This is a genomic window from Weissella sagaensis (assembly GCF_010306265.1).
GTDB classification, from domain to species: Bacteria; Bacillota; Bacilli; order Lactobacillales; family Lactobacillaceae; genus Weissella; species Weissella sagaensis.
On sequence record NZ_BLKA01000001.1, the window covers coordinates 286,052 to 343,722 of the forward strand.

The 57,671-nt window shown below is 37.5% G+C and carries 49 protein-coding genes, 6 tRNA genes and 1 pseudogene (2 of these 56 running past the window's edge); 9 read left to right on the forward strand and 47 right to left on the reverse strand.

What is annotated here, in order from left to right; translation table 11 throughout:
- Window positions 1–1,260, reverse strand: the 5' portion of a protein-coding gene (locus tag G7Y65_RS01495) for an NCS2 family permease (RefSeq protein WP_042491974.1). The gene continues 93 nt to the left of window position 1, outside the view; 1,260 of the gene's 1,353 nt are visible here — the first part of the coding sequence; its start codon is at window positions 1,258–1,260; the stop codon falls past the left edge of the window.
- A 178-nt stretch (window positions 1,261–1,438) separates the two neighbouring features.
- On the opposite strand from G7Y65_RS01495, the gene add reads away from it, so the two are divergent.
- Window positions 1,439–2,449: an adenosine deaminase gene (add, locus tag G7Y65_RS01500; protein ID WP_042491975.1), complete on the forward strand. Its 1,011-nt coding sequence runs from the start codon at window positions 1,439–1,441 to the stop codon at window positions 2,447–2,449.
- 53 nt (window positions 2,450–2,502) lie between these two features.
- Here add and G7Y65_RS01505 read toward each other — a convergent pair whose 3' ends face one another.
- The 10 genes from G7Y65_RS01505 to G7Y65_RS01550 all read right to left on the reverse strand — a co-directional run bounded on the left by G7Y65_RS01505 (window position 2,503) and on the right by G7Y65_RS01550 (window position 13,739).
- Window positions 2,503–3,237, reverse strand: a complete 735-nt coding sequence (locus G7Y65_RS01505; RefSeq protein ID WP_042491976.1) for an SDR family NAD(P)-dependent oxidoreductase — start codon at window positions 3,235–3,237, stop codon at window positions 2,503–2,505.
- A 193-nt stretch (window positions 3,238–3,430) separates the two neighbouring features.
- Complete coding sequence (locus tag G7Y65_RS01510) at window positions 3,431–5,218, reverse strand: ABC transporter ATP-binding protein (protein ID WP_165314496.1); 1,788 nt, start codon at window positions 5,216–5,218, stop codon at window positions 3,431–3,433.
- Window positions 5,208–6,935, reverse strand: a complete 1,728-nt coding sequence (locus G7Y65_RS01515) for an ABC transporter ATP-binding protein (RefSeq protein WP_042491979.1) — start codon at window positions 6,933–6,935, stop codon at window positions 5,208–5,210. Before G7Y65_RS01515 ends, G7Y65_RS01510 begins: the two co-directional genes overlap by 11 nt.
- Before the next feature lie 185 nt (window positions 6,936–7,120).
- Window positions 7,121–8,215 (reverse strand): DUF871 domain-containing protein, encoded by a 1,095-nt coding sequence (locus G7Y65_RS01520; RefSeq protein WP_165314497.1) that lies wholly within the window; start codon window positions 8,213–8,215, stop codon window positions 7,121–7,123.
- A gap of 101 nt (window positions 8,216–8,316) precedes the next feature.
- The gene (locus G7Y65_RS01525) at window positions 8,317–8,634 is read right to left on the reverse strand and encodes a PTS sugar transporter subunit IIB (protein ID WP_042491986.1); all 318 of its coding nucleotides are present in this window, start codon (window positions 8,632–8,634) and stop codon (window positions 8,317–8,319) included.
- Window positions 8,635–8,797: 163 nt separating this feature from the next.
- Entirely contained in the window at window positions 8,798–10,090 is a 1,293-nt protein-coding gene (gene celB, locus G7Y65_RS01530) for a PTS cellobiose transporter subunit IIC (protein ID WP_042491988.1), read from the reverse strand.
- Between the two features lie 46 nt (window positions 10,091–10,136).
- Window positions 10,137–11,588: a 6-phospho-beta-glucosidase gene (locus G7Y65_RS01535; RefSeq protein WP_042491991.1), complete on the reverse strand. Its 1,452-nt coding sequence runs from the start codon at window positions 11,586–11,588 to the stop codon at window positions 10,137–10,139.
- Between the two features lie 4 nt (window positions 11,589–11,592).
- Entirely contained in the window at window positions 11,593–11,919 is a 327-nt protein-coding gene (locus G7Y65_RS01540) for a PTS lactose/cellobiose transporter subunit IIA (protein WP_141926930.1), read from the reverse strand.
- Between the two features lie 24 nt (window positions 11,920–11,943).
- On the reverse strand, window positions 11,944–12,261 hold the full coding sequence (locus tag G7Y65_RS01545; protein WP_165314498.1) for a PTS sugar transporter subunit IIB: 318 nt from the start codon (window positions 12,259–12,261) through the stop codon (window positions 11,944–11,946).
- A 20-nt stretch (window positions 12,262–12,281) separates the two neighbouring features.
- Complete coding sequence (locus G7Y65_RS01550) at window positions 12,282–13,739, reverse strand: 6-phospho-beta-glucosidase (protein WP_165314499.1); 1,458 nt, start codon at window positions 13,737–13,739, stop codon at window positions 12,282–12,284.
- 138 nt (window positions 13,740–13,877) lie between these two features.
- Between G7Y65_RS01550 and G7Y65_RS01555 the strand changes: the two genes are divergently transcribed.
- Complete coding sequence (locus G7Y65_RS01555) at window positions 13,878–14,567, forward strand: GntR family transcriptional regulator (RefSeq protein ID WP_042492000.1); 690 nt, start codon at window positions 13,878–13,880, stop codon at window positions 14,565–14,567.
- A 208-nt stretch (window positions 14,568–14,775) separates the two neighbouring features.
- Here G7Y65_RS01555 and hflX read toward each other — a convergent pair whose 3' ends face one another.
- Window positions 14,776–16,062: a GTPase HflX gene (gene hflX, locus G7Y65_RS01560; protein WP_042492001.1), complete on the reverse strand. Its 1,287-nt coding sequence runs from the start codon at window positions 16,060–16,062 to the stop codon at window positions 14,776–14,778.
- 7 nt (window positions 16,063–16,069) lie between these two features.
- Window positions 16,070–16,741 (reverse strand): histidine phosphatase family protein, encoded by a 672-nt coding sequence (locus tag G7Y65_RS01565; RefSeq protein WP_137600380.1) that lies wholly within the window; start codon window positions 16,739–16,741, stop codon window positions 16,070–16,072.
- Between the two features lie 186 nt (window positions 16,742–16,927).
- Between G7Y65_RS01565 and G7Y65_RS01570 the strand changes: the two genes are divergently transcribed.
- Both G7Y65_RS01570 and G7Y65_RS01575 read left to right on the forward strand, forming a co-directional pair.
- Window positions 16,928–16,999 (forward strand) — tRNA-Glu (locus G7Y65_RS01570).
- Window positions 17,000–17,036: 37 nt separating this feature from the next.
- Window positions 17,037–17,108, forward strand: a tRNA-Glu gene (locus G7Y65_RS01575).
- 130 nt (window positions 17,109–17,238) lie between these two features.
- On the opposite strand, the gene G7Y65_RS01580 is transcribed toward G7Y65_RS01575, so the two are convergent.
- The 21 genes from G7Y65_RS01580 to G7Y65_RS01680 form a co-directional block, all read right to left on the reverse strand.
- Entirely contained in the window at window positions 17,239–18,069 is an 831-nt protein-coding gene (locus tag G7Y65_RS01580; RefSeq protein WP_042492004.1) for an exodeoxyribonuclease III, read from the reverse strand.
- Between the two features lie 99 nt (window positions 18,070–18,168).
- A complete protein-coding gene (gene adhE / locus G7Y65_RS01585) occupies window positions 18,169–20,862 on the reverse strand; it encodes a bifunctional acetaldehyde-CoA/alcohol dehydrogenase (RefSeq protein ID WP_042492005.1) in 2,694 nt (897 codons plus the stop codon).
- Between the two features lie 278 nt (window positions 20,863–21,140).
- Window positions 21,141–23,060, reverse strand: a complete 1,920-nt coding sequence (locus tag G7Y65_RS01590; protein WP_081839272.1) for a copper-translocating P-type ATPase — start codon at window positions 23,058–23,060, stop codon at window positions 21,141–21,143.
- Window positions 23,061–23,068: 8 nt separating this feature from the next.
- Window positions 23,069–23,338, reverse strand: coding sequence for a cupredoxin domain-containing protein (locus tag G7Y65_RS01595; protein WP_042492007.1), 270 nt, complete (start codon window positions 23,336–23,338; stop codon window positions 23,069–23,071).
- Between the two features lie 28 nt (window positions 23,339–23,366).
- Window positions 23,367–23,738 (reverse strand): cupredoxin domain-containing protein, encoded by a 372-nt coding sequence (locus G7Y65_RS01600; protein ID WP_042492009.1) that lies wholly within the window; start codon window positions 23,736–23,738, stop codon window positions 23,367–23,369.
- A 12-nt stretch (window positions 23,739–23,750) separates the two neighbouring features.
- Entirely contained in the window at window positions 23,751–24,191 is a 441-nt protein-coding gene (locus G7Y65_RS01605; protein WP_042492010.1) for a CopY/TcrY family copper transport repressor, read from the reverse strand.
- A gap of 254 nt (window positions 24,192–24,445) precedes the next feature.
- Window positions 24,446–26,341 (reverse strand): M13-type metalloendopeptidase, encoded by a 1,896-nt coding sequence (locus G7Y65_RS01610; protein WP_042492012.1) that lies wholly within the window; start codon window positions 26,339–26,341, stop codon window positions 24,446–24,448.
- 148 nt (window positions 26,342–26,489) lie between these two features.
- Window positions 26,490–27,215, reverse strand: coding sequence for a DUF4811 domain-containing protein (locus G7Y65_RS01615; protein WP_042492013.1), 726 nt, complete (start codon window positions 27,213–27,215; stop codon window positions 26,490–26,492).
- Window positions 27,216–27,337: 122 nt separating this feature from the next.
- Window positions 27,338–29,797, reverse strand: coding sequence for a phosphoketolase family protein (locus G7Y65_RS01620; RefSeq protein WP_042492015.1), 2,460 nt, complete (start codon window positions 29,795–29,797; stop codon window positions 27,338–27,340).
- Window positions 29,798–29,943: 146 nt separating this feature from the next.
- Complete coding sequence (locus G7Y65_RS01625) at window positions 29,944–30,675, reverse strand: GntR family transcriptional regulator (protein WP_042492018.1); 732 nt, start codon at window positions 30,673–30,675, stop codon at window positions 29,944–29,946.
- Window positions 30,676–30,763: 88 nt separating this feature from the next.
- Window positions 30,764–31,432, reverse strand: a complete 669-nt coding sequence (locus G7Y65_RS01630; protein WP_042492019.1) for an HD domain-containing protein — start codon at window positions 31,430–31,432, stop codon at window positions 30,764–30,766.
- A 20-nt stretch (window positions 31,433–31,452) separates the two neighbouring features.
- Window positions 31,453–32,166 carry a hypothetical protein gene (locus G7Y65_RS01635; protein ID WP_042492021.1) on the reverse strand — a complete coding sequence of 238 codons (714 nt, stop codon included), beginning with the start codon at window positions 32,164–32,166 and terminating at the stop codon, window positions 31,453–31,455.
- Window positions 32,167–32,168: 2 nt separating this feature from the next.
- Window positions 32,169–32,663: an aminoacyl-tRNA deacylase gene (locus G7Y65_RS01640; RefSeq protein WP_042492022.1), complete on the reverse strand. Its 495-nt coding sequence runs from the start codon at window positions 32,661–32,663 to the stop codon at window positions 32,169–32,171.
- Window positions 32,664–32,857: 194 nt separating this feature from the next.
- Entirely contained in the window at window positions 32,858–34,339 is a 1,482-nt protein-coding gene (locus G7Y65_RS01645; RefSeq protein ID WP_042492024.1) for an ABC transporter substrate-binding protein/permease, read from the reverse strand.
- A 16-nt stretch (window positions 34,340–34,355) separates the two neighbouring features.
- Window positions 34,356–35,087 carry an amino acid ABC transporter ATP-binding protein gene (locus tag G7Y65_RS01650; RefSeq protein WP_042492026.1) on the reverse strand — a complete coding sequence of 244 codons (732 nt, stop codon included), beginning with the start codon at window positions 35,085–35,087 and terminating at the stop codon, window positions 34,356–34,358.
- 300 nt (window positions 35,088–35,387) lie between these two features.
- Window positions 35,388–35,651 carry a DUF2922 family protein gene (locus G7Y65_RS01655; protein ID WP_137600376.1) on the reverse strand — a complete coding sequence of 88 codons (264 nt, stop codon included), beginning with the start codon at window positions 35,649–35,651 and terminating at the stop codon, window positions 35,388–35,390.
- A 13-nt stretch (window positions 35,652–35,664) separates the two neighbouring features.
- Window positions 35,665–35,901 (reverse strand): hypothetical protein, encoded by a 237-nt coding sequence (locus G7Y65_RS01660; RefSeq protein ID WP_137600375.1) that lies wholly within the window; start codon window positions 35,899–35,901, stop codon window positions 35,665–35,667.
- 330 nt (window positions 35,902–36,231) lie between these two features.
- A complete protein-coding gene (locus tag G7Y65_RS01665) occupies window positions 36,232–37,080 on the reverse strand; it encodes an aldo/keto reductase (protein WP_137600374.1) in 849 nt (282 codons plus the stop codon).
- 186 nt (window positions 37,081–37,266) lie between these two features.
- Window positions 37,267–38,691, reverse strand: a complete 1,425-nt coding sequence (gene araA / locus G7Y65_RS01670; RefSeq protein ID WP_042492031.1) for an L-arabinose isomerase — start codon at window positions 38,689–38,691, stop codon at window positions 37,267–37,269.
- Window positions 38,692–38,736: 45 nt separating this feature from the next.
- Window positions 38,737–39,432, reverse strand: coding sequence for an L-ribulose-5-phosphate 4-epimerase (locus tag G7Y65_RS01675; RefSeq protein ID WP_042492033.1), 696 nt, complete (start codon window positions 39,430–39,432; stop codon window positions 38,737–38,739).
- Between the two features lie 6 nt (window positions 39,433–39,438).
- Entirely contained in the window at window positions 39,439–41,052 is a 1,614-nt protein-coding gene (locus tag G7Y65_RS01680; RefSeq protein ID WP_042492036.1) for a xylulokinase, read from the reverse strand.
- 228 nt (window positions 41,053–41,280) lie between these two features.
- Here G7Y65_RS01680 and G7Y65_RS01685 point away from each other — a divergent pair, with 228 nt between their 5' ends.
- On the forward strand, window positions 41,281–42,363 hold the full coding sequence (locus G7Y65_RS01685) for a GntR family transcriptional regulator (protein ID WP_042492038.1): 1,083 nt from the start codon (window positions 41,281–41,283) through the stop codon (window positions 42,361–42,363).
- Window positions 42,364–42,366: 3 nt separating this feature from the next.
- A pseudogene (locus tag G7Y65_RS09520) lies at window positions 42,367–42,447 on the forward strand (transcriptional regulator); the annotation flags it as partial.
- Between the two features lie 76 nt (window positions 42,448–42,523).
- On the opposite strand, the gene G7Y65_RS01695 reads toward G7Y65_RS09520, so the two are convergent.
- From G7Y65_RS01695 to G7Y65_RS01750, 12 genes are all read right to left on the reverse strand, one after another.
- Window positions 42,524–43,864 (reverse strand): MATE family efflux transporter, encoded by a 1,341-nt coding sequence (locus G7Y65_RS01695; protein ID WP_042492040.1) that lies wholly within the window; start codon window positions 43,862–43,864, stop codon window positions 42,524–42,526.
- A gap of 162 nt (window positions 43,865–44,026) precedes the next feature.
- On the reverse strand, window positions 44,027–45,397 hold the full coding sequence (locus G7Y65_RS01700) for a sugar porter family MFS transporter (protein ID WP_042492041.1): 1,371 nt from the start codon (window positions 45,395–45,397) through the stop codon (window positions 44,027–44,029).
- A gap of 324 nt (window positions 45,398–45,721) precedes the next feature.
- Window positions 45,722–47,353, reverse strand: coding sequence for an ABC-F family ATP-binding cassette domain-containing protein (locus tag G7Y65_RS01705; RefSeq protein ID WP_137600372.1), 1,632 nt, complete (start codon window positions 47,351–47,353; stop codon window positions 45,722–45,724).
- Between the two features lie 139 nt (window positions 47,354–47,492).
- Window positions 47,493–48,275, reverse strand: coding sequence for a metal ABC transporter permease (locus tag G7Y65_RS01710; RefSeq protein WP_042492043.1), 783 nt, complete (start codon window positions 48,273–48,275; stop codon window positions 47,493–47,495).
- Window positions 48,268–48,960: a metal ABC transporter ATP-binding protein gene (locus G7Y65_RS01715; RefSeq protein ID WP_165314500.1), complete on the reverse strand. Its 693-nt coding sequence runs from the start codon at window positions 48,958–48,960 to the stop codon at window positions 48,268–48,270. Before G7Y65_RS01715 ends, G7Y65_RS01710 begins: the two co-directional genes overlap by 8 nt.
- On the reverse strand, window positions 48,957–49,877 hold the full coding sequence (locus G7Y65_RS01720) for a metal ABC transporter solute-binding protein, Zn/Mn family (protein ID WP_137600371.1): 921 nt from the start codon (window positions 49,875–49,877) through the stop codon (window positions 48,957–48,959). Before G7Y65_RS01720 ends, G7Y65_RS01715 begins: the two co-directional genes overlap by 4 nt.
- The gene (locus tag G7Y65_RS01725; protein ID WP_042492049.1) at window positions 49,874–50,335 is read right to left on the reverse strand and encodes a MarR family winged helix-turn-helix transcriptional regulator; all 462 of its coding nucleotides are present in this window, start codon (window positions 50,333–50,335) and stop codon (window positions 49,874–49,876) included. Before G7Y65_RS01725 ends, G7Y65_RS01720 begins: the two co-directional genes overlap by 4 nt.
- Before the next feature lie 135 nt (window positions 50,336–50,470).
- Complete coding sequence (locus tag G7Y65_RS01730) at window positions 50,471–52,357, reverse strand: acyltransferase family protein (protein WP_165314501.1); 1,887 nt, start codon at window positions 52,355–52,357, stop codon at window positions 50,471–50,473.
- An 81-nt stretch (window positions 52,358–52,438) separates the two neighbouring features.
- Window positions 52,439–53,185 (reverse strand): DUF975 family protein, encoded by a 747-nt coding sequence (locus G7Y65_RS01735; RefSeq protein ID WP_042492055.1) that lies wholly within the window; start codon window positions 53,183–53,185, stop codon window positions 52,439–52,441.
- 195 nt (window positions 53,186–53,380) lie between these two features.
- Window positions 53,381–53,453: transfer RNA gene (locus G7Y65_RS01740), tRNA-Gln, on the reverse strand.
- A gap of 9 nt (window positions 53,454–53,462) precedes the next feature.
- Window positions 53,463–53,545, reverse strand: a tRNA-Tyr gene (locus G7Y65_RS01745).
- A 139-nt stretch (window positions 53,546–53,684) separates the two neighbouring features.
- On the reverse strand, window positions 53,685–55,130 hold the full coding sequence (locus tag G7Y65_RS01750; protein WP_165314502.1) for a peptide MFS transporter: 1,446 nt from the start codon (window positions 55,128–55,130) through the stop codon (window positions 53,685–53,687).
- A gap of 170 nt (window positions 55,131–55,300) precedes the next feature.
- On the opposite strand from G7Y65_RS01750, the gene G7Y65_RS01755 reads away from it, so the two are divergent.
- The 3 genes from G7Y65_RS01755 to G7Y65_RS01765 all read left to right on the forward strand — a co-directional run bounded on the left by G7Y65_RS01755 (window position 55,301) and on the right by G7Y65_RS01765 (window position 56,348).
- A complete protein-coding gene (locus G7Y65_RS01755) occupies window positions 55,301–56,128 on the forward strand; it encodes a metallophosphoesterase (RefSeq protein WP_042492058.1) in 828 nt (275 codons plus the stop codon).
- Between the two features lie 55 nt (window positions 56,129–56,183).
- A tRNA-Tyr gene (locus tag G7Y65_RS01760) sits at window positions 56,184–56,266 on the forward strand.
- A 9-nt stretch (window positions 56,267–56,275) separates the two neighbouring features.
- Window positions 56,276–56,348: transfer RNA gene (locus G7Y65_RS01765), tRNA-Gln, on the forward strand.
- 119 nt (window positions 56,349–56,467) lie between these two features.
- Here G7Y65_RS01765 and G7Y65_RS01770 read toward each other — a convergent pair.
- Window positions 56,468–57,671, reverse strand: partial view of an MFS transporter gene (locus G7Y65_RS01770; protein WP_042492060.1) — the 3' portion only. 23 nt of this gene lie beyond the right edge of the window; 1,204 of the gene's 1,227 nt are visible here — the last part of the coding sequence; the start codon falls outside the window, past its right edge; its stop codon occupies window positions 56,468–56,470.

The following is a 57,671-nucleotide window of genomic DNA, read 5'->3' on the forward strand; positions in this document are numbered from 1 at the left end:
AGCAGCTGTCATTAAGATTGGATAAGTCAAAAATCCAAAAGCGATTCCGTATGAAATGTTATACGTCAGTGGCATACCGACAACCGTTAAAAATGCCGGGAGTGCTAATTCGAATTCATCCCAGTGAATTTCACGTAATGATGATGCCATCATGACACCGACAACAATTAACGCAGGTGCTGTCACCTGATTCGTAACAACAGCTAGCAATGGTGAAAAGAGCAAACTAAACAAGAATAATACACCCGTCGTAATTGACGTTAAACCAGTCTTACCACCCATTGAAATACCCGCAGAAGATTCAACATAAGCAGCCGTTGGTGTCGTTCCCATAACAGCACCACCTAACATTGAAAGTGAGTCAGCCATTAGGGCGCGACCGATACGTGGCATCTTACCATTTTTCATAATACCTGCTTGTTGTGCTAAGCCAATCAAAGTTCCGGCAGTGTCAAAAAATGCAACCAATAAAAATACTAAAACAACTGCCCACATTTGAGGATCAAGCATCGACGGTAAATTTGTAACCCCCACACCAAATGTTGGCTTCAAACTAGGGGCCATCGAAATAAGGTGTTCAGGCATCGGGATCAAACCAGTTACCAAACCAATAATTGCTGTCGCTACAATCCCAATAAAAATCGCTCCTGGTACACGCTTAGCCATTAAAATAGCAATGATAAAGACGCCGGCAATCGTCAACCAAGTTGTTGGTACAGTTAATGAGCCAATTGCTACTAACGAAGACTTATCAGCAACAATTAGGCCACCACCTTGTAGGCCAACGAAAGCAATAAAAATACCAATTCCAGCAGCCATGGCATATTTTAAATCTTGTGGTATTGCATCAATGACAACTTCTCGTACTTTTAAAAATGACAAGATTGTAAACAAAACTGATGCAACAAACACACCAGCCATCGCTTTTTGCCAAGGAATTCCCATCCCCAAAACAACCGAAAAAGCGAAGAACGCATTATCACCTAACCCTGGTGCAATGGCAATCGGATAATTTGCTAATACCCCCATCAACACACAACCAATAATTGCTGCTAAAGCAGTTGCCGTGAACACAGCACCTTTGTCCATACCTGCAGCACCCAAAATACTTGGATTAACAAATAAGATATATGCCATCGATACAAACGTTGTAACGCCGGCTAATATTTCACGTTTAACCGTTGAATTTTGCGCCGAAACATGGAAAAACTTATCTAAAAAACCAGTCGGTTGTACTTTAGACCCATCAAACTCATTCATGATTACTCTATCTCCTCTTGATTTCATGAAAACTTTCAATCAACAAATCGAATTATCACATACATTAAAAGTAATTTCAATACCAAAAGTTCGTATTTTGAAAGTTGACTAATATAAAAACAATGGTAAAATCAGTTTGTATAGTGATTATAACAGCAAAAGGGGAACAATAAACGTTATGACTGTAACACGTGAGTTTACACAAAACATGCCAAAAGCCGAACTTCATTTGCATATCGAAGGGACGCTAGAGCCAGAATTAAAATTAAAATTAGCCAAACGCAATCATATTAATATCGGACAAGAAACAATCGATGAAGTTAAAAAGACTTACGAATACGATGACTTAGCTTCCTTCTTGGGTGTTTATTATCCAGCAATGAATGTTTTACAACATGAACAAGATTTTTATGAATTAGCTTTTAACTATCTACAACGTGCTGCTAAAAACAACGTTCGCCACGTTGAAATTTTCTTTGATCCTCAAGCACATACTAGTCGTGGCGTTAGTTTTGAAGACGTCATTAATGGTTTGCATCGTGCTATCGTAGATGCCCGTGCTTTAAATATTGACGCTGATTTAATCATGTGTTTCTTGCGTGACTTTTCAAAGGAATCTGCGCGTAAAACCCTTGCACAAGCTTTACCTTACAAAGATATGTTCATCGGTGTCGGTCTCGACTCTGACGAACATAATAATCCGCCGCTAAAATTTGCACGTCAATTCGAAGATGCTAAGGCAGCTGGTCTACATTTGACTGCACACTGTGATATTGATCAAAAAGATTCAATTGAACACATTCGGCAAGCTCTTGAATTAATGGACGTTGAACGTCTTGATCACGGTACAAATATCGTTGAAGATCCTGACTTAGTTGATTTTGTCGTTAAACACCATATTGGTTTAACTTCATGCCCTCTTTCAAACACCTATGTTTCACCAAAGATGAAAGGTGACGAAGTCTTGTCGTTGTTAGAACGTGATGCGAAAGTATCGATTCACTCTGATGATCCTGCTTACTTTGGTGGGTATATTGCGGATAACTATTACGCATTAGCAACTGCCTATGATTTAACCAAAGAACAAATCATCAAACTCGCTCGTAATGCATTTGAGACATCATGGATTAGCGATGAAAAGAAAGCCATTTATATTAAAGAATTAAATGATTATGCCAAAATAAATTAAATGGCATAACAAAAGAGGTTTAGAATTTTTCTAAACCTCTTTTTATTATTTATTTAGATTGCTGTATAACCACCATCAACTAGCAATGTTGTCCCGTTAACAAATGATGCATCATCACTTGCCAAGAATGAAACAACCTTACCAATTTCTTCAGGCTTACCCAAACGTCCTGCTGGATGCAAAGCAACTAATGCTTCCTTATCGGCACCAGCAATTAATGGTGTATCAATGTAACCTGGTGCTACTGCGTTAACACGAATACCTTCAGATGCATAAGTTGCACCTAACGTTTGTGTCAATAGCTTGACACCACCTTTGGCTGATGCATAAGCTGTCACACCAACTTTACCGACAAAACTGTGAATTGATCCCATATTAACAACAGCACCACCGTGCCCTTGCTTTTGCATTTGTTCAATGGCGTATTTATCAGATAAGAACACGCCACTCAAATTAATATCAATGGTATCTGACCACTGCTTATATGACATATCGGTAATATTACCATCACGGGCAATTCCAGCATTAGCAACCATAATATCTAGTGAACCAAAACGACTCACTGCTTTTTCAATAACATTTTTAACATCTTCTTCAACAGTGACATCAGTCTTAACAAACAAAACGCGACTCTCATCCCCCAATGATGCAGCCACTTCATCACCTTTATCAGAAAAATCAGCAATTACAACTTTTGCCCCTTCAGACAATAAGCTTTTTACAGAAGCTAACCCAATTCCTGAAGCACCCCCAGTAACAATTGCAACTTTATCCGTAAATTTTCCCATAAGTTTATCCCCTCTCAAATAACACAATGTTTACCTGTCTATAGGACTATTTTACAATGGTATTCCTAAATTTAGCAAGCGCTTTCAATTATTTTTTGTGATTTATTTCACTATATTAAAAAGCAAATAAAAAAGAGTTGCCAATACAACCCGTTTAACGTGCTTGCATGACAACTCTTTTATAATTTTACTTTTACTCAAACATCATTTGATTCTTGTACAAACTAGCATAGAAACCATCCTGGGCTAACAAGCTCTCATGGTTACCTTGTTCAATAATATTACCATCCTTTAGCACAACAATTTTATCAGCATTTAAGATTGTCTTTAAACGATGCGCAATCACAAAACTTGTTCGGCCAGCAATCACATTATCCATCGCACGTTGAATACGTTCTTCTGTAACAGTATCAACGTTTGACGTTGCCTCATCTAGAATCAATAAATCTGGTTCTGTCAAAATCGTACGCGCAATTGATAACAATTGTTTTTGACCAGTTGAGAATACCGAATTTTCATCTGAAATTTGGGTATCATAACCATTTTCTAATGTCATAATAAAGTCATGAATATTTGCCTGCTTAGCCGCATCAATCACTTCTTCATCAGTTGCATCTTCCTTACCAAAAGTGATATTATCACGAACTGTTCCAGTAAATAGCACTGATTCTTGTAACACAATACCCACGTGATCACGCAATGCGGTCAAATCCATTTGACGAATATCAACCCCATCAAATAACACAGCACCCGAAGTCACATCGTAAAAACGGTTCAACAGATTCATCACCGTTGTTTTTCCCGAACCAGTCGGACCAACTAACGCAACCATTTCACCCTTTTTAACATCAATATTAATACCATGAATAATTTCACGATCTTGATTATAACCGAAATGAACATCTTGTAATTTAACATCATTCTTAATGCCATTAAACTGCACACCATCGGCTGGTTTAATTTCATCATCTTGTGCCAAAATTTCGTTAACACGATGTACACCTGTCATCGCTTGTTGCATCATATTATAAAGTGACGTAATTTGTGAAATTGGTTGGAAATATTGTTGTGAAAACGATACGAATGTCACAATCAACCCTAGCCCGGCTGCCCGTGATGCGACATCACCAGATAAAGCTTGTGTCGCACCAAAGAAAATCACAATTCCCAAATTAACCAATCCCAAACCTTGCATAATTGGGTTTAATGTATTCGACCATGCTTGTGAATAAACCATTGCATGACGTACTTTATTATTATGTTCAATAAAACCAGCAATTGACTTTTCTTGTAAGCCATTCGTGATAATTACTTTTTCACCATTAATTTGTTCATTAATATAACCATTTAAATGACCCACTTCAGCTTGTTGAATATCAACATACTTTTTAGCTTGGATCATAATGATAAAACCAACAATAATAACAACTGGTGTTGAGGCCATCGTGACAGTTGCCATCTTAGGGCTCTCATTAAACATCATCCAAATAACACCAATGAACATTACCACTTGTTGCAATATCTGAAAAACAGCGTTATTCATCGCATTGAAAATATTATCCAAATCAGATGTAAAGCGTGATAAGATTTCACCGTCTTGGTGATTGTCGAAATAACGTACCGTCATTCGTTGCAACTTAGCAAACAAACTTTTTCGCATATCATTAACTGATTTTGGTGCAACAACTGCTTGCGTCAAAGCATTTAAAAATAGTGCAATTAAAATCATCAACGTAAAGCCGGCAAACAAGAACAAAGCTTGATGGAAATCAGCCAAACTAGCTTGACTCTTTGTAACGGGATTTAGATAGGTCATCAAATATTTTGATAATTCCGTAATTGAACGTCCCATGTAAACTGGTGCCTTAACTTGTAACCAAGTTGCTGTGACTGTCAAAACAAGAATCGCTAGCAAAGACCACTTAAACCGCTTCAAATAATGTGAAAAGAAACGAATTGATTCAGACAAATTATTTGTCATCGTGGCGCACCTCCTTTGCTTCTTGTGTTTCATAAATTTCACGATAAACAGGTGATGTTTCTAATAGCTCGCTATGTGGGCCATAAGCAACTAATTTTCCTTCATCCAATACAATAATATTATCTGCATTAATGACGGATGAAACTTTTTCAGCAATAATAAAGGTTGTTGTTTCATTTAATTGCTCATCGAGCGCCTCTTTAACCAATTTTTCCGAACGTGCATCCAATGCAGACGTTGAGTCATCCAAAATCAGTATCTTAGGTGACGCAATGACACCTCGAGCAATTGATAAACGTTGTTTTTGTCCACCAGAGTAATTAGCTGAACGCTCTTCCACCACATGGTTATATTTATCATCATATTGTTCAATAAATTCAGATGCTTGCGCAATATCAGCTGCGCGTTTCATATCTGATTCGTCAGCTGTTGCTAGTCCTTGCCTGAAATTATCGGCGATAGTTCCTGAAAATAGTGTTGCTTTTTGTTGTACAAAAGCAACGGCATCACGTAATGAAGATTCATCAACAGTTTTTAAATCGACACCACCAATTTTAACTGACCCTGATGTTGGATCATAAATGCGGGGAATCAATTGTGCCAATGTTGATTTACCAGATCCAGTGGCACCAACAATACCAATCATTTGACCAGATTCAGTCGTAAAACTAATATTTTTAAGTGTTGGCTTTTCCTCACCATCATACGTAAAACTAACATTATCAAATGCGACACGACCATCTGTAATTTTCTGACCATCTTCGCGATATGACAATTCTGCTTCAGTTGTCATAATTTCTTGAATACGACCCATTGATACTAGCGCACGTGTTGCAAATGATAACATCATCCCACCAACAATAATGGCATTCATGATAATCATAATATAATTAGTAAAACCAGTAACTTGCGCTAACAAGCCCGGATCAGTATCAACCATATTTCCAACTAAATAAATAGCGACTACCATTAATCCTTGCCCAATAAACATAAATGCCGGCATAACCATGGCAAAGAAATAACCAATTTCAATGTTGACGTCTTTTAACTCATCTGAAACATTGGTAAAGCGCTCTTCTTCAGACTTTTCTTGGTTAAATGACTTAACAACGCGCACACCTTGCAAGTTTTCTTTAACTTTATTATTAACTTTATCAATCAACCCTTGAATACGGCCAAACTTTTTACCAATATGCGTTGCCACATAATAAGCAACTGAACCAACCAAAATTACCATAACAAGGATGATCCACCATAATTGTGGAATTGAACGTACTGCCAAAATAAAGCCACCAATAAACAGAATCGGCATCCGCATTAGTGGTTGCAGCACTAGCATCAAAACATTTTGAATTTGTGTCACATCATTAGTTAATCGAACAACTAAGTTTCCAACTGAGAACTTTTCAATATTCGCAAATGAAAATGTCTGAATTTTACGATAGGCACTTTCACGTACATCAGCCGCCATACCTTGTGATGCACGCGCAGCAAAAATCGTATTAACAATTCCTGCCACTAATCCAATCACTGCTAAAATTAATAATTGTAGCCCAATTTGATTAACTTTATTCAAATTATCGTCTGTAATAGCTTGGACAATATTACTTAACAATGTGGGTTGCAATAGCATCGCAACTGATGAAATTACAACCATTAAGATAGCAATCATTAGGTCAAATTTATAGCCTTTCCAATAAGGCTTTAACAACTTCATTTGCTATTCCTCCAAATATTTAATTTTTATCCGTGTAGTACGATATTGTATCACTTGTTATGTCATTTTTGTTAATTTAGTTCACAATTTTTCAAAAACTATTATAACGAATAACGACGCTAACCTTGATTACTCTAAATCAAAAGCTAGCGTCATTATTACTAGTAACCTTGAATGATTCATAACTAATCAGCTGCTGTTAACTGGAATTTAATCCAAGGTTTAATAAAGTCCAACAAAAATATTTCATCGTCACTAATATGACCAATCTTATTTTTACGGGGCTCTCTATGTGGTTCTAACACGATTTGTAATTCATTCTTATAAACACCAAAATCATCATTACCAATCAACACGTCACCACGCTCAAATTGTTGGCTATTATCATGCGGTTGATTAGCTACTGCTTGATACGTAACTCGTGGCATTGTCGAACGAATAACGGTTTCATTAATATCACCACGGCGGAAATGTTGGGATTCTAATGCAATGGTCTTTTCAATATCATTCACATCGTCATTAAAAATCACCGGCAAAGTCAATTGATAACGATTTAAGCGACTTAAACTAGCTAATTCTTTCTCACTGGCATAGGCATTCCCAATAATCACATCATCAATCAAGCCCGTACTAAATAAATTCTTCGCTTGAACGTCAATCGGTAAGTGGCGATCCATTTCTAAAGTAGGTAACCCATCATTGACATTCCAAGGTCCAATAGTCCCTACCTGACTAGCAACAAAGGCTGCAGTATGGATACCATATTTTTTAAATCGCTTGCTACATGCAATAAAGTAGTCATAAGGTAGTCCTGTACCAACCTGAGGATAAAAATTATGACAACCATAAATAAAGGGTTCATTAGCTTGATGACTAATAATATTATTCAGATAATCAACGTCATTGCTTGCATTTAACTCAATAATTAAGTTGTAGGGATTAAATGATAAAAGTGCCTCAGTTGCACCATCAAATGATTGATCTAATCGAATACCAGCAACGTGTAAGTCATTAAAAAAAGACAAATCGTCATATGAAATATGCAATTGATCAAAGATACGTGGGGAAACATCAATAATTGTTTCATAACCCAACTCATTACCAAAATCCACAATACGTTGATACTTCAACTTAGTCTCTGCTGCCGAACCACTAACTTCCAACATACTCATAAAAATGCGTGTAAAGCCATACTGATGTCCCAAAATTAAATACGCTTTATCTTCTTCAAAATCACTATGATCTGGATAAATTGATAATCCTAATTGTCGCTTTGTCATATAATCCCCCTGTCTAGCAAAAGCTAATTCTAAAACTAACAGGCCTTAAACCTGCCAATTATTTTGGTAGGTTTAAAGCCTGTTAGTTTTTCATAGATAATCTACAACAATGCCTCGGCAGCTGCCAAGACCTTGTCACCCTTCATCATGCCATAATCCATCATATTAATAACATCCATTGGAATACCTGCGGCATCTGTCTTAGCTTTAACTTCTTTCTTCATAAAGCTAACTTGCGGACCAAGCAACAAAACGTCTGGCTTTTCGCTAGATGATAATTCATTATCAATATCTGCTGTTGACTTAGCAAAGATTTCATAATCTTTACCACCAGCTTTGGCTGCTTCTTTCATCTTTGTCACTAACAATGATGTTGACATTCCTGCTGCACATGCTAGCATAATTTTCTTATCTGCCATGATACGTTCCCTCTTTTTTTATTAATTAATACCATTAATATAACAGTACATGCACTGTTTTGCAAGCGTTTTCAATAAATTGACTATGCGTTAAAATCACGAAAAAAAGATGTTAAATTCTCAATTATCTCAGACAAATTAACATCTTTTTTTGCACATCATGTTAAGCAGCTTCGTTAGTTTGAATTTCTTCCTTCAAACGATCCTTATCAATTGACTTAAAGAATATATAGTAGATAGCGCCATCAAGCACAATGTTAATAATTTGCATAACTGCACCAGAAATATGTCCTGTTGCTAAGTACCCAGAAATAATTGGTGGCGTTGTCCAAGGAACCATGATTCCCATTGTTTTAGCCACTAATCCAGTACTCATAGCTGTATACGTTGTGATAACATTGGCCATTGGTGCCAAAATAAATGGCAAAACCATCTTATAATTCATAACAATTGGCATACCGAAGATGATTGGTTCATTAACGTTAAACATTGCTGGTCCAACAACCAACTTACCCAACGTCTTTAACTCTTTACTCTTTGATAAGAAAGCAATCATAAAGGCTAATCCAAGTGTTGCCCCAGATCCTCCCATATGAATAAAGTTATCGTAAAATTGTTGCGTCACAATGTTAGGGATTTCCTTACCTGCTTGAACGGCAGCTGCATTTTGTGACATCGCCCCTAGCCATATTGGCATCATCACACCACTAACCGTGTTAGATCCGTGAATACCAAAGAACCACAACAAGCAGATAATCAATTCGACGACAATTGCCCCTGGCAATGAATTGTTCAAATGACTTAATGGATCTTGCAACACGAAAGTAATGATATTCGGAATGCTCTCCATTGGTGTCGCTTCAACAATCATTCGAATAACCCAAACAACCATTAATACTAAGGCTCCTGGGAACAATGAAGCAAATGAATTGCTGACAGCAGGTGGCACACTTGATGGCATTTTAATTGTCAAATTCTTGTGAACTAACCAAACATACAAATCAGTTACGAACAAACCAACCAAAATCGCAATAAATAATCCTGATGAATCTAATTGCTTTAATGGAATCCACATGTCCCCGGCTTTGTCGGTTTTAAGTGGAATGGTTAAAATAAAGGCCCCAATCGCTACAATCATCGATGAAAAAGCTTCTACTCGATAACTTTTCGCTAAATTATAAGAAATACCTGCAACTGCGACTAGTCCCATCAAATGGAACGATGCATTAGTTGGATATTGTACAACTGTTGCCCAATTAGCTCCAAATGTATGAGCCATAAAGTCTTGATAACCTTGGATAGGGAACTGTGCAATAATCATGAAGACAGATCCAATAATAATCATTGGAACTGCAGCAGTCATACCGTCACGCAACGCAACTAGATGACGTGAACCAGAAATTTTCTGGAAGAACGGAATTATCTTCTCGTTCAAGACACTACTTGATCCTGCCATAATCTTTTCCTTCTTATTTATATATTTAAAACCTGTTATTGTTACATTAACCTAAGTCAGCTCCATTTGATGAAATAACTTTTTGATACCACTTGAACGAATCCTTGTAATATCGTTTACCAGTTCCTTCGCCCATATCATCTAAATCAACATAGATAAAACCATAACGTTTTAACATCTCACCTGTTGAAGCAGATACAACATCAATACCTGACCATGGTAGATAGCCATAAAGTGGAATCCCATCTAACGCAACAGCTTGTTCCATTGCCTTAATATGACGTTGGAAGTATGAAATACGATAATCATCATGAATTTGGTTGTCTTCAGTTAACTTATCATAAGCACCAAAACCGTTTTCAACAATAAACATTGGCTTGTGCCAACGATCCCACATCCAGTTCATTGCCCAGCGAATACCTACGGGGTCGATTTGCCATCCCCAATCAGATTTCTCCAAAAATGGATTATCACCATGGTTTTCGTCTTCATTATATTCTAACCATTCATCACCAGTATCTGATACTGTCCATGACATGTAGTAAGAAAATGCCACATAATCAACTGTGTTTTCTGCCAAAATTGTTTCATCTTCTTTAGTTATATCTAAATGGAAGCCTTTATGTTGCCAGAAATTCTTTAACCAGTTCGGATAATGACCATTTGCATGAACATCACCCCAGTAATACCGCGTTTGCATTGCACGCTGTGCCATCAGAATATCTTCAGGCTTTGTTGATGCTGGATAAACAGGATTCATTGACAACATGCAACCAACCTGGATATCAGCATGTAGCTCAGCCGCAATTTCATGGGCATGTTTGGTTACCAATGCTGAAGCGACTAACTCATAATGTGAAGCTTGATACATTAATTCCTGTGCTTCATCTTCCTTATAATCTTTCAAGCCAGAATTTTGCAACATTGGATGCGGATCCATCCATGCTGTCTGATTAGTAATTTCATTGAATGTCATCCAATACTTGACACGATCACCATAACGCCGAATAACTGTATCAGAAAACTTAACAAAGAAGTCTATAACCTTTCGATTACTAAAGCCACCATACTCTGTTACCAAATGGTAAGGAATTTCAAAATGACTGAGTGTGATAACTGGTTCAATATCGTTAGCCAACATTTCATCAATCATGTTGTCATAAAACTGCAAACCAGCTTCATTGGGTTCCGCCTCATCACCATTTGGAAAAATACGTGTCCACGCAATTGAAGTACGGAAAGCCTTCAATCCCAATTCTTTCATCATCTTAAAATCTTGTGGATACGTATGATAAAAATCAATTCCTCGATGGTTAGGGTAGTTCCCGCCTGGTTCAACTGTGTCGGTTACAACACGTGGTGTATCTTTGTTACCTGCTAACATCACATCAGCAATTGAGACACCCTTACCATCAACATCCCAAGCTCCTTCTAATTGGTGTGCGGCAACTGCAGAACCCCAAAGAAAACCATCGGGCATTTTATAACCTGAACTCATATTATTATTTGTCCTCCAACTCTGAAACGCGCTTCATCAAAGCAATTAGTTCAACAGCCATATCCTTAAACGTAATTGCATTCATCAAATGATCTTGACCATGTACCATATACAAATCGATTTCAGTATGCTCACCTTGCGCTTCTTTCGTTAGCATATCTGTTTGTACATCATGCGCCGCTTTTAATTCTTGACTAGCAGCTGCAATCGCCTCATCAGCTTCATCAAATTTGCCATCTTTAGCAAGTTGAATGGCTTGGTAAGCTTGACCTTTAGCATTACCACCATGCATAATCAATCCCATGACAACTTCCATACGTGCGTCATCCATGTCTAAGTCCCCCAATCAAAATTACTACAACAATGCTTCAGCAGTAGCCAAAACTTTGTCACCTTTCATCATGCCGTAATCCATCTTATTAATAACATCCATTGGAATACCTGCTGCATCTGTCTTGGCTTTAACTTCTTTCTTCATAAAGCTAACTTGTGGACCAAGCAACAAAACATCTGGCTTGTCACTAGATGATAACTCATTATCAATATCAGCCGTTGACTTGGCAAAAATTTCATAATCTTTGCCTCCTGCCTTAGCTGCTTCTTGCATCTTTGTCACTAACAATGATGTTGACATCCCTGCTGCACATGCTAGCATAATTTTCTTGTCTGCCATTTTTCTATCCTCTTTTAAAATTATAAATCGGTACCATGAGAAGCAATAACCTGCTTGTACCAATCGAACGAGTCCTTACGTAGACGCTTACCTGACCCTTCACCCATGTCATCCAAATCAACATAAATGTACCCGTATCGCTTACTCATTTCACCGGTACCAGCTGACACAATATCAATTGGTCCCCATGATAGATAACCGATAACTGGGATACCATCTTTTACAACTGCTTTTTCAACTTCAGCAATATGTGCTTTCAAATAATCAATACGATATTGATCATGCACCTTACCATCAATAACGTCATCATAAGCACCAAAACCATTTTCAACAATCATGATTGGTAATCCTGGGTATTGATCGTTCAATTCATTCAAGGTATAACGCAACCCTTGTGGATCAATTGCCCATCCCCAATCCGAAACAGGTACTTCAGGATTTTGTACCACTTCATAACCCTGAACATCCTCAAAATCAGTATCTGCATCACTTTTTGCCTTGATTACAGTTGAGTTATAATAAGAAATTGCCAGGTAATCAACTTTACCAGCCTTTAAAACCTCACGATCAGCTTGTGTAATGTCGGAACGATAACCGGTACGTGCAGCAAATGCTTCAAATTCAGCTGGATAAGTCCCACGGATATGAACATCCGAAAACCAGTCATGCAACTGACGTGCCTTTTGTGTGGCCAACATATCAGCAGGCTTAGGTGAAGCTGGATATAATGGGGCAACATTCAACATACCACCAATAACAAACTCAGGATTAATCGCATGCCCAATCTGAACAGCCTTAGCACTTGCAACCAACTCATAGTGTGCTGCTTGGACCATACCAGCCAGCTTTTCAGTTGCTGTTGCATCCTTTTTAAACTGCAATCCTGAATTTGTCCAAATCATGAATTCGCTCATCATATCATAATCTAAATTAGCTTGATTTGATATTTCATTATGCGTCATCCAATACTTCACTTTACCGTTATAACGTGTAAAGACTGTGGTTGCATACTTAACAAAGAAATCAATCACTTTACGATTTGACCAACCACCATACTCTTTGACTAAGTGATAAGGCATTTCAAAGTGATTTAACGTAATCACTGGTTCAATCCCCAAACGATTCATCTCATCGAACATATCATCATAGAACTTTAAGCCGGCTTCGTTTGGTTCAGCATCATCCCCATTTGGGAAAATACGCGTCCACGCAATGGAAGTTCTAAATGCCTTAAAACCCATCTCAGCCATCAAAGCTAAATCTTCTTTATACGTATCATAGAAATAAATACCATGATGATTAGGATAATTATTACCTGCAATGACGCCATCTGTAATTTCGCGTGGCTTATTATTGGCACCAGCGGTTAAAATATCTGCAATCGAAACCCCTTTACCGTCTTTATTCCATGCACCTTCAGCTTGGTGTGCCGCAATAGCACCACCCCACAAAAAATTATCAGCTAACTTAAGTCCCATGAGTTCCTCCTCGATAAATCTAATTAATAAATTGTATACGTACACTATAACAGTGCATTCACACTTTTGCAACCGCTTTCATTATTTTGTTAAAAATGCTAATATTCGATATAATATAGTCACTAAAGGAGCGCGGGCATGTTAAAATATCAAAAAATTGCAGAACAATTATTTTCATTCATAAAATCTAATCACCTCAAACAAGGTGACCCCTTACCAAGTTTGACTAAACTAATTCAAGAATATGGTGCTAGTAAAACAACTGTTTTGAAAGCATTAGATCAGCTAGAACGGGATGGCTTTATCTATCAAGTACAAGGTAGTGGGACCTTCGTACGTGATATTCCAGATGAGCATTTTATTAACTTTAATGTCAGTCACGGTTGGACAACTGATTTCACCAAAACAAAATTAGATAATTCAGATGTCACTGTTGAAAAAACATATCCAACACGATCAGTCGCTAGTCACTTACAGTGTGCAATTGACACGCCAATATTTAAAGTACAACGTTTAAAAACACAGGATGGTAAGATTTTCTGCTTTGAGACTTCTAATTATAATACTAATTTTGTTCCCTTCCTAAATAAAGAAATTGCCAAAGCATCTATTTTTCACCATATTTCAGATGCTTATCAAATCAACGTTGGCTTTTCTGATAAGTACTTTAAAGTACGGCAATTAACTGCATTTGAAAGTGATAAATTAAATTTGCCGCAAGGTAGTTTTGGTCTAGCCGTTCAAGAAACATTTTATACAACTAGTGGGGAAATATTTGATTTTTCAGAAAATGTTTACCACTATGAGAACGCAACTTTTTATATTTAAAAGACAAGATAATATGGTGTAACATGCTTTATGATACCTTACTTCATTGACAGCTATAAACATTAGTATCGTCATGACTATTACTACTTATTGGCCATTCTTTATCGTAAGGCACATAACAGAAAACACCCGCAGTAAAAATCAAAAAGGCGCTAGCTAACTTCTCTTCGAATGTTAGCCAGCGCCTTTTAAGTGTCACCATTAATTATTATTCATTTACTTGATACTTTTCAAATCTAGCAACTTGAATTGGGGTTAACGTCACTTTCATAACTGTCCCCGACTCATCATAATCTAATTCATGTACCGTTGCCTGCTCATTTAATTCACTAACAAGTTGCCCGTCACTAAATGGAATATGCAATGTTGTTGTGATATAGTCAGCAAAAATATGTTCTTTAACAACATCAACCAAAGCATCTTGTGACTTTGAATCTAATGCTGATAAAATCAACGTATCACCCGTACGATCAGGATATGCTTGTTCCGGAATTTGATCAGCTTTATTATAAACAGTCACCATTGGAATGTCGCCAACGCCAATTTCTTTTAATGTTTTTGCAGTTGTCGCCATCATCTCTTGATAATGTGGATCTGCATAGTCCACAACTTGAATTAACAAATCAGCATCAGCTGCTTCAGCTAATGTTGCACGGAAAGCTGCCACTAACCCATGGGGCAACTTTGACACAAATCCAACCGTATCAGATAGTAAGAAATTTTGATTATCTGGTAACTGAATTTTACGCACTGACGTCTCTAACGTTGCGAACAGCATATCTGCTTGAAATACTGTTTTTTCTTTATTATCACCAAATCGCTTTACTAAGGCATTCATAATCGTTGACTTACCTGCGTTAGTATAACCCACTAAAGCAACATTACGAATACTTTGTTTAGCACGATAAGCACGCCGTGTTTCATCATCAGCCTCAATGTTCGTTAATTCAGCTTGCATTAATGAAATTTGGTGTTGAATATGACGACGATTCATTTCTAACTTGGTTTCACCAGCACCACGACTCGTAAAACTACCACCGCCACCACCTGTTTGTTGATCTAGACGAACATTCATAGATGTCCGTAAACGTGGTAATTGATACTTTAGTTGTGCAATCGCAACCTGTAATTTAGCAATTTTTGTTTTAGCTCGTGATGCAAAGATATCCAAAATCAAGGCTGTTCGATCCATGATATCGGCTTGTGTGCCAGCTTCAAGATTACGAATTTGTGATGGTGATAATTCATCATTAGTTACCACCATTTCGGCACCATAATATTCTAACGCTTCTTTTAATTCGGTTACTTTACCCTTACCAAAATAGGTTGATGCATTAGGTCTTTCCAGCTTTTGAATCAATTGGCCAACAACAATCATATTATTTGCCGCTGCTAAATTAGCCAATTCAGTCATTTCATAGTCAAAATTTTCATTTTGCTGATCTAAACCTGCTAAAATAACTTGGCGTTTAGGATGTTGCTCATTTTCTATCATATATGTTTTACCATTTCGTTGTTGTATCGTTATAAGTTTTTAGCTTCATGCCTTCATCAGAAACTTCAAAAATTGTGATTGATCCGTTTTCAGGCTTTTCAGCTGCTTGTTCGTGTGAAGCATACTTGGCCACTAAATTACGAATCAATGTGCCGTGTGAAACGATTAAGACATTTTGACCGTCACGTGTGTTACGACGGAGTTGTTCTAGCCCTTTTTCTACTCGTACCCAAAACATCTGTGCGTCTTCAGCATCACCAGTTGGATCAGCCGCATGCATCGCATCCATGACTTCATCTTGACTTAAATTAGCCATTAGATCACCATAAGTATCCATGTTTTGGAAGCCATTCTTTTCAGCAACTAGTTGTGAACTTTTTTTACTAGGTAATCCCTCAAAAAAGCCAAAGAATTGTTCACGGAATTGTTGTAATTGCTCCGGCTCTTTCAAATCACCACTCTGCTTATTACGTGACAAAACAAATTCAGCTGTTTGAATGGCACGTTGCAAATCTGATGAGTAAGCACCGTCAAAGCGAATGTTTTCTAAACGATCACCAGCTGCATATCCGTCTGAGATACCTTTATCCGTCAATGGCGCATTACTCCATCCTTGCATACGTTCATAATGATTGAAAATTGTTTGCCCATGTCGTACAAAATATAAATTAAATGACATTATTTATCCCTCTTTGCTGTTAGTCTGTTATATATAATTGTATCATTAAGTTTATTAATACTCATTAAGTTGCCTAGTTTCAATTATGATTTAATAAAATTTATGATTTATAAAACATTCATATTGACAGCTATAGACTTTACATGTATAGTTAATTATTGTTGTTAATATACAAGTGATGATATTGGCCCAATGGTCAAGTGGTTAAGACGTCGCGTTCTCAGCGCGGAATCCAGGGTTCGACTCCCTGTTGGGCTATTTCTAAATAGCTTCGGCTAACAAATATTATCATCATGGCCCAATGGTCAAGTGGTCAAGACGTCGCGTTCTCAGCGCGGAATCCAGGGTTCGACTCCCTGTTGGGCTATACTTAGAGATCAGTAATCTGATTACACGTAAACGTATTTACTTTTTATAAAGTAGATACGTTTTTTTATTGCCTAATTAATAAAAAAGCGAGGCATAAACAGATACTTGTTATGCCTCGCTTTTTATGATTATATTTTAAAATCATCCGTCATCGTTAACATAATTGGCGCATGATCTTGGCGTGCTCCTGTATCAATAACCGATAATTCAGACAACTGATTAGCTAAACGATTTGACGTTAAATAATAATCAATACGCCAACCAGAATTATTGATTTTTGATGTTTTTGATATCTGTGCCCACCATGTATAAACACCGCTTTCTTCAGGATGTAAATAACGGAATGTATCCGTAAATCCCGCATCAAGCAAACGGCCAAAATGCTCACGTTCCTCATCTGTAAAGCCAGCTTTTTTATGGTTTGATTTTGGGTTTTTCAAATCAATTTCTTGGTGTGCAACATTGAAATCACCAGAAAAAATAACCGGCTTTTGTGCATCTAATTGTTGTATATATGCCCGATAAGCATCATCCCAAGCCTGTCGATCATCCAAACGTGCTAGACTGCTCCCTGAATTTGGTGTATAAACTGTGGAAACATAGGTGTTTTCAAATTCAAGTGTAATAACGCGTCCTTCAATATCCATTTCACCAGGTGCACCGATTTCTGGTAACGTAACACTAATAGGTTCTTGGCGTGATAACATCATCGTTCCCGAATAACCAGAACGACCCGTGCTCATACGTAAATACCGATGGTAACCAGGGAATAACTCATCAAGCGCCGTTGCTTGTTTTTTAGTTAAGCCCGTTGCTTTTAGTTTTGTTTCTTGAATTGCTAAAACATCTGGTTGTTGTGCCGCAATATCTTGCAATACCTGCCACGTCATTTCACCACGGGCAGATTTATGCTCAACAGCCGCATTGATACTATCGATATTCCATGATATAAATTTCATTTTGCCACCGTTCCTCTTTAAATTCTCATTGCATTTATTATAACAAAAAAACGCACGACTAATGACTGGCATAGTCGTACGTTGATTCATATTTAATGTTTAAAATTGTTCATTTAATAGTTGTTTAATTTCGCTCAACTTTGGTTGTCGTGGATTTCCTGGTGTTGTCTGATCATTATAAATCAAATCCATCAACCCTGACAATTCTCGATCAAAGTCTTCTTTTTTAACCCCATTACCAGATAGCGTTAAGTCCATATCAAGATGTCCTGCTAATTCTTTAATCTTATTAATTAAAGCTGTTACCAATTCTGCATCATCTTGACCTGTCAAACCAATGTGACGAGCAATATCAGCATAATCTTTTTGTGCCGTATATGTTTCATAACGTGGGAAAGGCGTGCGCTTCACGTTACCAGTTACACCATTGAATTTGATCACATTGGTCATTGCAATTGAAATTGCTAGTCCGTGTGGTAATCCAAAAGCGCCACCAGTTTTATGTGCTATTGCATGATTTAATCCTAAGAACGCATTTCCAAATGACATACCAGCCAAGGTTGATGCATAATGCATCTTTGTTCGTGCCAATTCACCTTCCTTAGTTGGTTGCGTTGCATCATAATGATATGAAGCTTCTAGGTAATCAAAAATTAATTTAATGGCCTGCAATGCCCAAGGACGTGTAAATTCAGATGACATCACTGAAACATATGATTCTAGGGCGTGTGACAAAGCATCCATTCCAGAATATGCAACTGTCTTACTTGGCACAGTCATCACAAATTCAGGATCAACTATAGCAACTTGTGGTGTTAATTCATAATCAGCCAATGGATATTTAACATGTGTTTCATCATCAGTAATTACCGCAAATGGCGTAACTTCTGAACCCGTTCCTGATGTTGTAGGAATAGCCACCATTTGTGTTAAACGTTGATGTTCGAACTTCACAATTCGCTTGCGAATATCCATAAATTTTTGTGCTAATTGTTGGAATAATGACTTCAAACCATCATCATCATATAAAATACCAGGCTTAGTTGCTGAATATTCGTATAAGAAACGGGCAATCTTACCTGCATCTAATGCTGAACCACCGCCAAGCAAAACAACCGTATCTGGCTTGAAATCAGCCATTTGACGAGCAATATCAATTGCTTGTGAAATAGTTGGGTCAGGGCTAACTGAACCATAAAATGATGTCTTAACTTGATCTTCACGTAATGCAAATTGATCTAAAATTTTATCAACGAATCCTAACTTTACCATACCGGGATCTGCAACAATAAATGCCCGATCAACATCTGGTAATTCTTGCAAATAAGTAATGGCGTTTGTCTCGTAATAAATATCCTTAGGCAATCGTACCCACTGTGGGCGATTACGACGACGAGCAACGGTTTTAATATTTAATAAATCGTACGTAGACAAATTATGCGACAATGAATTCTTCCCCCAAGTACCAGTTCCTAACGTTAGTGATGGTCGTAATGCATCGGTATAAATATCACCAACACCACCAATTGAGTCGGGTTGATTAACCAAAATTCTTGATGCTTCAACACGGTCTGCATATTCTTTTACAAATGGATCATCTTGCGCACCAATCTGAATTGCTGCATTATGTCCTGCCCCCTGGTAGTTTAATAATGCGCGTACAATTTCAACAGCTTCATCACGATCTTGTGCTTTATATATTGAGAGTAACGGACTTAGCTTTTCTGATGATAATGGCTCCCCAATGTGCTTTTTATCAAGTTCAAATAGCAAAACGTCCTTATCAACTGGCAACTTCAAACCAGCTTGTTCGGCAATCCAACGACCTGAACGACCAGCTACTGGTCCTGTGACACCATAGCCATCTGCTGATGGTTTAAAGACAAAATCAGAAATCTTTTGATAATCCTGCTTAGGCGTTAAGTATGCACCTTGTTCTTGTAATTTTTGCAACATCTCATCATAAATTGAAACATCAATGACAACCGAATTTTCTGAAGCACAAATCATACCATTATCAAAACGTTTCGACAATAACAAATCAGATACGGCTCGATCAACGTTAGCCGTTTTATCAATATAGACTGCACCATTTCCAGCACCAACCCCCATTGATGGATTACCAGAATGTAAGGCTGCATTGACCATCGAAGGTCCGCCAGTCGCTAAAATTGATGCAATCTTTGGGTTTTTAATCAATGTATTTGTTGCATCAATTGAAGGTGTTTCAATCCATTGAATAAAATGCTTCGGTGCCCCCGCTGCAACGGCTGCATCATAAACAATCTTAGCTGCATGTGATGATGATTTTTGTGCTTGTGGATGAAAAGCAAACACAATCACATTTCTTGTTTTTGCGGTTAACATTGACTTAAAAATTGCTGTTGAGGTTGGGTTAGTTGTTGGAACAATTCCAGCTAAAATGCCTAAAGGTGCTGCTAATTCAACTTTTCCGGCTATCTTGTCTTCCGAAATAACACCGACAGTTTTATCATTTTTAATAGCGTTATAAACAGATTCAGACGCAAAACGATTTTTAGTATCCTTATCTTCAATGACACCGCGTCCTGTTTCTTCATATGCTTCATGAGCAAGCAATAATGCATTTTCAGAACCAGCTAAGGCCATCGCTGCAACAATTTTATCAACTTGTTCTTGTGTATAGGTTGCAAATTTTTGTAAAGCGATTGCTGCTTGATCAACTAATTTATTAGTCATCTCTTCAGCAGCTGCATAATGTGCAGCTTTTTCATCAGGTGTTAGCACTTTTTTCTTTTTATTCATAGTAGTCATGATTTATACCTCTCAGATTGTTCTGATTTAATCGTATTGCTCATTACTGAACAATGTTAATTATAGCAAATATAAACTAAACGTCAACTATAAAACGTTATTAATTAGGCGTTTAAGCTTGATTTTGTTTTAGTTCACAAACTTTCATAAAATGGCTAAATTCGGTTTATTGTGAATTAATTAACAATAAAAACGCTTACATAATTTCCCAATCATTAAGCTTGTGAATATACAAAAAAACACTAAATTTCCATTTTTTGAAAACTTAGTGTTTTGTATTAATAATTGTTTACTATTTTTGTTTTACCCAGCAATACTGAACTAATCACAACTGACAATGAACTCAATGCCATGGCAACACCAGCAATTTCTGGACTTAATATAAACCCAAAACTATAAAATACACCAGCTGCTACTGGAATACCCAAGACATTGTAGACGAAGGCCCAAAACAAATTTAACTTAATCCGATTAAACGTCTTTTCGCTCAATGCCAATGCTGTGTTTACGTCTCGTAAATCATTTTTGACTAAGACAATCCCCCCTGCATCAATCGCAATATCCGTACCAGCACCCATGGCAATTCCTACATCAGCCGTCGTTAATGCTGGCGCATCATTGATCCCATCACCAACAAAAGCAACTGTATGATCTACCTGCAAAGCCTTAATTTGATCAGCTTTTTCAGCAGGGAGAACATTTGCGATAACTTCGTCGATACCAACCTCATTTGCGATGGCTCGCGCAACATGTTCATTATCACCAGTTAACATCACTGTGCGTAACCCGCGATCTTTTAATAAGGACATCGCTGTTTCAGAAGTTTCTTTAGGTGTATCTTGAATAGCAATCAACCCAATGATTTTTTGTTGCAAGCCAACTAATACGACTGTTTTTGCTTCATCTTGTAATTGTGCCATTTTACGCTTCAAATCATCGGTTACTTCAAAATCAGTTAACAAGCGTTCATTACCAACAAAAGCTCGCTGACCATCAACCAAGGCCTGTACGCCTTTACCAGATAAGGCCTCAAAATTTTCAACACTAGTTACTGCAAAATTTTGCCGCTCTGCTTCATCTAAAATTGCCAATGCTAACGGGTGCTCTGAGCCTGCTTCTAAACGAGCAGCTACCATTAATACTTGCTGATTTTCCCCAATAATATCAGTTACTTTAGGCTGACCAACTGTAATTGTCCCCGTCTTATCAAATACAACGGTATCAATATCATTTGCCCGCTCTAGAACTTCACCATCTTTAATTAAAATGCCCATTTTAGCGCCGCGTCCAGTACCCACCATTAACGCTGTTGGTGTCGCCAAACCAAGCGCACACGGGCAAGCGATTACAACAACAGACACTGCAAAAATCAATGAATTAGCAACATCATGACCGATGAAAACATACCAAATTAAAAAGGTTAACACTGCAACCACTAACACAATTGGAACAAAAACATCCGATACACGATCAGTTAATTGTTGAATTGGCGCTTGACTTGATTGGGCTTTTTTAACCAGCGTAACAATTTGCGCTAACATGGTGTCATTACCAACTTTTTTAGCCTTAAACACAAAGTTTCCCGACATATTCATCGTTGAACCAATAACATCATCACCAACGCGCTTACTTACTGGCATACTTTCACCAGTAACCATAGCTTCATCAATTGTTGATGAACCCGCCACGATTTCACCATCAACCGCAATTTTTTGACCAGGCTTAACACTGATTAAATCACCTGTGACAATTTCTGCCAATGGTAATCTGACAAATTCACCATTTCGTTTTACTAGTGCATCTTTGGCTTGTAAATCCATCAATTTTTCAATAGCCGACGAAGCATTATGACGCATTTTTTCTTCAAAGACTTGACCAAGTAACACGAACGTAATGACAAAAGCAGCACTTTCAAAGAAAACCGCTCTGCCTGTAAACATAGCATAAATACTATACAGGTATGCCGTACCAGTTCCAACAGCAATTAAGGTGTCCATATTTGAATGGTGTTTTTGAAATGATGCCCATGCACTAGATAAAAATGGTCGTGCCGATATCAACATAACAATCGTCGTTAAGATTAGCATTGTCATTTGTCCACCTGGTAACATCCAGTGTGTAAATGGCATTAGGATCATCTCAAGCAACATTGGTAATGACAAGATTAACGAAACCCAAAACCGTGTCGTTATATTCATAATATCACCTACTTTATATGAATGGTGCCATGGAACATGTCCATGCCACAGCTAAAGTTAAATTCACCTGCTTGTTTTGTTGGAATCATGACTGTTTTAGGTTCATCAATTGGTAATGCTGTTTCAAAATTCAACGCATTAGAGTGAACAACATCCAAACAACCTTGTGTACTCGTTCGCGTAAAAGTAATTTGCGCTGGCACACCTTGCTTTAAATTAATAACGCTTGGCTCATAACCACCTGCAACAGTTACATTAATATTTTGTACATCACTCATCTTAGTAATCTCCTCTTTAGCTAATAAATTATTTAATAATAACCTTACCGTGAAACATATTCATACCACATGCCCACTCATATTCACCAGCTTCACTGGTATCAATTTGAATGGTTTGTGTCTCATTTTCCGGTAATGCTTGATTAATGCCAAAATCCGGAAAAACCACATGATCCAAACAACTTGATGGATCTGTTCTTTTGAAGTGAAGTTGTGCCGGTACGCCTTGCTTTAATACCACTTGCTCTGGCGAATAACCACCTTTTACCAAAACATTAATATCTTGTTGATCATTAGTAATAGCAGCTGATTCTGTTTGGGTTTCATGTTTGCCAAAGAACCACCAAACAATAAAGCCAATTAATATCAAACCAATAATTAATACAATGATTCTAATCATCTTCACCCCTCCTTATACTGTTTCAGTACACTGTTCGCATGAATTTGGTCCCAAGCAGTCACAGGCAACTGATGCAGGGGCCGTTTCAATTTTTTGTTCTAATACTTTTTGTAAGAGCATAATATCTGACTTACTCAAGGTCATATCTGTTAGTAATTCAGCTAAAGTATGTCCTTTTTTCATACTACATAAACGTTCAAAAACTTCAGATGTCATTTGAATCATCGCTGCATCTTCAGCAATTAACGGACGATAAATGAAGCGTCGACCAGCTTTCTTTGTCGTTAACATTTCTTTTTGAACCAAACGACGCAGTAATGTCTTAATTGTTGATTCCGACCAATCTTTCTTTTGTCTGATTGCTGTAATAATTTCACTACTAGTTGCTTCTTTTACTGTCCAAATCACACGCATTAACTGCCATTCGGCATTCGACATATCGCTTGCTTGCATTATCCATCATCTCCTTCGTTTACATTTGTAACTGTAATAAGTATAACGTCTAAGGTTTACAAACGTCAACTAAAAAGTACTAACAACTATAGCGTTTTAAAGACAAAAAGGACATTAATCTAATCGATTAATGTCCTTTAAACGTATTACAAAAGATTTGGCCCTTAATGTCATGCATTTAGCAAACCATCAAGATACAACGTTTCACAGCTAGATACCCTGCATCTTTTGTTGCATTATCTTAATTAGTATTTTTACCAGATCATCGTACGATCTGCTGGTTCACGATACATGTTATCACCAGGTTGTACATCAAAAGTCTCATAGAATTCAGAAAAATTCGACACAATCACATTCGTACGTGCTTTATTTGGTGCATGCACATCAACTGCAGCAAAGAACTTCATCAATTCTGGACGTGCTTTCATTCGCCAAATTGTTGCCCAATTTTTAAAGAATTCCTTAGCAGAAAATGATTCTTCGCGTTGCGCAGCCGCTAAAGCAGCTGCTAAACCACCTAAATCAGCAACATTTTCAGAAACGGTTAATTTACCATTCACCTTTGCCCCATATGAATCTAAACCATCAAATTGTTCAATAACTTTTTGAGTCCGTTCTTTAAAGGCAGCATAGTCTTCATCCGTCCACCAATTATTCAAACTACCATGTTCGTCAAACGAAGCACCATTGGTATCAAAGGCATGTGAAATTTCATGCGCTATAACTGCCCCAATACCACCATAATTAGCTGAATCCGATTGGTCAAGACTATAAAATGGCGCTTGCAAAATAGCTGCTGGGAAGACAATTTGATTTTGTTGTGGATCATAGTAAGCATTGACCATGTGTGCTGGCATATGCCACTCATCACGATCAACTGTTTGATGCCATTTAGCCCATTCACGTGCAACGCCTTGGCGACCAAACTTTTGCGCTGCTTCTAACAAGCTAGCTCCCTCATCAACAATTTTATCTTCATAATAATCTGGTAACTTTTCTGGATAACCAATATGTGGTTTAATGGCGTTTAATTTCACAACAGCTTGGTCACGCGTAGCTGGTTGCAACCAAGTTGTATTTTGCAAACGCTCTTTATACACATTAATCATCTTTGTCACTTTGTCTTCCACATCTGCTTTTGCTTCTGATGAAAACATTTTATGTGCATACCACAAACCTAGCGCTTGATTAAAAGGCCCCTCTGCTAAGTAGTAAGCTGATTTTTTCTGACTCTTAGCTTCTGGGGTACCTGACAAAGCCCGACCATATGCACCACCTAATACACGAACATCATCAGATAAATATCCTGTATAAGCGTTAACGATGCTAATGATCAAAGTTGCTTTTAATAATGGCCATGCCTCTTCTGAGAAAAATTGATCAGCCGCATGCCAGAAGCGCTCTTCTGGTACCACAACCATATCCGGCTCTTCACCAATCATAGCCGTAACAACTTCATTTAATGGTAGTTCAGGAGCCAAAGCCGTAAAATCAGCCCATTTGTATGGTTTGTACAGCTTTACATATTCTGCTGATTCTTCCTGACTCAAGACAACCTTGGCAACGCGTGCATCAAATGCAATTGCTTTATCCAATAAGTCTTTAATTTCATCAGTATTAAAATCAAACTTTGCTAGCAAAGCCTCTTGTGATGATCGCCAAGTTTTCAATAAATCAGCACCTTGTGGGTGACCTGGCTCGTAGTATGTTGTATCAGGTAAAATCGTGCTCATTGCATCCGCCCAAAGAACGTAAGTTTGCGCATCTTTAAAATCAGGTGCAATACCCAATGGCAAAGCATTAGGTAAACCAGCCTTTTCCAAAGAAGTTATATCATTTGCAAATTCGGCAAATGAATCATAATTTTGATAGCGCGCAATCAACGGTTTTACGGGTTGCGTTCCTAATTCGTTACGTGTTTCCCAATCAGAAGCTAAGTGATGATATTTAATAAAATTACTTAACACCTTATCATCAGGCACATCTTCACCTGCTAACCACTTATCAGTTGTAGCTAACATTAATTCTTCAATTTCATCAGCTAAGTCAATAAATCCCCCCGTACGTGATTTATCATTTGGAATCACTGCTTGTGCAATCCAGTCTTCATTGACGGCTTCATAAAAATCATCTTGTTGACGAGTCCCCATTGTTTCACCTCAAATTTCTATTTTTTCTTATAAAATACGATAACACACTTTATCATTTCCGAACATATTTCACTAAAATTTAAATTCATTTATAAAAAAGAACACGTTCAAGATTATCAATCTTAGCGTGTTCTATCTGTCATCTAAATTAATTATTCTTTTGCCATTGTGCAATCTGATTAATCATATCAACCTTCAATTGCTTATTTGAATCAGCCGTTACTTTTTTAACGACATTATTTTTCAATTTATCTTGCCCGGCTTTATCATCAATAAAATCCTTATCTGCTTTTACTTTCGCTGTCACTTCTTTATTGATTTCATCACGAACTTGATTAGCTAATTGATTTTCGTTGTCTTGCACCATCTTTTGTAAGTCATCAACTTTATTAGCTGGTACAACATACCACCCTTCAGGTAACGTCAACTTATAAGTCGTTGTCCCCTTTTCTAAAGTATCCTGTCCTAACAACAAAAAACGACGCCAAGTTGAATTAGCTTGGTATGTCATCACTGTGGTCTTCAACGATGCCTTTTTGCCAGCAACAACCTCCGCTTTAGCTTGTTGTGTTAATGTTTGGTATGTTTTGTCATTCGTCTTATATGTATAACGTAACCGATTTTCAGCTCCTTGCTCAGTTGTAATTAAATGAAATCCATTAACTGTAACGGCAGGCTGAATCTTTTGTGTTTTTGTCAAGGGAACTTCTGACATCAAAAAATGTTGTCCTTGCGCATGACGTACGCCAAAGCCCATAGAAATAGTCAACAATAAACCGACAACAATTGGTACCCACCTTACTTGATGATGCACCACTCCTTGGATTGCCGCATAAGCTAGCAAAACAATCCCTAATACCAACAAGACAATCATGATTTTTCTCCTTCAAAAAACGTATTCACCTTTTTAAATTATACCAAAAAAAGCTCATAATCACCAAAAGTAGTAATTATGAGCTTTCTATTTTATTGATTTAAACTAATCCACTTAGTAGATTACTTGTTTAAAGCAGTCCACTTCCAGTCAGTAAACTCTTCGATATCATGTCCCTCGTTACGAGTAACTTCGAAGTGCTTTGCCAAGATAGCATCAATCTTGTTATCAAAGGCTTCTGCTTCATCAGCAGCAATAACACCCTTGGCAGCCAAAACTTGTGCAGCTTCCTTAGCTTGGTGGAAACGATCCAATTCTGAATATACACGCATATCGTAAGTGGTTGTAATATCACCATCTTCACGGTAACCATGAACGTGAGCACCTAAGTGTTGACGCTCGTAGAAGATTGATTCGATCAAATCTTCGAAGCCGTGGAATGCGAACATAACAGGTGTTCCTGATTCACCAAACAATGCGTTGAACTTTTCATCAGACAATGCACGTTCGTGGTTCATCTTACCATTCTTGTTTAGCAAACGGTGCAATTCAACAACGTTTACGTAACGCAACTTAACGGCTGGGAATGCTTCATTGATCAAGTGCAATGCAGCAAGCGCTTCGATAGTTGGCTCAACACCAGCTGATGCGAAGACGATATCTGCATCTTCACCTTCAGCAACAGTTGATGCCCAATCAATTGCCTTGATTCCTTCAGTAGCCAATTCTTCAGCTTCATCAACTGAGAACCATTGTTGACGTGGTTGCTTTGAAGCAACAACGTGGTTAACCTTGTGACGTTCAGTAAATGCACGACCAAAGACAGCCAACAATGTGTTACCATCAGCTGGCAAGTATTGACGGATAAAGTCAGCCTTCTTTTCAGCCAAGTGTGTCAACATTCCAGGATCTTGGTGAGTGTAACCGTTGTGATCTTGTTGGAAAGCAGTTGAAGTTGAAATCAAGTTCAATGATGGGTAATCATTACGCCATGGTTGTTCTGAAGCATGACGCAACCACTTGAAGTGTTGTGTAATCATTGAGTCCACAACACGTAAGAATGATTCGTATGATGCAAAGACACCAACACGACCAGTCAATGTGTAAGCTTCTAACCAACCTTCAGCTTGGTGCTCTGACAATTGTGAGTCCAAGATACGACCTTCAGGTGCTTGGTGTTGGTCGTTAGGTTCCTTAACTTGTTCCATCCATTGACGGTTAGTTACTTCAAACATACCCCACAAACGATTTGACATCGTTTCGTCAGGTCCGAAGATACGGAATGAAGTTGGGTTCAACTTTGAAACTTCAGCAAAGTAGTTTGACAAGACATTCATGTCCATGTTCTTGCTACCATCTGCCAATTCAGTTCCACGAGTTTCAGCAGTAATCTCGTTAGCAAAGTCCTTCCAATTTGGCAAAGTCAAATCAGTAGGTGCATCACCACGACGACGACCACCGTTAGCTGCGTAATTAGCTGCCATACGCTTGTCACCCTTTGGTGCCATTGCAGCAATTTCTTCCTTCAATGAACCATCGGCGTTAAACAATTCTGTTGGCTTGTATGAGTTCAACCACTCTTCGAATTCTGGCAAAGTCTCCATCTTACCTTGTGCCAAAGGAAGTGGGACTTGGTGAGCACGGAATGAGTCTTCAATTGGTTCACCAGCTGCGTTGTGAGTAGGTCCACCCCAACCCTTTGGCAAGCGAGCAATGATAACAGGCCATGCAGCAATTTCACCATCAGCATAGCGACCGTCTTCACGGGCTGCCTTTTGAATAGCTTGGATGTCTGAAATAGCATCATCGAATACCTTAGCAGCCAATTCGTGGTATGCCATGTAATCGTGAATATCATCATTTTCGATGAAACGTGGTGAGTATCCCAAACCTTCAAAGAACTTTGTAATCTCTTCATCACTCATACGTGAGAAAATTGTTGGATTTGAAATCTTAAATCCGTTCAAGTCCAAGATTGGCAATACTGCACCATCGTTCTTAGGGTTGATGAACTTGATTGAGTGCCATGCAGTCATTGCAGGACCAGTCTCAACTTCACCATCACCAATAACAGTGAAAGCAATTTGGTTAGGATTATCCAAAATAGCACCAGTTGCGTGAGATAGTGAGTAACCTAACTCACCACCTTCGTGCAATGAACCTGGCGTTTGTGCAGTCATGTGTGATCCAATTCCACCAGGGAATGAGAAACGCTTGAACAAACGTGCCATACCATCAACATCTTGTGTAATTTCAGGATAGCTTTCAGTATAAGTACCGTCCAAGTATGAGTTCGTAACCATAACTTGACCACCGTGACCAGGTCCACCGATGTAGAACATGTCCAAGTCAAACTTGTTGATCAAACGGTTAGCGTGTGCATACAAGAAAGTTTGTCCTGAGATAGTTCCCCAGTGACCAATTGGCTTTACTTTAACATCATCCGCTTGGATTGGTGTGTTAGTTACTGAAAACAATGGGTTGCTCTTCAAAAAGATCATACCTGCTGAAAGGTAGTTGGTAGCACGCCACCAAGCGTCTACCTTTTCTAGATATGCCTTTGAATCAAAATCTACTGCCATTTTGATTAAATCTCCTTTTATTTTTGAGAAAGGTTATATCGCAGAAGTTATCTTCTGGATTACAAGTATTATAATAACAGATTTTGAACCTAGGTACAATAAAAAACTCTCAATTGGACCGTTCCAATTACGGTACAAAAAATAGTCTATTCACCATCCAAACTAACGAAGCTATTATAGCGCATATATTTGTAATGAACGCGCATTTGACCGACTTCAAAGGGGGTCCCATCATCCAAGAAAAACACACCAGACATAATTCCCACTGGCTCATTAGCATTTAACTGTAAATACTTTTGATCTTCATCTTGTGATGGCTCTGCCGTGATCGTCATAAATGATTTTGTAACAGCTCGCTTTGTCGTTTGCTCTGCATATTGAAACATGGAATGCGTCATATCTTCAGCTGTTAATGCTGGTAATAGTTTAGCTGGAATAACCGCATTTTCGATCATAAAAGCCTCATTTTGCAAAGTACGCAACCGTTTAATACGATAAACTTCATCTGACGCATTTAAAAACAGCGCTTCTTTATCTTCTTCATTGGCAGCATCCTTTTCGAAAACTAACAATTTAATTGCGGGCGTCTCACCATTGAAACGAAAAGCATCAGAAACACCTAAGTTATGACCAACTGCATGAAACATCCCCTGATTCTTTAAATATAGTGGATTAACAAACGTGCCCGACCCACGTTTTTTAAAAATAATACCTTGTCTCACTAACACATTTAAAGCACGTTTAATTGAGCTACGTGAAACACCATATGAAGTCGCTAAAGACCGTTCATCTGGCAGTTTTAAATCGGGGAACTCTTGGGCGTTTATACGCCTATTTAAATCATTAAGCACCTTCATGTATAGGACTTCTTGGGCCATTTTTAACCTCCTGTTCGTTACAAGGTATAATCATAACATAAAAGTGGTCCAACCAAAACTTGATCGACCACTTCCTTGTTTTCTTATTTTAATAATCTTTTTGTTGCCATTCTTTTTCAAATTGATTCACAAAATCATGCATAATACGATCACGCTCAATACCAATTCGTTGTCCCTCAGGCGTATTCAAATAATCCTTAAGTAGAAATAATTTTTCATAGAAATGGTTGATAACGGTATTCCCGTCACCTTTACGATATGACGCCTTCGTTGTGATATGACGTGGTGGCATCGTCGGATCATATAAAGCATCGCCTTTAATGGCACCAAATTGGATGGCGCGAGCGATCGCAATCGCACCAATTGCATCTAAGCGATCTGCATCTTGTACAATTTTACCGGCCAACGATAATTTTGCTGGTTCCCCAAATCGTTGTTTACTCCATGACATATTGTCAATGATATTAAAAATCTCAACTTGTTGTTCAGCTGGTACTGCAATATCTGTCAATAACTTTATTACACGACTTTTTGCTAAATCTACATCCTCAAATAATTTGTCATCATAAGTATCATGTAAAATGGCTGCTGTTTGTGCAACAAAAGCATTTGCGGTTGGCTCAGTCGCCAATATGTGCTGAGTCATTGCCAATACACGTTCAATATGTGTCATATCGTGGCCTGTCTTGTCACTTTGCAAAACTTTTTCCGTAAATTCTTTAATTCGTGCTAACTTTTCTGTTTCACCATATGCCATAGCATTCCCCCATCATTTCGCTATACTAATAGACTTGTCAGACTCATAATAACTAAGCTAATACCCAAATTAATCAACCACGTCATGGCTAACCAACTGCCAACTGTTTCCCAAATCAACGCATCATCTAAAATAAACAATCCAATAACTAAACCCACAACTAACAAAACGATTATGTATACTGTAAGGCCTTGCCAGACATTATGCCAGTCAGCTGGACTAATATTCATGCCTAAATTTAGATTGAATATCAAAGCTATCCAAATCACAATTTGCCAACCAGGTACACCTACAAAAATATGCCAACCCAATGTTTGAATGTCAAATAAGTTAGGCCATAAAATTTGCGTTATAACCCCAGTAACCAACGAAATTACAAGCATTGGTGCTAAACCAATAAAAAAATTACCTAGACGTTGATAAAGATTATGTGAATGCCATGAATGATCTACATAACCTAATCGTCTGTCTTTGTCTGGCTTAAATGGATTTGTTAATAACACGATTTTATCAAGATGATGCCCAAATAACAGCGCTAATGATGCATGTGCTAATTCATGCACGATTGTTCCCAACCAACTAAAAATAAAAGGTGCACGTGGACCAAAGCGCACCATTAAATGCTGTTGCGACTTCATCGTTAACCATGAAATACAATAACTTGCGACTAAAGGCATTATTAAAAAAATCAAAAGTACCCAAATTATTGAACGACCAATCATTGTTTCCATCATCCTTATTCGTCCGTACGAATAGGTGCAAATTGACCATGTACAAATTCAGCTAACGTAACTGCATCAATGCGAATTGACCGACCAATTTCACCAGCTGAAATTGTAATCATACCTGCTTGTTTGGCACTTTCATCAAAATAAATTGGAAACTTCTTCGTTTGCCAAATGCCAACTGGATTATTAGCACCATGCACATACCCGGTCGTTTTTTGTAAATCCTTTGTTGGAATCATGTCAACACGCTTATTACCTGATACAGCAGCTAACTTTTTCTCATTCAGATGATCATCAACTGGTACAATCCCAATCACAGGTCCAGTAACATTACCTTCTAAAGCTAATGTTTTATAAATATCGTGATCAGTTAGTCCATACGCATCTAATTCAGCTTGATTACGTTGCATACCACCAGAAAACACAATCGTTTCATAGGGAATATCTGCTTTATCTAAAATTTGTTCAACTAAAATCTTTTTAATCCGTCTTTTCTTGGCCATTATGCCGCTCCTCACTATTTATCTATCTTAATATGTTAGTCCAATTTGTATTTTTTACATATATAAGAATATAACAAAAGATGTTACAGTTACAGCTTTTAAATTATATTTAAAAGACATCAATCTAACATTTTATAAACGGTAGGTTGATGTCTTATTTTAAAATAATTATTTTATTTTTTTAATCTACATGATTAGCCCAAAGTCTTATCTGACTTACGTAATTTCTTTTCAAACAAATTCAACAAACGACTAATACCAAATGTCAAAACGAAGTAAATAACAGCTGTAATCATCAGTGGAATAAATGGCTTGAATGAGGCACCTTGTACGACTGAAGTTTGGAAAGTTAATTCACCCACCCCAATAACGGAAACAACTGAACCTTCTTTAATAACTGTAACAAATTCATTACCCAAAGCTGGCAAAATATTCTTAATGGCTTGTGGTAACACCATGTAACGCATCGTTTGTCCCTTGGTAAATCCTAATGAACGCGCTGCTTCAGTTTGACCATTAGGCACTGCTTGAATTCCTGAACGAATAATTTCGGCAACATAAGCACCTGAATTTAAGAACATGGCAATTGCCCCAGCTAAGAAACTTGACACGTTCAGCCCAATTGCTTGCGTTCCAAAATAAACAATAAAGACTTGAATCAACAATGGTACACCGCGAACTGCTTCAATATAAGCAGCAGCTAGCCATCTTAAAACTTTGACAGATGACAACTTCATCAAAGCAAAAATAATACCTAATACAATACCGAATAACACCCCAATAACAGCTAAACCAATTGTATAACCTGTTCCTTTAATAAAGTAAGGTGCATACTTGTGGAAAAATGACTCTTTTTTATTCATTTGCTTAATTGCATCATCTTGCATTTTCTTTAAGGGTGCACCAATAATATGATCATCCAAAATCTTATTAACTTTTGCTTGTAAGACCGTGGCATTCTTATTCATAACAACAGATGAACCATTGCTAATCCCTGGTAGTTTGGCTGGTGACACAACGAATTGATTGCTTTGTTCTAGATAGCTCTTAGCAGTTGTGCTTGCAACAACAACCCCATCTACTTTCTTTTGGGTTAATTGGGTCACTTCATCCGTAATCTTTTTCAATGAAACAACCTTTTTATCAGTTAATTCATGTGCTAAGTCATCCTGCTTAGAAGAAACTTGCGCAGCTAACTTTGCTGAACGTAGTTGATCTAAGGTTGCCCACTTATCTTTATTTTCTTTCAAAGTTAACACAACGTTTTTATCAACAAAATACGGTTTTGAGAAATTAACTTCTTGTGCTCTTTCTGGCGTTTCGGTCATACCGGCAACAACCACGTCTACTTTGCCTGTTTTAACTGCACCAAGCAAAGCATCAAAACTCATTTCTTGAATTTCAGTTTTAACACCAAGTTGCTTACCTATCTCACGCGCTGCAGCAATATCAAATCCAACAATCTTATCTTTACCATTTTCAGTTGTATGAAATTCATATGGCGCATAGTCAGCTGACGTTCCAACAACTAACTTGCCCGACTTCTTAATCCGGTCTAACGTTGGATCAGATTGCGCAGCACTTACAGATGAAATGCCTACAACACCTAGCCCACTACTCATTACTAAACCAACAGTCATGGCTAACATGACTAATTTTTTTACCCATTTTTTCATAAATAAAATGCCTTTCTTACAACATCTTCGCTAAAAAACTTTGTACACGTTCTGAATCCGAATTTTCAAAAAAGTTATTTGGCGTATCGTAAGCTGTCATTTCACCATCACTCATAAACCAAATTTTTGAAGCCACTTCACGAGCAAAGCCCATTTCGTGCGTTACGACCAACATTGTCATACCTTCTTGTGCTAATTCACGCATTGTTTTTAAGACTTCTCCAACCATTTCAGGATCTAACGCTGATGTTGGTTCATCAAACAACATGATCTTAGGATTCATGGCCAGTGCCCGGGCAATTGCCACACGTTGCTGTTGTCCACCTGATAATGATGCTGGATAAACATCAGCTTTATCTGCTACACCTACTTTTGCCAAGAATTTTTCAGCTGTTTTAGTTGCTTCACTATCAGCAACACCCTTAACCTTTACCAACGCAATTTTGACATTATCTAAAACAGTCATATTAGGAAAGAGATTAAAACTTTGAAAAACCATTCCCAAATCCTGTCGAATCTTATCGAGTTGTGTTTCATTGGCTTGTGTAATATCTTGACCGTCAAAAATCACAGCACCTGATGTTGGGTGCTCTAACATATTTAACTCACGTAGTAACGTTGACTTCCCTGTACCTGAAGGTCCTAAAATTGCAATAACATCACCCTCTTCAACGCCAGCATTAATTGACTTTAATACTGTATTACCACCGTACTCTTTATGTAAATCTTTTATTTCTAAAATTGCCATATTTTGACTCCCATCTATTGCTGATTCATAAAACACTAATAGTAACTGAAATTATATGCAATAAACCGGATTAAAATTGCTTACAAGCACATTTTTATTCAATAAAAAAGAATATAATCATCTTTTTCATCTATCCCAACGACTACTGCCCAACTACCATTCGTTATCAATGTATAAATATTAGCACTTAACGATAGTTTATGCAATAAAAATTCAAAAAACACCTTAATTAGTTTTAATTATACAAAAAACACTGAATATATACATTGTAAAATGTCATATCCAGTGTTTTCATTTTAATTAAACGCGTTTTGGTGTCATTTCAAAAAGTGTTTTTTTATTTGTAGTGGCCAATTGTGCCATATAAGGTGTGCCTAGCGTCATCGACTCACCTTTTGCGTTTACTAAGAATAATAAATCAGCTAACTTTAACATCGCTTGATACACAACCTCCTGGGTCAGGTTGACATCCGGATTTTTTAACTTCATCACCGTTACCTTTTTTGGTGTTGACGCATTACCATCACCTTTAGTCATAAATGATAATTCCAGTACTTGATCCATCACAACTTCCTCCTTATTGACTAACTTTTGTGGTTATCAATGCATGTTCTTTCGTATCCACTGTAATAATCTTCTCGATTGTGTCTTCAGCACCAAGTAACTCGATAATCCGTGCTAGTTCTGACAACTCCATAACTGTCGTGCCCTTTTTGACAAAAAATTGCCGATTTACGACTAAATCATGGGGTCCCTTACCGACAATCTTTACCTTAATCGCCTCTGTCTGCTTTGACTTATTTTCTACCATCATGAAATCTCCTTAGTTTTTTTATCGAATGGCCATTCAAAACATCAGCTATTTTGCTGACATCTATACTAACGATTTGAATCCGTTAAAATGTCACATTAATTGCTAAAAAATAAGAAGATTGGGACACAAATTATTTTATATGTAAAAAGCTTGCAGACTTATAGTTGAAATATTTTTAACAAAAAGACGTTGGAACATCTTCTTTAGTCCCAACGTCTTTAAACGTGCTTCGACAGATTGAAACCTTATTGTAACGCTATTTAAGTTGGTCACGTTACAACTGGCTTTAGAACATCTTTCGTCCCACGCGCTTATAATTAGTCTTATTTGTTAATGGTGAGGATATTGGCTACCACGTTCATATACTTGTTCTGGTTCTTGACTAATCCGAGTAAAATTATTCAAATTATCAATTGTCATCATTTCTTCTACTGTTAGTGAGAAGTCATAGATGTCCCCATTTTCGATTACTCGTTGTGGATGTACCGATTTTGGAATGATACTGGTTCCATTCGCTAAATGCCAACGTAAAACGACCTGAGCTGGTGATTTGTGATATTTTTCAGCAATTTCAATAATGACCGGTTCAGCCAAAACAGAACCACGCCCAAGCGGTGCCCAAGCCTGCGTCACAATATCATTTTCTCGCAAAAAATTGCGTAATTCAGGTTGTACCAAATGAGGGTGGTTTTCAATTTGATTAACTACTGGCATTTCATTGGCTTGTGTCGCTAAATATTGCAAATGAATCATACCAAAATTTGAGGTTCCTAGAGACTTCACTAAGCCTTCCTCTTGCAATCGTTCAAATGCACGCCAAGTATCAAAGAATTGTTCATGCAATGGCCAATGAACCATTAATAAGTCCACATAATCCATTTGCAAGTCTTTTAATGATTGTTCAACTGAAGCGAGCGTCGCATCGTAACCTTGGTTCTTTTCAGCAACTTTTGTTGTCACAAAATAGTCTTCTCGAGAAACGTCTAATGACCGCAAAGCATTTCCAACCTCAGCTTCATTTTGGTACATTTGTGCCGTATCAAACAAACGGTATCCTGTTTGCCAAGCTGTTTTAACCACCTGCGTTAAGTTTTCTTGATCTGTTACTTTATATAACCCTAGACCTTGTTGTGGCATTTGATAACCGTCTGCTAATTGAAGTTTCGTCGTTATATCCATTGTGTTTCTTGTTCCCCTTTTTAAATGCAAACTTGTCTTATTCATATGTTAACATCTCAATGGTATATCATACCAGATAACATAAAAAGTCAGTAACAATATGTTTTAACGACACACCATTACCGACAATTTAAATATGAGAGATTTTAGATTTTTTTAATGAGATTTTAGATTTTTTTGTGCGTGTTACTTGATATCAACATATGTTAATTCAAACAAAGCTGACAAATCTGATAATTGTTCTGAATCAATATCAAATGATAGAACTGTGTGGTGACCACCACCAAGTGTCAACCAACCAACTGATCCATCACGCAAACCTTGCTTTGGTGTCCATAATTGCTTGGCCACTGGTAACAATGGCATCTCTGCTTCAGGCTTGTTACCACTTACATCATATGACATCAACTTGAATTCGTCACCGTAATCAGCAAGGGTTGCGTCGATAGCATCCCCTTCCATACCAGTGAAGACCAAACGTGCTGGGTCAGCCTTACCACCAATGTCCATTGGATGAACTTCAACTCGTGGCTTGTCAGAAGCGATTGTTGGATCAACTTCTAACATGTGTGATCCTAAGATAGCTTCGTGACCCTTACGCAAATCAAGTGTGTAATCTTCCATGAAGACAGTATGCTTGTTGTGTGACATAACCTTCATCAAGCGTGCTAATGCAGCAGTCTTCCAGTCACCTTCACCAGCAAATCCGTAACCTTCAGCCATCAACATTTGTGTTGCCAAACCTGGTAATTGTTCTAGACCGTACAAATCTTCGAAATTATCGGTAAATGCCGTATAACCACGAGCATCCATAAAGCGCTTCAAACCAAAGTATTCACGGATTTGATATTTAACACTGTGTTCAAACTTTTCAGGTGTGTTATCACCGACAACAAAGTCGTAAACTTCTTGTAGTTCTTCATACTTAGCATCAATATCTTCATCACTAACTGCATCAACTTCAGCAACTAAGTCACCCATTGCCCAGTAGTCTACACGCCAACCAAACTTGATTTGTGCTTCAATTTTGTCACCATCAGTAACCGCAACATTACGCATCTTATCAGCAAATGCAGCAACTTTAATCTTGAATGATTCGTTGTAGGCAACTGCAACGTCCATCCACTTACCAATTTGTGCTTGCACTTCTTCATCAGACCAGTGACCATAAACGATCTTATTGTTCAAACGTAGGCGTGCATTGATAAATGCATACTCACGATCACCGTGGGCTGATTGATTTGTATTCATGTAATCAAAGTCAATGTCATCATATGGCAATTCTTCTAAGTATTGCGTAGCAAAGTGTAGCAAAGGCTTTTGCAATAGTTGCGTTCCACGAATCCAGTTCTTGGCTGGTGAGAAAGTGTGCATCCATGTAATAACACCGGCAACTGAATCATCGTAGTTAGCTTCCTTCATTGCTTCAGCAATATTTTCTGAAGTCGTTGCAACTAACTTAAATTCTACTGGATAAGGTAGCTTACCTGATTCGTTCAACTTATCAACGATATCCTTCGCATTTGCCTCTACCTTATCTAATACTTCTGGACCGTACAAAAATTGTGACCCTGTAATAAACCAAAACTTGTAATTTTCTGTGCTTAACATTATTTCATTTCCCCCTGAAATATCTAAATAACAACAACCAAACGTCTACTTTTGACCGTAATAAGCATTAGCCCCATGCTTACGCAAATAATGCTTATCTAATAGTGCCTGTGAAACATGAATACCATGCGGATTTAACATCAATGTATGGTAAGCCATTTTAGCTGACTCTTCCAACACCACTGCATTATATACAGCTTTATCGGCAGTTGGTCCCCAGGTAAATGGTCCATGATCTTGTGCCAAAACAGCTGGCACAGCCATTGGATCAATCCCGCGTTTGTTAAATGTTTCAACAATCACATTACCTGTTTCCAACTCATACTCACCTTTGATTTCTTCATCAGTCATCTGGCGAGCAACCGGTACATCCCCATAGAATGTATCCGCATGTGTCGTACCGGCAGCTGGCAAATCGATACCAGCCTGAGCAAATGACACCGCCCATGGTGAGTGCGTATGCACAATCCCACCAACCTCTGGAAATGCCTTGTAAAGGACACGATGTGTTTCCGTATCACTTGATGGATTAAGATCACCTTCGACAATCTTACCCTCAAGATCAACAACTACCATATCCTCAGGCTTTAATTCATCATATGGCACCCCTGAAGGCTTAATGACAAACAAACCACTTTCACGGTCAATTTCTGAAACATTTCCCCAAGTAAACTTAATTAAATCATGCTTGGGCAAAGCCATGTTAGCATCATAAACACGTTGCTTAACATCTTCTAACATTATTAACTAATCCTCCTCAACAACTGGCATCTGATCAATCGCAGCCTGCTCAACTGGCAAACCGGCTTCGTAACGTGCCATGAACTTTGCAAAGCCAGCAACATCTTCTGGATCGGGTACAATTGTTGTACTTTCTTGAGATTTAAAGACATCGTTATCTAGATAATCAGCTAATGTTTGATTAGCTGCATGATTGGTAACAAATTGTGATAAGACGGCCATTCCCCATGGGCCACCCTCACCTGCATTTTTCATCAATGTAACAGGGGTGTTCATCACACCTGCCAACATCTTTTGTGCAACAACTGGTGTTGTAAAAATACCACCTTGTGCAATGACCGAATCCATGGCAACTTGTTCTTTAGCCAATACATCCAAGCCAATCTTCATGGCACCAAAGGCACTATATATATGCATGCGCATCAAGTTTGCCAAAGTAAACTTCGCATTTGGTGTCCGGACAAACATTGGTCGTCCTTCAGCCATTCCTGTGATGTTTTCGCCTGAATGATATCCATAGCTTAGTAACCCACCAGCATCAGGATCAGCCTTTAATACGCTGTTAAACAATGCACTGAAGATTTCACCACCAGTTACCGTTGCCCCAATGGCTGCAGCAAATTCTGTAAAGACACGCGCCCAAGAATTAATCTCTGACGTACTATTGTTAATGTGCACCATAGCGACGGCTGACCCATCTGGCGTTGTCACCATATCAATATTTTCATTGACTTGTGACAATTCTTTTTCCAAAACAACCATTGCAAAGGCAGATGTTCCAGCAGATACATTAGCAGTACGTTGCTTAACTGAGTTAGTTGACACCATACCAGTTCCAGCATCTCCTTCAGGCGCAGCAGCAATCGCATCAGGTTGCAAAGTACCAGATGGATCTAATAGTTTTGCACCAGCTGCAGTCAGCTTACCAGCTTCTTCACCAGCTAATTTAATTGTTGGCAAAATTTTACGTAGTTCCCACAAATATTGTTGGACTGTCTTTAATGAGCTGAATTGATCAATCATTTCCTGATTATAGTCATTTGTGTTTGAATCAATTGGGAACATTCCTGATGCATCCCCAATACCAATCACCTTTTCACCAGTCAACCGCCAATGAACATAACCAGCTAATGTTGTGAAGAAGTTAATTTCTTTCACATGAGTTTCTTGATTTAAAATTGCTTGGTATAAGTGGGCGATACTCCAACGTTGTGGAATGTTAAAGTCAAACATTTCTGTTAACTCCGCCGCTGCTTGGCCAGTAATCGCATTACGCCAAGTCCGGAATGGCACTAACAATTGATCATCTTTATCAAAGGCTAAATAACCGTGCATCATCGCTGCAATACCAAACGATGCCAAACGTGTAACTTTCACACCATATTCATCATCAATAACTTCTGTTAAATTTTTATAAGCACTTTGTAAACCTGTCCAGACATCTTCTAATGAATATGTCCAAACACCACCTTCAAGTTTGTTCTCCCAATTATGGCTACCAACTGCAATAACTGAATAATCAGTTGCAACCAGTACTGCCTTAATACGAGTAGAACCAAACTCAACCCCCAAAGCGGCTTTCCCTGTTGTAATTTGTTCTTGAATTTGTTCTTTATTCATTACTTTATTCCCTTCAGATGAGAACTTTTTCGTATTTGTAACCGTTTACAAGTATTATAATAAAACAATTGTACGTACAAATCAAGTCAAAACCCAAAAATTTGTATGTACAAATAATAGCTTGGTTTTTAATTCCTTATCAGACCAGGTTATTGCGCACTTTTTTATAGGTGAATTTTTTTGTATAATGGGACTTATTATCTATGTTTAAAAAACGGGGGGCACATTATGGATACAAAATATGACATCGTCAAAAAAGGGCTCCGCAATGATATTATTTCTGGTAAATTTGCAATCGGTGATAAATTACCAACTGAAGCAAACCTAACTGAACAATACAATGTGAGCCGTTACACCGTTAGACGTGCTACTGCAGGTCTAGAACAAGAACACTACTTATATCGTATTCAAGGTGATGGGATGTATGTAAATGATTGGAAAAAAGTACCAGCTGTTAAAACTGAAAACAAAGTGATTGGTGTTGTCACAACCCATCTGGCGGATTATATTTTCCCAGAAATCATCAGCGGGATTGACCAAGTGATTTCTGATGCTGGGTATGCTTTATTTATCAGTAATACCCACAACACTTTCGATCGTGAACGTCGTAGTTTATTACGCATCATTGAAAGTGGCGTTAGTGGCCTCATCATTGAACCAACGATGTCAGCATTACCAAATCCTAATAAAGATTTGTACGATCAAATTAAAAAACTGAACATTCCGACAGTTTTCATTAATTCTACTTATGATAACCTCAACTTCAATTATTTAGGCATTAACGATATTGAAGCCGAATCTCAATTAGTTGAGCACCTTATTTCACAAGGTCACAAACGTATTTTAGGCGTCTTTAAAGTTGATGATATTCAGGGCGCTCATCGTATGCAAGGTTTTTATAAGGCCTTTCAAACTCAGCCTGACTACGCGTTGGATAGTAATCTCATCATGTACCAATCAAATGATGAGGAAAATAACGCCTTAATTTTAAATAAAATCGAGACTTATTTGGAAATGCCCAATCGTCCAACGGCGTTAGCCCTATATAATGATTCTTTAGCCATACAAACCATTGATCTAATTAGATCACTTGGTTTTAGAATCCCTGAAGACATTGCGATTGTTGGCTTTGATGACTACGGTTTATCATCTTACATGACGCCTAGCCTAACAACTAATCGTCATCCTAAACGTAAAATGGGGCGCGATGCTGCCCAGATACTTCTTGATATTATCAATGGACAACCTGGTCATGACATCATTTATGAACCAGATATCATTGTTCGTAATTCATCTATGAAACCGGAATAATGCCATAAAGGTGGTATGACTTTATTTGGTAAAGGTTTTGGAAACTATGATCAAGATATAAACTTGAAATTATTTTATAGTTAATGCAAAAAATAGCAGGCAAGGAAACCATTCGTTTTCCTTGCCTGCTATTTCATATAACACTGTTTATTTATCCTGATCAAGCTGCACTTTTCATGCCTCTTAATTTTTTAACCATACGACGCCATGCCGGAATCAAGAATAATAATGATCCTAACCATGCTAATGGATTAGCTAAGCTAGCTCCGAAGAAGCCAAACCAAGCTACTAATGAAAAGGCAGTAACTGAACGCATAACCATTTCACCCATACCAGCATAAGTTGGTGTTCGTACATCCCCTAATCCTTGCAATGTATAACGCAAAATGAATAATGTACTTAAAATAAAGTAGAATGGTCCATTTGCCCAGAAAAACTCTTGCGCCAAATTCATCACTTCATGTTGCCCAGCACCGACGAATAACGTAACCAATTGACGACCGAAGATAACTTCGATTGCACCAAGGACAAAACTCAAACTAATTGAAATTGTTAGCGACTTTTTAACACCTTCTAGAATACGATCATACTTACCAGCACCAAAGTTTTGCGCCGTATAAGTAGCCATTGCAACCCCAATTGACATCAAAAGTTGCGTACTAATTTGATCAACCTTAGAAGCCGCCGTATTCGCAGCAACAGCATCCGTTCCTAATGTATTAACAGCGGTTGCTAATGTTACCGCTCCAATCGCAATAATTGATTGCTGGAATCCCATTGGTAGCCCAGCCAACAAATGTTTTTTCAAATCACCCGCTGGTAATTTAAAATCCGACCAACTAAGCCTTAATGTATCGTTATATTTTGTAATATGCCAATGTGAAATGGCAACTGAGACGAATTGCGCAAACACCGTTGCTGTTGCTGCCCCTTCAACACCCCAATGGAATTTTAGAATCAACAATAGTTCTAACGTCACGTTAACAATCATACCTATAATTAGGTAATATAACGGCGCTTTACTATCTCCCACCGCACGCATCGCATTTGAGATGACATTATATCCCATTGTCATAATGGTTCCAGCCAAAATAATACCAATAAAGAGCTTAGCTTCATCATAAATTGCAGCCGGCATTTGCATCACGTTTAGTAAGGTGTCTAAAAATACCAAACTAACGACAGTTAGAATAATCGACATGATTACCCCAGCAATGATACTAGTTGCATATGACTCTCGTACACCACGTACATCTTGTGCACCAAATCGTTGCGCCGTAATAATCGCCATTCCAGAACTAAATCCTTGTACGAAACCCATAATTAAAAATTGAATGCTTCCTGTTGCACCAACTGCAGCCAATGAATTAACACCTAATGTCTGCCCAACAATCAGCGTATCAGAAATATTGTACAGTTGCTGTACCATGTTCCCTATCATCAGCGGGATGGCAAACATCAGGATAACTTTAGTGGGTTTTCCACTTGTTAGATCTTGCATATTCACTACTCCTCACTTACTAAACTCACATTAACATTAGGTTAAAGTATAGAATAATTATCGATTGTTTGTCTATTAATAAATCTACTTCTTACAATTAACTTTAGTTTAACCACAAAAAAACTCAGTATAATTTCTATACTGAGTTAAACTTACAATCAATTATTTTGCGTTCTTTTCTGCACCTAGCTTTTCGATTTCTTCTAATGAATGTCCGCGTGTTTCTGGAACACGTAACATAATGAACAAAACGGCCGCTAAACAGATAACACCAAAGATAGCAAATACTGCTTCTTGTGACATTGCAGCTGTCATAATTGGGAAAACCAAGGCAACAATAAATGATCCTACCCAGTTCATTGATGATGCTAATCCTGATGCACGGCCACGAATTGCCAATGGGAAGATTTCACCAACCAATACCCATGTCAATGGTGCCCAAGTAAAGGCATAAAAGGCAACGAATATACACAAGAATACAACAATCATCATTGGGTTTGTATCCATAAACATGTTAATAATTGTTGGTAGGATGAATGAAAGTCCCATCACAGTACCACCTAAAATTAACAAGTGACGACGGTTAAACTTTTCGGCAATTGCCATATAGAATAGCGCACCTAATACCAAGATAACCCCATTAACAACTGGCCAAAGTAGTGCATCTGCAGCTGCTTGTCCGGTTGCATTTTCAACAATCAAAGGAATGTAGTAAAAGATTGCATTAGCTCCCATGAATTGCTGGAAGAAAGCAACTGTCACACCTGCAATAACGAGGTAACGGTAACGTCCTTCTAACAAAGATCCCCAAGTTGTAGACTTTTCAGCTTTTTGCTCGACTTCAGCTGTTTCTGTAATTGCTGCCATTTCAGCATCAATTTCCTCTGGCTTACGAATCCAAGACAAAACTTGGCGTGCTTCGTCAGTCTTTCCCGTCTTGATTAAGAAACGTGGTGATTCTGGCAAACGTAATACCCCTAAAAATAGGATCAAAGCAGGAACTGCAGCTAGTGCCAACATCAAACGCCATGCCCAATGTTCGGGCAAACCTTTAAGCAAGAAGTCCATAATATAAGAAATTAACATTCCAGAAACAATCATCAATTGATTAATTCCTGAAAGACTACCACGACGATCAGCTGGTGACATTTCAGACATATAAGCAGGGACCAAAGCTGAAGCTGCCCCAACTGCAATTCCCAAAATAACTCGGGTGAAAATTAGATAACCAACTGCATTATGTGGCGAAACTCCAGCCAATACAGATCCAATCATAAATAGAATAGCTGAATAAAGAACCATCTTACGACGTCCCAAACGATCAGATAATTGTCCAGCAATAGCACCACCAAAGATAGCACCTAACATCAATGATGATGTAATCCAACCAGTAACACCACCACCAGACAAGTTCCAATCACTTTGTAAGAATGGCAACGCACCAGTCATAACACCAATATCGTATCCAAATAAGATACCTCCAAAGGCTCCAAAGAAGTAAATAAATTTACTAGAAATTTTCTTCTCAGACATGAAATAATCCCTCCAACACCATGTATCCCCTACATGATTATAAATAAACATTGAAATTGATTACTTATTTTTAATGAGCTAATGCTTAAATATCAGCATTCATTTAACTCAAATTATCACAAAAATTGTAATCGCTTTCATCAACGGTTTTTATTATAGCATATTGTACGGACAAATTAAAAGAATTTTATTTTAAACATACAAATTTTTTCATCTTTTTATCTTTATTTCACTATAAATCATCAATTTATCCACACTAAAAAAGCCAAGCTATAAACGTTTTTCTCGTTTACTGCTTGGCTTTTTAATTTATTTTACTAATGTTTACAATACAATATTTTTAGCAGCCAGTTGCTTTTGCACTTCTGGGTGAGCCATAAATTCATCATACGTTGTTTCAGCACGGTCAATTGCACCTTGGTCTGAAACCACAATAACATGATCAGCAATTGTTTGACCAAATGTACGGTCATGTGATGTAAAGATTAACCCACCTTGGAAGTTAATCAAGCCATCATTCAATGATGTAATTGATTCCAAATCCAAGTGGTTGGTAGGATCATCCAAGATTAGAACGTTGGCTTTGGTTAGCATCAACTTTGATAGCATCACGCGAACCTTCTCACCACCTGAAAGGACATCCAATGTCTTTTCGGCATCTTCACCCTTGAATAACATACGACCTAGTAAACCACGTAGGAAAGTATTATCACTTTCTTCCTTTGAGGCAAAATCGCGTAGGTAGTCCAAAATAGGACGTTCTGGGTTAGGGAAGTTAGTTGCCATATCCTTAGCTAAGTAGTCTTGTGTTGTCGTAACACCCCAAGTAACCTTACCAGCATCTGGTTTCACCTTACCTGCAATAATATCCAAAATCATCGTTGAAGCCACGTCATTTTCAGCCATAATCAATGCTTTTTCATTGGGGTTAACTGTAAATGTGACATTATCTAAAATCTTTACACCATCAATACTTTTTGAGACACCTTCAACACGCAACATGTCATTACCCATTTCACGTAAAATCTCAAAATTAATGTATGGGTACTTACGTGATGATGGTTGAATATCATCAAGTGTAATTTTATCTAGCTGCTTCTTACGTGAAGTAGCTTGCTTTGACTTTGATGCGTTAGCAGAGAAACGTGCAATAAAGTCTTGCAACTCTTTAATCTGTTCCTCTTTTTTAGCATTAGCTTGTGATTGTAAACGTTGTGCTAATTCAGAAGATTGCTTCCAAAAATCATAGTTACCAACGAATAACTTAATTTTACCAAAGTCAACATCTAAGATCATTGTTGAAACGGCATTTAAGAAATGACGGTCGTGGGAAACAACCAACACAGTATTTTGATAATCAGCCAAGAAGTCTTCCAACCAAGCAATTGTCTTGGTATCTAAACCGTTAGTAGGCTCATCCAAAATCAAAATATCCGGATTACCAAACAAGGCTTGTGCTAGTAAAACCTTAACTTTGGTAACTTCAGGTAGGTCTGACATGAGTGTTTGGTGTTGTGATTCAGGAATACCAATATTTTGTAATAGTTGGCTGGCTTCGATTTCAGCTGTCCAACCATCTAATTCTTCAAAACGTGCTGATAATTCACCAACACGGATGCCATCTTCATCAGTAAATGGATCATGTAAGTAAATGCCATCCATCTCATTTTTAACATCATAAAGTTCTTTATGCCCTTGCATAACAGTGTCTAAGACTGTGTATTGATCAAACGCAAAGTGGTCTTGTACCAATGATGACATACGCTCATTAGTATCCATTGAAACATTACCCGTCGTGGGTTGTAATTTACCTTCCAAAACCTTCAAGAAAGTTGACTTACCTGCACCATTTGCTCCGATAATGCCATAAGTATTACCTGGTGTAAATTTTAAATTCACATCATCGTACAATTTTTTACCAGTGAAAGCCACTGATACATTTGAAACTGTTAACATATTTGATCTCTTCTCCTACAAATTATTGCGCTATTTTATTCATCTATTATCATCTGCTTTAAACAAGCATACCAATTATAACTTTATCAAATGCCCTATTCATACGCAAGCTTAATGCCTGAATCAGCGTATTATTCGTCTACTTTTTCCGACTTAGACTGACAAAATAAATAATGGCTTCAATTAATGCAATGAAAAATGATACTGGGAGATCTAACCAAAATGACAACCCTAGTGCTAGCCAGACACCAACAACAGCAAATAAAATGGACAAACCAATAATTTGCCACACTGTTCGTCCCCATCTCATTGCCGAACTGGCTGGTAAAATCATTAAAATAAAAATTAATAACGAACCAACAACTTGTGCTGAAACAGCTACCGTTACAGCCATTAATCCTAAGAACAACACTTCGATTAATTGTAAGTTTTTTAAACTAAAACTTGCTGTCGTGTAATCAAAGGCAAAATGTCGAAGTGGTCGAAACATCAACAAAGTAACTAAAATGACTAAAATTGCTAATATTGCAACTTCTAAAACATCCCCTTTATTAATACTAAAAATTGAGCCAAATAAAATTCCCGTTGCTGCAGTAGCATTCTTGTCAGATAGCGATAAAAATGCAATCCCTAATCCGATTGCTACTGCACTCACAGCTGAAATAAGTGATTCTGAACGTTGTTCTTTAATCCCTAGTCCACCGACACTCATTGATGCAACAACGGAAAACAATAACATTCCTACCAAAGGTGACCAACTCATAAATAAGGCGAATGAGGCCCCTGCAAAACCAATCTCACTTAATGTGTGTGCCAAAAAAGACATACGACGCGCAACAATAAATGGACCAATTAATCCACTCATAATTGCAATTAACGTCCCTGCAATCAATGCATGTTGCATAAATGGAAAATTAAACAAGAATTTGTCCTCCTTCCTTTAATTTAGCAACATCCAATTGATCAATTTTTTCATATTCACTGCCGTGCTTTGTTAGTAATAAATATTCATCGGCATATTTTTTCATAATATCAATATCATGACTCACCATTATGACTGTTAATTGATATTGGTGTTGATAGTTTTTCACAACATCCATTAATGCGTACTTAGCCACATTATCTAAATTAGCCGTTGCTTCATCTAAAATTAAAATATCTGGATTTTGTACAAGCGCTTGAGCTAAATAAGCACGTTGCCGCTCACCACCAGATGCATTATCAATCCGTTGATCTGCAATCTCAGTTAAATTCGTAATTGCCAAAATCGCCGTTAATCGTTGTTTTTCCAATTTGGATAACCATGGTCGTAGTCCTTGATCAAAATTTAAGGCAACAAAGTCACTCACTCGTAAAGGAAATGCCTGCATATCAGGACGATATTGCGGTACATACGCAATTTTTCGATTACTATCATCATGCCAGATAAACTCTCCGGTTGTTAACGGTACTTTACCTAACATTGCGCGAATCATCGTGGTTTTCCCCACGCCATTGTCACCAATTAGCGCCAAATTATGGCCTTGTTCTAGCCTAAAATTCACTTTTTGATAAAGCCACCGGTCATCAAATTTAATTCCGATATCCTTACCATCTAAAATAATCATTTCAATAACGCCTCATCTAATGCCTTCAATTGATTAATTTGCCAATCAATATACGTCGTGTCTGCCGGTTTTGTTTCACGAGCTTTGACAACAGGTACATGATGCGCTTTTGCATAATCTACCCCCTGCGTCGCTAATTTACCTGTAGATTGCGGATTATCAATTACCGCTGCAATCTGTCCTTGATCAATTAATTGATGCCATTGGCGGACATCAGTTGGTGTCGGATCATCACCTTCTTCAATTGCTTGGGCAAATTTGGTATCTTTCATATTTGCACCTAACGTTAATAACGTATTATCAAAAACTGGTTCAGTTGCTAATAAGTTTTTCCCATCAAGATGCTGTTTTACTCGCTTTTGCCAATCAATTAATTTATTAGCCTTTTTTTGATAAGCTTGGGCATTTTTTTCAAAATAAGCTTTTTTTGCTGGTAGTAATTGACCATATGTCGCAGCTAATTTTTGAGGCAACCGAGTTGTAATATCTGTTTTATACCAAAAATGTTCATTGCCGCCACCTTCACCATCTTTATAATGGTAAACATTGGCCAAGTTAATATGTTTTGCCTCATTATTTTGTTTAGCAAAATTTACACTCCAATTATCAAAACCACCACCGTTAGAAATAATCACATCTGCTGTGTCAAATTGTTTAGCCACACTAGCTGTTGGTTCATATTCATGTGGATCCATTGTCGGCTTATCAATCACACTCACAACACTGCCTGCGTTACCCAAAACAGCCTTCGCCATTTCACCATAACTATCCAAACTCGCCACCACTTGTATTTGATTCTTTTCCACTGGCTTAGTTGTCTGTTCCTTACGTTGCCAAACTTGATAAAAAACAATCCCTAATAAAATAATAACAATTAAAATCGGTACCCAAATAAAACGTTGTTTTTTCGATGTCATGATTTTCCCCCAGGCAAACGTTCTAATAATTGTGACAGAAAGTCACTAATAATTTGCTGCTCAGTTTCCGAAAAATTATCTAAAAGATTTTCATACTCTGCTAAAGTTTCCCGATGTCGCTGCGTGTGCGCTGAAGCCATCGCAATACCAAGAGTCGTTAGTGACCAGCGACTAACGCGATGATCTGCTTCATCTGGCACAACATTCACCATAGCCTCATCACGACTATATAAACTTTTCATGGCCTTCGTAACAGCGGCCCCTGATACATGTAGTGCCCGTGACAATTCAGAATTTGTTTGTGGTCCATTTTGTGCAAGCAACATTAATAAATGCCCCTGCGTCGTTGTAATATCTGTTTCATTAACGCCAATTAAAATTTCGCGCTGATTTTCAGAAGATAATTTTAAACGATTTAAAAAATTATCAACTTGATTTGCATATGAGTCATTTGTCATTACTCTCAATCTCCTTAACTGGTTAATTAACCAGTTAATAATAACACGTACTATTAGTTAGTGCAAGACAATAAAAAAGCAACATTCTCAAAACCATGAACGTTGCTTTTCTAAATAATTTATTTAATTTAAATCTTACTTATCAGTATCTTTATAGACATCTGCCATAATTTTAGCAATTAGGCTGGCGTATTGTAATGAACCCTCTTGATTAGGATGTACTTTGTCATCCCCTAACCAATCTGGATGATCTTTAACAAGCGCTGCCCAATCAATAATATGCAGATTCTTATACTGATTTTTTTGCTTAGACAAGAAACTATTATTCTTATCAACCCAGTCACGATTAGCAAAGCCATTAATCCAAAATACCTGGCGATCTTTACCAACAAGGTCCATCACTTTCTTAAAATCATTTTCACCAATGGTTCCATTTGTTCCAATAGAAATAATGACATTTTGTGACAACAGACCTTGGCTCTCGTAAGAGTCCAATATATCTGGAATTGAATATGCCTGCCGTCCAACGGTTGCATTAACCACAGTATTTGGCATAAGTTCTTGTAAATCAGGTGCCACATCAACCATAACAGAATCACCAACTGCAGTAACGCGTTGATCCCGTAATGCTGAAAATTGGTCAGCTGTCAAACTATATTTACTCATCAAATCGCGATCTGCTTGCGAAAGTGTCTTTGGATCAATCTTATGACTGTCTGCTTTCTTACTATTCGCTTTTTTAGCTTGCTCGACCACTTTTTTATTAGCCTGACTAATGCGATCCTTATTAGTATCTAATCGTTTCTCTAACGTGTTTTTAGGCTTAGCATGTGCGGTCTCTTGAGCAGATACTGCATAACCGGTCCCCAGTGTTAGCAACAAAGCAACGACAATAGTCATTTGTACGCTACGTTGTGCAACAAATGCTGTGTACCATGGTTTACTTTGTTTCATATGACGGAAAACATTTTCAACGTAGCGATAACTTAATTCAGCAAGTAATAAAACAATGATAATCTTCAAGCAATCCATCCAAAATGTATCATGCTGCTTTACTAATCGATCAAAAAACACAAACACCGGTAATTGATATAAGTAAATACTATATGACCGTTTTCCTAAATAATTAAAAAATTTATTATCCAATGCATGACTTAAAAATGAAGCCGGATGCGCTGTAATTGCAATTAAACTTGTCATAATTGCAGTCGCCACAAACATCAATCCCATGTAAGTCATACGCCACTCACCATTTAATCCAAAAAAGATCACAATGGTTAACGTTAAGGCAATCGCACCTAAAGTATTTAGATTGCGTTTCACACGTGGTGACAAAACCTGTTTCATTCGTTTTGAAGGCCATCCAAATGCTAAGGCAGCACCAAATAACACGGCAAAGACACGGGTATCTGATCCATAATAGGCACGATTAATGTTCATTGGATCGTACAAAATCCCTAACAAAATGGCTGAAATACCTGCAACACCAATTAAAGTAAACCCAATTGAAATACGACGAATACGTAATCCTAACAATAACATCACAATAATTGGCCAAATTAAGTAAAATTGGCCTTCAATTGATAGCGACCATAAATGAGTAAATGGCGATGAACCACCCCAAGAATCAAAATATGAATCACCATTCTTGGTTGCCCAAATGTTGTAAAGATATAGCATATTACTACCAATAATTGCCCGTAAATTATAAAGCAAATCGCGGGCAAATAAAGCAATATAAGTTGCTGTACCAAACAACATTATGACCAGTGCCGGATACAAACGTTTAATTCGACGTTTGTAAAAAGCTAGCACATCAATCCGACCATTACGATCATATTCTTGTATTAATAAATCTGTAATTAAATACCCCGATAAAACAAAGAATAACGGTACGCCCATCCATCCACCAGGCAATGCGTCTGGCCATAAATGAAATATGATTACTCCAATAACAGCAATTGCTCTAAGCCCATCAAATCCCGTAATATAACGTGGCTTATTTGTAACATCTTGGCTCATTTTTTCTCTTCCTAAACACTTCTAAAATTATATAAAATTAAATCCCTTTAACTTCGTGATTTTTTATAAAACGGTTACCTCTTACAATTCATCATTTTCATCAAAATGCATTTTTGCTCGGCTAATTGGTTCATTATGACGTACAGCCAAGTAAAATTCGGCCATCGTTGCTTGATAATAAGGCACAACATAGAAACCAGCAATTCCGTAAGTGATTCCAACTAAGATCCACCATAAAATAAAACTAATCTGTAACCAGAAAAGCTTCATCCGGTAACCACGCATCATTTCTTCTGATTTTTTTAAATATGACGTAATTGAAGTAATTTCACGACCAGCTCGAACATCCTCTGCATATAATAGGGTTGCTTGTGAATATGAATATGTCTTAATAATACCTGGAATAATGAACAAACAAGTCCAAAGTAATGTAAAAATAAAACGAACCCCTAATAACACAACGACGTCAACAATCGTTTTTGACTTCAAAAACTTTAGTCCCACTTTGACAGGTTGTTCTGGTGCTTTTTTACGTCGATGCCATTCAACAAAACCAAAAGTGACACCCAATGTAAAAATACCAACTAATACTTCAGCTAGAATGCTGGTCGTTAACACTTGCAGCCCCAACGCAAACGTTTTGGAAGCCACCCCACTCATCGATTGAATATCCTCAGGATTAATATTTCCTGATGGCTCTAAATTTTCACGTACTGATGATATAACTTGCCAAATAACTAAAATAATCGATAGTTTGAGTGCTGTCCCAAAATTTTCACCACTAACGTATGTTTTCGCTTGCTTTTTTAAATCATAATTAGTAAACATAAATCACCTTTCTTAAATTATATTCATTAAAGTTTAACATATTACAATCATCATTTATGGTGATATATTAAACATCTGCGTCAATATCATATCTCTCAATTATACGATTAAAAACCAATTTTTACTAATGATGAAATCATAATAAATAAAACAAAAAAGGCCAACAAGCGTAATCGCTCATTGACCCTTTGTTAGCTGGGATAGCTGGATTCGAACCAGCGAATACACGGTACCAAAAACCGATGCCTTACCACTTGGCCATATCCCAATAATGAAATGGGGGCTATAGGATTCGAACCTATGAACCCGAAGGAATGGATTTACAGTCCACCGCGTTTGACCGGACTTCGCTAAACCCCCATATATAACTGTCTGACATTAATGCCCCTGACAACTCTTATATCATACCAAGTAGAAATACATATTGCAAGCATTTTTTTAAAATTATTTTTCACATTAAAAAACAGCCTATACAAATGTATAAGCTGTTTAAAATTTTTTATTGTATACCAGCCATCAATCGCTTAATACGTGGTACTAAGAAAATTAATAGAATACCAAGTACAACTGAAGCTATTCCGAACCATGTAAAGTAAGCAACTTCATTATCTGCTGAATACAAAGTAACTAACTGAGCGTTCAATGCTGAACCAGCTGAAGATGCCAAGAACCACATTGACATCATTTGTGACATAAATGCTTTTGGTGCTAGTTTAGTCGTTACTGACAAACCAACTGGTGAAATCAACATTTCACCAATGATAACCAAAGCCCATGAACCAACTAACCATAATGGTGAAACATGACCATCAGTACCAAACAAAGTACCAGGTACTGCCATCAATAAGAATGACGCACCAGCAAACATCAAACCAACAGCGAACTTCATTGGTGAAGATGGTTGATTTTTCTGCCACTTAACCCACAACCAAGCAAAGAATGGTGTGTATAGCATAATAAATAATGGATTTAATGATTGGAACCATGATGCTGGGAACCATGATGTATCTACTCGCTCAGCAGCAAACGTTGCCAAAACGATTGATCCTTGTTCTTCAATGGCCCAGAACAATACTGCGGCTAAGAATAATGGAATATATGAGAATACTCGTGAGCGTTCTTCCTTTGTTACCTTAGCTGAAGTTGTCATAACCACAAAATATGATACTGGCAACAAAATTGCAACAATTGCTAGTAAGTTAATATAGTTTTGCAAACTATTCCAACCCATCAAGTTCATCAAAATAACAACTAAGATGAAGAAAACAACACCTAGGATAGTCTTTAAAATCAAAGGCTTAACTTCTTCTTCTTGTAATGGATCAGGGGCATAGTTTGAATCTTCGTGAAGGTGCTTACCACCGAAATGATATTGTACCAACCCAAAGAACATACCAATAGCGGCCAATGAGAATCCGGCATGGAACCCAATATTTTCTTGTGTCCAACCAACTAATAATGGCGAAATAAATGAACCCAAGTTAATTCCGAACACAAAAATTGAGAATCCTGAATCACGTGATTTATCATTGTCATCATATAATGATCCGACCATTGATGAAACGTTAGGCTTTAATAATCCAGTTCCAAGAACAATTAGTACCATTGAGACGAACATTGCAACCGCACCAAATGGCAACGCTAATGCAATGTGACCAAACATGATCAATACACCACCCCAAAATACTGTTCGTCGTTGTCCTAATATACGATCAGCAATGAAACCACCAACAACTCCTGATAGATAAACCATTGATGCATAAATGGCCATAATTGATGCAGCTGTAGCCTTAGTAATATTTAAATCACCAGTACTAATTAAATGCCACATGTAATATAGCAAGATGGCTTTCATACCATAGTAACTGAAACGTTCCCACATTTCGGTCATAAATAATGTTTTTAGACCGTATGGTTGTCCCAGGAATTTCTTTTCCGTTTTCATGAAAAAAGCTCCTTATTCAAATTCTGTTTTCTACTCTGGACAATCTAATGTCACTTGTTAAATTTTACTCGCAAATGTAACTTTCGACAAGGATGTTTTCATTTTACATTAACTTTTTGCCCCTTTTGTTATAATAAGATTATGATATTGTGTGAAAAAGAGGTAGTAACATGACTAAAATTATCGTGTCCAGTGATAATCATTTTGACGTTAACAAACAAGATGTTGCCCAATCATTACATCAACAAGCAACAGCATTGCATCAATTACAACCTGATTATTATTTAATTGCTGGTGATTTATTCAACGATTTTGAAAAATCACTGCATTATGTCCATGATTTACAAAATGCGCTTGGCCAAAAAACCAAAGTGCTCTTTATTGCGGGTAACCATGATATGGGACGTAATATTTCATTTAATGAATTAGAAACAGCATTAGATCCCCTCTACTTACATAATCAATACCTTGATATCCCCAATTCTAATTGGCGCATCATTGGTCATAACGGCTGGTATGATTATAGTTTTACACCACTACTTGATCCAGCCGCAATCGTTCGTTTCCGTTCTGGATTTTATTATGATCGTGTCATTGATCAACCGATGAGTGACATTGAGCGTATGGCATTAGGACATACTCAGATGCATCAATTATTAGATGATGCGCTAAACGCCCATAAACAAGTCATTTTTTTCACACATTTTTCACCTATTAATGATGAACTATACTATCCTGATCCAAGTTCACGTTGGGCCATGGTTAATGGTGTCTTGGGGTCAACGAAAACAGGTCTGTTACTGGCTGAATATCCGAATGTGCAACACGTTTTTTACGGTCATGTTCATATAACAGTCCCGCCCCGCCAAAAAAAGGGACTAACATACTATAATGCTAGTGTTGGTTATAATCGTCATCACTTACAAGAATGGACTGCCGATAACTTTTATCAAAGTTGGCTAAATAAACTTATTCAAATAGTGTTGACAAATAAATAATAATTCTGTATAGTATATATTCGTTGAGGTGATACTAAGTATTACTTAAATATATGGGGGTTTAGCGAAGTCTGGTTAAACGCGGTGGACTGTAAATCCATTCCTTCGGGTTCATAGGTTCGAATCCTATAGCCCCCATTTCATCATTGGGATATGGCCAAGTGGTAAGGCATCGGTTTTTGGTACCGTGTATTCGCTGGTTCGAATCCAGCTATCCCAGCTAATAAAGGGTCAATGAGCGATTACGCTTGTTGGCTTTTTTTGTTTTACATAAAAAAACAGTAAATCACCCTATTATTGGTAATTTACTGTTTTTAAATAATATTTATTCTAGTATGATTAATTGTCAAAACGCGCTGGCATCTTAGAGGCTTTCATAATTGTTACAATCGCAATAAATGTTCCAATCATCAACGCACCCGCCATTCCTAAATCATTCGTAAACTGAGATAGTGATACCATTGAACCGGCTACAATATTACCGACCGGCCGTGTTGCTGCAAATGCGCCCGAATAAGCCCCTATTTTAGCTGGATTCATCATATCAGCACGCATTGTCTGACTTGATGGTACATTTATAATTTCTCCTAACGTAAAGACAACCGTCACAATAATTAGCGGCCAAAAATCATGCAATAGGAATGATATCGCAAAACCAAACCCTTGCAAAAAAGTCCCAAATGCAAAGCTCCGACGTAATGCCCATCTGTTTGTAAAACGATTAATATAATTCATTACTAATACAATTAAAATTGTATTAATAACCAACATGAACGACAGCATACGTTGACCATAAAAATGAATGCCCATAAAAGTATAATCATTAAATGATTTCGTTAAATGTGCTGCCAAATAAAAATCAGGTTGCGAGTAAATCACTACCGAAAAAATCGACCCGAACATAAATAACACATAACGTTTATCAGATAAAACTTGCCCATACGATTTCACGGCGCTCCACACAGACGAATTAGCTTGTATATGGTTCATATCTAATGTTTCTGCCATACCGAATTTAATAATAAATGCATTAATAAAACCAACTACCACTGATCCCATTAATAATTCAAATAGGTAGTCTCTAAAGAACCACCCACCAATTGCTGCACCAATCATAACGCCAATATTAAGCACCCAATAAATCAACGCATATACAAATTTTCGATTAGCAATCGTAGAAGCATCAATCATCATTGCCTGTTCTGCCGGATCTGCAAAGGAAGCACCAACTGACGCTAATAAAAAGCCCACAAATGTGACATATGGATTTGTATACCAAGGTGCATTCATAAACATCGCTAGCCCATAGCCGATGATAATCAATGCTGAACCAGTTAACATGGTCCTCTTTCGCCCCCAGACATCAGATAAATGACCGCCATACAAGCCGGCAATAAAGCCAGCTACTGATACAATCATCAGTAAAAGTCCTGAAATAAAAGCCCCAAAATATTGCACATAATAAATTGTCATATTTGGCCCAATCGAACTACCTAATAAGACCGTTAAAAAAACTGTTAACGTCCTTAACTTTAAATTACGA

Bases quoted from the DNA above. Each gene is read 5' to 3' on its own strand.
- add (WP_042491975.1), top strand. From the start codon at position 1,439: ATGACTGTAACACGTGAGTTTACACAAAACATGCCAAAAGCCGAACTT.
- G7Y65_RS01505 (WP_042491976.1), bottom strand. From the start codon at position 3,237: ATGGGAAAATTTACGGATAAAGTTGCAATTGTTACTGGGGGTGCTTCA.
- G7Y65_RS01510 (WP_165314496.1), bottom strand. From the start codon at position 5,218: ATGACAAATAATTTGTCTGAATCAATTCGTTTCTTTTCACATTATTTG.
- G7Y65_RS01515 (WP_042491979.1), bottom strand. From the start codon at position 6,935: ATGAAGTTGTTAAAGCCTTATTGGAAAGGCTATAAATTTGACCTAATG.
- G7Y65_RS01520 (WP_165314497.1), bottom strand. From the start codon at position 8,215: ATGACAAAGCGACAATTAGGATTATCAATTTATCCAGATCATAGTGAT.
- G7Y65_RS01525 (WP_042491986.1), bottom strand. From the start codon at position 8,634: ATGGCAGATAAGAAAATTATGCTAGCATGTGCAGCAGGAATGTCAACA.
- celB (WP_042491988.1), bottom strand. From the start codon at position 10,090: ATGGCAGGATCAAGTAGTGTCTTGAACGAGAAGATAATTCCGTTCTTC.
- G7Y65_RS01535 (WP_042491991.1), bottom strand. From the start codon at position 11,588: ATGAGTTCAGGTTATAAAATGCCCGATGGTTTTCTTTGGGGTTCTGCA.
- G7Y65_RS01540 (WP_141926930.1), bottom strand. From the start codon at position 11,919: ATGGATGACGCACGTATGGAAGTTGTCATGGGATTGATTATGCATGGT.
- G7Y65_RS01545 (WP_165314498.1), bottom strand. From the start codon at position 12,261: ATGGCAGACAAGAAAATTATGCTAGCATGTGCAGCAGGGATGTCAACA.
- G7Y65_RS01550 (WP_165314499.1), bottom strand. From the start codon at position 13,739: ATGGGACTTAAGTTAGCTGATAATTTTTTGTGGGGTGGTGCTATTGCG.
- G7Y65_RS01555 (WP_042492000.1), top strand. From the start codon at position 13,878: ATGTTAAAATATCAAAAAATTGCAGAACAATTATTTTCATTCATAAAA.
- hflX (WP_042492001.1), bottom strand. From the start codon at position 16,062: ATGATAGAAAATGAGCAACATCCTAAACGCCAAGTTATTTTAGCAGGT.
- G7Y65_RS01565 (WP_137600380.1), bottom strand. From the start codon at position 16,741: ATGTCATTTAATTTATATTTTGTACGACATGGGCAAACAATTTTCAAT.
- G7Y65_RS01580 (WP_042492004.1), bottom strand. From the start codon at position 18,069: ATGAAATTTATATCATGGAATATCGATAGTATCAATGCGGCTGTTGAG.
- adhE (WP_042492005.1), bottom strand. From the start codon at position 20,862: ATGACTACTATGAATAAAAAGAAAAAAGTGCTAACACCTGATGAAAAA.
- G7Y65_RS01590 (WP_081839272.1), bottom strand. From the start codon at position 23,060: ATGAATATAACGACACGGTTTTGGGTTTCGTTAATCTTGTCATTACCA.
- G7Y65_RS01595 (WP_042492007.1), bottom strand. From the start codon at position 23,338: ATGAGTGATGTACAAAATATTAATGTAACTGTTGCAGGTGGTTATGAG.
- G7Y65_RS01600 (WP_042492009.1), bottom strand. From the start codon at position 23,738: ATGATTAGAATCATTGTATTAATTATTGGTTTGATATTAATTGGCTTT.
- G7Y65_RS01605 (WP_042492010.1), bottom strand. From the start codon at position 24,191: ATGCAAGCAAGCGATATGTCGAATGCCGAATGGCAGTTAATGCGTGTG.
- G7Y65_RS01610 (WP_042492012.1), bottom strand. From the start codon at position 26,341: ATGGGGACTCGTCAACAAGATGATTTTTATGAAGCCGTCAATGAAGAC.
- G7Y65_RS01615 (WP_042492013.1), bottom strand. From the start codon at position 27,215: ATGATTGTCTTGTTGGTATTAGGGATTGTTTTGCTAGCTTATGCGGCA.
- G7Y65_RS01620 (WP_042492015.1), bottom strand. From the start codon at position 29,797: ATGGCAGTAGATTTTGATTCAAAGGCATATCTAGAAAAGGTAGACGCT.
- G7Y65_RS01625 (WP_042492018.1), bottom strand. From the start codon at position 30,675: ATGGCCCAAGAAGTCCTATACATGAAGGTGCTTAATGATTTAAATAGG.
- G7Y65_RS01630 (WP_042492019.1), bottom strand. From the start codon at position 31,432: ATGGCATATGGTGAAACAGAAAAGTTAGCACGAATTAAAGAATTTACG.
- G7Y65_RS01635 (WP_042492021.1), bottom strand. From the start codon at position 32,166: ATGATGGAAACAATGATTGGTCGTTCAATAATTTGGGTACTTTTGATT.
- G7Y65_RS01640 (WP_042492022.1), bottom strand. From the start codon at position 32,663: ATGGCCAAGAAAAGACGGATTAAAAAGATTTTAGTTGAACAAATTTTA.
- G7Y65_RS01645 (WP_042492024.1), bottom strand. From the start codon at position 34,339: ATGAAAAAATGGGTAAAAAAATTAGTCATGTTAGCCATGACTGTTGGT.
- G7Y65_RS01650 (WP_042492026.1), bottom strand. From the start codon at position 35,087: ATGGCAATTTTAGAAATAAAAGATTTACATAAAGAGTACGGTGGTAAT.
- G7Y65_RS01655 (WP_137600376.1), bottom strand. From the start codon at position 35,651: ATGGATCAAGTACTGGAATTATCATTTATGACTAAAGGTGATGGTAAT.
- G7Y65_RS01660 (WP_137600375.1), bottom strand. From the start codon at position 35,901: ATGATGGTAGAAAATAAGTCAAAGCAGACAGAGGCGATTAAGGTAAAG.
- G7Y65_RS01665 (WP_137600374.1), bottom strand. From the start codon at position 37,080: ATGGATATAACGACGAAACTTCAATTAGCAGACGGTTATCAAATGCCA.
- araA (WP_042492031.1), bottom strand. From the start codon at position 38,691: ATGTTAAGCACAGAAAATTACAAGTTTTGGTTTATTACAGGGTCACAA.
- G7Y65_RS01675 (WP_042492033.1), bottom strand. From the start codon at position 39,432: ATGTTAGAAGATGTTAAGCAACGTGTTTATGATGCTAACATGGCTTTG.
- G7Y65_RS01680 (WP_042492036.1), bottom strand. From the start codon at position 41,052: ATGAATAAAGAACAAATTCAAGAACAAATTACAACAGGGAAAGCCGCT.
- G7Y65_RS01685 (WP_042492038.1), top strand. From the start codon at position 41,281: ATGGATACAAAATATGACATCGTCAAAAAAGGGCTCCGCAATGATATT.
- G7Y65_RS01695 (WP_042492040.1), bottom strand. From the start codon at position 43,864: ATGCAAGATCTAACAAGTGGAAAACCCACTAAAGTTATCCTGATGTTT.
- G7Y65_RS01700 (WP_042492041.1), bottom strand. From the start codon at position 45,397: ATGTCTGAGAAGAAAATTTCTAGTAAATTTATTTACTTCTTTGGAGCC.
- G7Y65_RS01705 (WP_137600372.1), bottom strand. From the start codon at position 47,353: ATGTTAACAGTTTCAAATGTATCAGTGGCTTTCACTGGTAAAAAATTG.
- G7Y65_RS01715 (WP_165314500.1), bottom strand. From the start codon at position 48,960: ATGATTATTTTAGATGGTAAGGATATCGGAATTAAATTTGATGACCGG.
- G7Y65_RS01720 (WP_137600371.1), bottom strand. From the start codon at position 49,877: ATGACATCGAAAAAACAACGTTTTATTTGGGTACCGATTTTAATTGTT.
- G7Y65_RS01725 (WP_042492049.1), bottom strand. From the start codon at position 50,335: ATGACAAATGACTCATATGCAAATCAAGTTGATAATTTTTTAAATCGT.
- G7Y65_RS01730 (WP_165314501.1), bottom strand. From the start codon at position 52,357: ATGAGCCAAGATGTTACAAATAAGCCACGTTATATTACGGGATTTGAT.
- G7Y65_RS01735 (WP_042492055.1), bottom strand. From the start codon at position 53,185: ATGTTTACTAATTATGATTTAAAAAAGCAAGCGAAAACATACGTTAGT.
- G7Y65_RS01750 (WP_165314502.1), bottom strand. From the start codon at position 55,130: ATGAAAACGGAAAAGAAATTCCTGGGACAACCATACGGTCTAAAAACA.
- G7Y65_RS01755 (WP_042492058.1), top strand. From the start codon at position 55,301: ATGACTAAAATTATCGTGTCCAGTGATAATCATTTTGACGTTAACAAA.